General features: G+C 62.6%; 50 protein-coding genes and 1 tRNA gene. 15 read left to right on the top strand and 36 right to left on the bottom strand.

All coding sequences use genetic code 11. The features are described 5' to 3' along the window. Positions 1-166: 166 nt before the first annotated feature. From VJR90_10450 to VJR90_10360, 19 genes are all read right to left on the bottom strand, one after another. A complete protein-coding gene (locus VJR90_10450; protein HKV97891.1) occupies positions 167-1,501 on the bottom strand; it encodes a type II toxin-antitoxin system HipA family toxin in 1,335 nt (444 codons plus the stop codon). Next, a complete protein-coding gene (locus tag VJR90_10445) occupies positions 1,501-1,755 on the bottom strand; it encodes a helix-turn-helix domain-containing protein (GenBank protein HKV97890.1) in 255 nt (84 codons plus the stop codon). The genes VJR90_10450 and VJR90_10445 overlap by 1 nt, the downstream gene beginning before the upstream one ends. 534 nt (positions 1,756-2,289) lie before the next feature. Continuing rightward, complete coding sequence (locus VJR90_10440) at positions 2,290-3,924, bottom strand: type I restriction-modification system subunit M (protein HKV97889.1); 1,635 nt, start codon at positions 3,922-3,924, stop codon at positions 2,290-2,292. Further along, positions 3,921-5,048: an AAA family ATPase gene (locus VJR90_10435; protein ID HKV97888.1), complete on the bottom strand. Its 1,128-nt coding sequence runs from the start codon at positions 5,046-5,048 to the stop codon at positions 3,921-3,923. Before VJR90_10435 ends, VJR90_10440 begins: the two co-directional genes overlap by 4 nt. Before the next feature lie 2 nt (positions 5,049-5,050). Then, positions 5,051-6,229, bottom strand: a complete 1,179-nt coding sequence (locus VJR90_10430; GenBank protein HKV97887.1) for a restriction endonuclease subunit S — start codon at positions 6,227-6,229, stop codon at positions 5,051-5,053. A 2-nt stretch (positions 6,230-6,231) separates the two neighbouring features. After that, positions 6,232-9,240 carry a type I restriction endonuclease subunit R gene (locus VJR90_10425; protein HKV97886.1) on the bottom strand — a complete coding sequence of 1,003 codons (3,009 nt, stop codon included), beginning with the start codon at positions 9,238-9,240 and terminating at the stop codon, positions 6,232-6,234. Positions 9,241-9,270: 30 nt separating this feature from the next. Beyond that, positions 9,271-9,591, bottom strand: coding sequence for a hypothetical protein (locus VJR90_10420; protein HKV97885.1), 321 nt, complete (start codon positions 9,589-9,591; stop codon positions 9,271-9,273). Between the two features lie 82 nt (positions 9,592-9,673). Continuing rightward, entirely contained in the window at positions 9,674-10,840 is a 1,167-nt protein-coding gene (locus tag VJR90_10415; protein ID HKV97884.1) for a Fic family protein, read from the bottom strand. A 277-nt stretch (positions 10,841-11,117) separates the two neighbouring features. Next, the gene (locus VJR90_10410; protein ID HKV97883.1) at positions 11,118-12,410 is read right to left on the bottom strand and encodes an adenylosuccinate synthase; all 1,293 of its coding nucleotides are present in this window, start codon (positions 12,408-12,410) and stop codon (positions 11,118-11,120) included. Positions 12,411-12,436: 26 nt separating this feature from the next. Continuing rightward, positions 12,437-12,631, bottom strand: a complete 195-nt coding sequence (locus VJR90_10405) for a DUF2065 domain-containing protein (protein HKV97882.1) — start codon at positions 12,629-12,631, stop codon at positions 12,437-12,439. Positions 12,632-12,769: 138 nt separating this feature from the next. Further along, entirely contained in the window at positions 12,770-13,672 is a 903-nt protein-coding gene (locus VJR90_10400; protein HKV97881.1) for an SPFH domain-containing protein, read from the bottom strand. Next, complete coding sequence (hflK, locus tag VJR90_10395; GenBank protein HKV97880.1) at positions 13,672-14,814, bottom strand: FtsH protease activity modulator HflK; 1,143 nt, start codon at positions 14,812-14,814, stop codon at positions 13,672-13,674. The genes VJR90_10400 and hflK overlap by 1 nt, the downstream gene beginning before the upstream one ends. A gap of 23 nt (positions 14,815-14,837) precedes the next feature. Next, positions 14,838-16,121 carry a ribosome rescue GTPase HflX gene (hflX, locus tag VJR90_10390; GenBank protein HKV97879.1) on the bottom strand — a complete coding sequence of 428 codons (1,284 nt, stop codon included), beginning with the start codon at positions 16,119-16,121 and terminating at the stop codon, positions 14,838-14,840. A 19-nt stretch (positions 16,122-16,140) separates the two neighbouring features. After that, positions 16,141-16,398, bottom strand: a complete 258-nt coding sequence (hfq, locus tag VJR90_10385; protein ID HKV97878.1) for an RNA chaperone Hfq — start codon at positions 16,396-16,398, stop codon at positions 16,141-16,143. Between the two features lie 97 nt (positions 16,399-16,495). Next, positions 16,496-17,446 carry a tRNA (adenosine(37)-N6)-dimethylallyltransferase MiaA gene (gene miaA, locus VJR90_10380; GenBank protein ID HKV97877.1) on the bottom strand — a complete coding sequence of 317 codons (951 nt, stop codon included), beginning with the start codon at positions 17,444-17,446 and terminating at the stop codon, positions 16,496-16,498. A 362-nt stretch (positions 17,447-17,808) separates the two neighbouring features. Further along, complete coding sequence (mutL, locus tag VJR90_10375) at positions 17,809-19,560, bottom strand: DNA mismatch repair endonuclease MutL (GenBank protein ID HKV97876.1); 1,752 nt, start codon at positions 19,558-19,560, stop codon at positions 17,809-17,811. 52 nt (positions 19,561-19,612) lie between these two features. Continuing rightward, the gene (locus VJR90_10370) at positions 19,613-20,827 is read right to left on the bottom strand and encodes an N-acetylmuramoyl-L-alanine amidase (GenBank protein HKV97875.1); all 1,215 of its coding nucleotides are present in this window, start codon (positions 20,825-20,827) and stop codon (positions 19,613-19,615) included. Positions 20,828-20,937: 110 nt separating this feature from the next. After that, positions 20,938-21,444 carry a tRNA (adenosine(37)-N6)-threonylcarbamoyltransferase complex ATPase subunit type 1 TsaE gene (tsaE, locus tag VJR90_10365; protein ID HKV97874.1) on the bottom strand — a complete coding sequence of 169 codons (507 nt, stop codon included), beginning with the start codon at positions 21,442-21,444 and terminating at the stop codon, positions 20,938-20,940. Beyond that, positions 21,441-22,910: an NAD(P)H-hydrate dehydratase gene (locus tag VJR90_10360; protein ID HKV97873.1), complete on the bottom strand. Its 1,470-nt coding sequence runs from the start codon at positions 22,908-22,910 to the stop codon at positions 21,441-21,443. The genes tsaE and VJR90_10360 overlap by 4 nt, the downstream gene beginning before the upstream one ends. 57 nt (positions 22,911-22,967) lie before the next feature. Between VJR90_10360 and pruA the strand changes: the two genes are divergently transcribed. Next, positions 22,968-24,605 carry an L-glutamate gamma-semialdehyde dehydrogenase gene (gene pruA / locus VJR90_10355; protein HKV97872.1) on the top strand — a complete coding sequence of 546 codons (1,638 nt, stop codon included), beginning with the start codon at positions 22,968-22,970 and terminating at the stop codon, positions 24,603-24,605. A gap of 18 nt (positions 24,606-24,623) precedes the next feature. Next, a complete protein-coding gene (gene queG, locus VJR90_10350) occupies positions 24,624-25,688 on the top strand; it encodes a tRNA epoxyqueuosine(34) reductase QueG (protein HKV97871.1) in 1,065 nt (354 codons plus the stop codon). Positions 25,689-25,713: 25 nt separating this feature from the next. Here the strand turns inward: queG and VJR90_10345 are convergent, their stop codons facing one another. The 7 genes from VJR90_10345 to pcnB all read right to left on the bottom strand — a co-directional run bounded on the left by VJR90_10345 (position 25,714) and on the right by pcnB (position 31,384). Further along, positions 25,714-26,448, bottom strand: coding sequence for an SEC-C domain-containing protein (locus VJR90_10345; protein HKV97870.1), 735 nt, complete (start codon positions 26,446-26,448; stop codon positions 25,714-25,716). A 179-nt stretch (positions 26,449-26,627) separates the two neighbouring features. Then, on the bottom strand, positions 26,628-27,008 hold the full coding sequence (panD, locus tag VJR90_10340; GenBank protein HKV97869.1) for an aspartate 1-decarboxylase: 381 nt from the start codon (positions 27,006-27,008) through the stop codon (positions 26,628-26,630). A gap of 120 nt (positions 27,009-27,128) precedes the next feature. After that, entirely contained in the window at positions 27,129-27,995 is an 867-nt protein-coding gene (gene panC / locus VJR90_10335) for a pantoate--beta-alanine ligase (protein ID HKV97868.1), read from the bottom strand. A gap of 33 nt (positions 27,996-28,028) precedes the next feature. After that, the gene (gene panB / locus VJR90_10330) at positions 28,029-28,856 is read right to left on the bottom strand and encodes a 3-methyl-2-oxobutanoate hydroxymethyltransferase (GenBank protein HKV97867.1); all 828 of its coding nucleotides are present in this window, start codon (positions 28,854-28,856) and stop codon (positions 28,029-28,031) included. Positions 28,857-28,906: 50 nt separating this feature from the next. Next, complete coding sequence (locus VJR90_10325; protein HKV97866.1) at positions 28,907-29,557, bottom strand: deoxynucleoside kinase; 651 nt, start codon at positions 29,555-29,557, stop codon at positions 28,907-28,909. Beyond that, the gene (folK, locus tag VJR90_10320; GenBank protein HKV97865.1) at positions 29,550-30,059 is read right to left on the bottom strand and encodes a 2-amino-4-hydroxy-6-hydroxymethyldihydropteridine diphosphokinase; all 510 of its coding nucleotides are present in this window, start codon (positions 30,057-30,059) and stop codon (positions 29,550-29,552) included. Before folK ends, VJR90_10325 begins: the two co-directional genes overlap by 8 nt. Before the next feature lie 2 nt (positions 30,060-30,061). After that, positions 30,062-31,384 carry a polynucleotide adenylyltransferase PcnB gene (pcnB, locus tag VJR90_10315; GenBank protein HKV97864.1) on the bottom strand — a complete coding sequence of 441 codons (1,323 nt, stop codon included), beginning with the start codon at positions 31,382-31,384 and terminating at the stop codon, positions 30,062-30,064. Between the two features lie 83 nt (positions 31,385-31,467). On the opposite strand from pcnB, the gene VJR90_10310 reads away from it, so the two are divergent. From VJR90_10310 to VJR90_10300, 3 genes are all read left to right on the top strand, one after another. Then, positions 31,468-31,543: transfer RNA gene (locus tag VJR90_10310), tRNA-Glu, on the top strand. Between the two features lie 189 nt (positions 31,544-31,732). Further along, positions 31,733-32,320: an RDD family protein gene (locus tag VJR90_10305; protein HKV97863.1), complete on the top strand. Its 588-nt coding sequence runs from the start codon at positions 31,733-31,735 to the stop codon at positions 32,318-32,320. A 146-nt stretch (positions 32,321-32,466) separates the two neighbouring features. Then, positions 32,467-32,877 (top strand): hypothetical protein, encoded by a 411-nt coding sequence (locus tag VJR90_10300; protein HKV97862.1) that lies wholly within the window; start codon positions 32,467-32,469, stop codon positions 32,875-32,877. Positions 32,878-32,895: 18 nt separating this feature from the next. Here VJR90_10300 and lptG read toward each other — a convergent pair whose 3' ends face one another. After that, a complete protein-coding gene (lptG, locus tag VJR90_10295) occupies positions 32,896-33,957 on the bottom strand; it encodes an LPS export ABC transporter permease LptG (protein HKV97861.1) in 1,062 nt (353 codons plus the stop codon). Beyond that, entirely contained in the window at positions 33,944-35,053 is a 1,110-nt protein-coding gene (gene lptF, locus VJR90_10290) for an LPS export ABC transporter permease LptF (GenBank protein HKV97860.1), read from the bottom strand. The genes lptG and lptF overlap by 14 nt, the downstream gene beginning before the upstream one ends. A 129-nt stretch (positions 35,054-35,182) precedes the next feature. Between lptF and VJR90_10285 the strand changes: the two genes are divergently transcribed. From VJR90_10285 to cls, 5 genes are all read left to right on the top strand, one after another. Next, complete coding sequence (locus VJR90_10285; protein HKV97859.1) at positions 35,183-36,667, top strand: leucyl aminopeptidase; 1,485 nt, start codon at positions 35,183-35,185, stop codon at positions 36,665-36,667. 6 nt (positions 36,668-36,673) lie between these two features. Continuing rightward, positions 36,674-37,093, top strand: coding sequence for a DNA polymerase III subunit chi (locus tag VJR90_10280; GenBank protein ID HKV97858.1), 420 nt, complete (start codon positions 36,674-36,676; stop codon positions 37,091-37,093). Positions 37,094-37,101: 8 nt separating this feature from the next. Next, positions 37,102-37,428 (top strand): hypothetical protein, encoded by a 327-nt coding sequence (locus tag VJR90_10275; protein HKV97857.1) that lies wholly within the window; start codon positions 37,102-37,104, stop codon positions 37,426-37,428. Positions 37,429-37,604: 176 nt separating this feature from the next. After that, complete coding sequence (locus VJR90_10270; GenBank protein HKV97856.1) at positions 37,605-40,418, top strand: valine--tRNA ligase; 2,814 nt, start codon at positions 37,605-37,607, stop codon at positions 40,416-40,418. A gap of 39 nt (positions 40,419-40,457) precedes the next feature. Beyond that, positions 40,458-41,903, top strand: coding sequence for a cardiolipin synthase (gene cls / locus VJR90_10265; GenBank protein HKV97855.1), 1,446 nt, complete (start codon positions 40,458-40,460; stop codon positions 41,901-41,903). Between the two features lie 75 nt (positions 41,904-41,978). Here the strand turns inward: cls and VJR90_10260 are convergent, their stop codons facing one another. Then, on the bottom strand, positions 41,979-42,440 hold the full coding sequence (locus VJR90_10260; GenBank protein ID HKV97854.1) for a nuclear transport factor 2 family protein: 462 nt from the start codon (positions 42,438-42,440) through the stop codon (positions 41,979-41,981). A gap of 147 nt (positions 42,441-42,587) precedes the next feature. Here VJR90_10260 and VJR90_10255 point away from each other — a divergent pair, with 147 nt between their 5' ends. The 3 genes from VJR90_10255 (at position 42,588) to VJR90_10245 (ending at position 46,530) form a co-directional block, all read left to right on the top strand. After that, positions 42,588-43,487, top strand: a complete 900-nt coding sequence (locus VJR90_10255; protein ID HKV97853.1) for an AAA family ATPase — start codon at positions 42,588-42,590, stop codon at positions 43,485-43,487. A gap of 98 nt (positions 43,488-43,585) precedes the next feature. Then, the gene (locus tag VJR90_10250) at positions 43,586-44,569 is read left to right on the top strand and encodes a DUF58 domain-containing protein (GenBank protein ID HKV97852.1); all 984 of its coding nucleotides are present in this window, start codon (positions 43,586-43,588) and stop codon (positions 44,567-44,569) included. Beyond that, positions 44,566-46,530 (top strand): DUF3488 and DUF4129 domain-containing transglutaminase family protein, encoded by a 1,965-nt coding sequence (locus VJR90_10245; protein HKV97851.1) that lies wholly within the window; start codon positions 44,566-44,568, stop codon positions 46,528-46,530. Before VJR90_10250 ends, VJR90_10245 begins: the two co-directional genes overlap by 4 nt. A gap of 143 nt (positions 46,531-46,673) precedes the next feature. Here the strand turns inward: VJR90_10245 and VJR90_10240 are convergent, their stop codons facing one another. The 7 genes from VJR90_10240 to ilvC all read right to left on the bottom strand — a co-directional run bounded on the left by VJR90_10240 (position 46,674) and on the right by ilvC (position 53,622). After that, entirely contained in the window at positions 46,674-47,390 is a 717-nt protein-coding gene (locus VJR90_10240; GenBank protein ID HKV97850.1) for a hypothetical protein, read from the bottom strand. A gap of 91 nt (positions 47,391-47,481) precedes the next feature. After that, the gene (locus VJR90_10235) at positions 47,482-48,768 is read right to left on the bottom strand and encodes an MFS transporter (GenBank protein HKV97849.1); all 1,287 of its coding nucleotides are present in this window, start codon (positions 48,766-48,768) and stop codon (positions 47,482-47,484) included. Between the two features lie 118 nt (positions 48,769-48,886). Continuing rightward, positions 48,887-50,482: a peptide chain release factor 3 gene (locus tag VJR90_10230; GenBank protein HKV97848.1), complete on the bottom strand. Its 1,596-nt coding sequence runs from the start codon at positions 50,480-50,482 to the stop codon at positions 48,887-48,889. A 66-nt stretch (positions 50,483-50,548) separates the two neighbouring features. Continuing rightward, the gene (gene rimI, locus VJR90_10225; protein ID HKV97847.1) at positions 50,549-51,016 is read right to left on the bottom strand and encodes a ribosomal protein S18-alanine N-acetyltransferase; all 468 of its coding nucleotides are present in this window, start codon (positions 51,014-51,016) and stop codon (positions 50,549-50,551) included. Beyond that, positions 51,013-51,717: a uracil-DNA glycosylase gene (locus VJR90_10220; protein HKV97846.1), complete on the bottom strand. Its 705-nt coding sequence runs from the start codon at positions 51,715-51,717 to the stop codon at positions 51,013-51,015. The genes rimI and VJR90_10220 overlap by 4 nt, the downstream gene beginning before the upstream one ends. 5 nt (positions 51,718-51,722) lie before the next feature. Continuing rightward, on the bottom strand, positions 51,723-52,559 hold the full coding sequence (gene pssA / locus VJR90_10215) for a CDP-diacylglycerol--serine O-phosphatidyltransferase (protein ID HKV97845.1): 837 nt from the start codon (positions 52,557-52,559) through the stop codon (positions 51,723-51,725). A 64-nt stretch (positions 52,560-52,623) separates the two neighbouring features. Continuing rightward, on the bottom strand, positions 52,624-53,622 hold the full coding sequence (gene ilvC, locus VJR90_10210) for a ketol-acid reductoisomerase (GenBank protein HKV97844.1): 999 nt from the start codon (positions 53,620-53,622) through the stop codon (positions 52,624-52,626). A 139-nt stretch (positions 53,623-53,761) separates the two neighbouring features. On the opposite strand from ilvC, the gene VJR90_10205 reads away from it, so the two are divergent. Continuing rightward, positions 53,762-55,480, top strand: a complete 1,719-nt coding sequence (locus VJR90_10205; GenBank protein ID HKV97843.1) for a proline--tRNA ligase — start codon at positions 53,762-53,764, stop codon at positions 55,478-55,480. 8 nt (positions 55,481-55,488) lie between these two features. Then, complete coding sequence (locus VJR90_10200) at positions 55,489-56,064, top strand: transglycosylase SLT domain-containing protein (GenBank protein HKV97842.1); 576 nt, start codon at positions 55,489-55,491, stop codon at positions 56,062-56,064. The last annotated feature ends 361 nt before the right edge of the window (positions 56,065-56,425 follow it).

Raw genomic sequence — 56,425 nt, 5'->3', positions numbered from 1 at the left:
CTCCTGGGCACCAACTCAAACACTTCTCGCTCGCAGTACCGTCCTTGGTAGGCTGTCCAGGGTGAACATCCATGTTCACCCGTTCGAGCGGATTGCCATGCCACTGGCATGGCAATAAAGACACCGCTCTCACCCTCTCCTAGGCACCAGCTCAAACACTTCATACTCATTGAGCCGCGCCTCGCCCAATGGTCTTTTCTTGGGCAATCAACTGAAGACGCGCGCGAATGCCGTCGGTTATGGATGCGCTGACGCTCTCCGGAAATCCCGCGGGCAAGCCAGCGAGAGCAGCGTCAATCGCGCTATCCACGCCCGCAAGAATTTCATCCAGAATGCCCTGGGCGAATTCACCCGAGAGGCCGCACCGTACCACCGTCTGTAGGAAGTGACGCGGCATAATTGAGTTCACCGTGTAATAGCGCCTGTCGCCGACCGCCATCGCAAACTTCATGCGATTGTGCTGAATCTGCCCTGCGTCCACATTGGGTTGCGCGGACATGACATCGTAGAGCGGCGTGAGGTGGAATCTGCCGCCAGAAAAAAGATAAATACTGAAATTCTTGGCGTGACCGTCGGTTGCTCCCAACAACCAAAATACAATTTGAGCCTTGAGAAACAGTCTTTGATCTTTGTCAGGCTCATCACTTGCTTTCAGCAGATCAAGCACTTGGCGGATACCGGGCCCACCCTCGGACTCATATTTACGCGTTGGCGGCACAGAGAGCGCCTGGCAGCAATCCTCCTGCGGAAGCCGCAGCAGCCGGCCGTCTAACGCCCAGTGCCGATCAAACCGCTCGACCACCAGCGCGCGTTTGCCACTGAATTCCAGCATCTGCGTCTTGGCCGCCGGCAAGCCGAATGCGGTCATCAAACGCATGCACAGATGTTCATTCTCGATACTCTGTGTGAGATCAATTCCGTTCGGCAGTTTGCCGATCTCCGGCTTGAGGATGTGCGTCGTCGCGGTGGTGCCGTGAGGCATTTGCCATTTGTCCTGCCAGTAGAGCAGTGCGGTCTTTTCCTGCGCTCCGGCCAGAGAAATGCGGAATTCCCCGCTTTCATCCACACCCAAGGGGGTGCGTTTCAGGTCGCCAAGGATACCGGCGATTTCCGTGTCGCTCAGGGGACGCGCCGAGATACCGCCCGCCGGATCCGGTTCTTCGCCATCGGGTAGGAACTGAAGTGCGCCGACGCAATCACGGCCGACGGCAGCAAGCAGGCTATAAGCATCCTTGCCGGCGGCTCCCACCCGCTCGGCCAGGCGGCGGCGGATTTGATCGTTGTCCGGCAGCAGGTTGTCGAACACCGCAATGACCGGATCGCCGATGAACCGGTCCTCACGCAGCGGCAGGGAGAGGGAAACCGGAGAAGCATGCTCCCAGTCGAGCCAGTTGCGGTCATACTGGAAATCAATGGCCCCGCTCGATTGACGTTGCAGGCGACCGACCAGGCGACTGTTCAGGAAAACATTCAGCGGGACGCGTGTGCGCTGCCGTGCCATCAGAACATTTCCTCGATCTTGTCCGTCGAGGCTTTAGTCCGCGGCCGGACGACCAGTTCCAGGTTAAGCGCCGTGAGCACCCCGAAGAGTGTACGGAGCTGAGTGCCCGCCTCCCCGGCTTCCAGTTCGGAAATCGTGGCTTGCCGCAGGTGTGTCTTTGTGCCCACATCGTTTTGGTTTATTCCCAGCGCGCGGCGGTGGCGGCGTACAGCATCACCGATCTGTTTAGGCGTTCGGGCGATTTGCTCGGCCATGGGACAACTCCAAGTGTCAGGTACTTATACGCTACAGCGTATATAAATACAATATACGTTACGTCGTATATTTTAACTTTATACGTTCGGTCGTATCAGAACCTTAGAGTGTCTAACAAAATGTGCGGTGATGGCCTCCGGCAAACCGAAATCCCCCCCTCACCCCCCTTTGCAAAGGGGGGCGGAGCGCTCTGCGCGCGGGGGGATTTGTCACGGGGTTCATTTTGTTAGGTGCTCTTAGAAGGAGACGCCGCGGATGGGCTTGTCGCACAGGTCTCCGGCGGAACGAAGAATCCTCGGCGTTTGAGAGGCAAGCAGACTGTTCAATGCACGCCGCGTGCCGACGGCTGCGGAAAGGAGCGATGTTTGTTGAAGGCATCAACCGTTGCCGCGCGAGATCCAGCGGGCGGTGGTAGGGCGAGTTGAAACGCGTGTCGCGTCCCAACGCCGGATGCCGGAACAACCCTTCCCATTCCCGAGCCAGCGCCTCTGCCTGCATCCCTGCGAGCACGCAGACTTACGACAACTCCTCGCCTAGTCACGCTCACCCGGTGGCAATGGCGCCAGCCCAAGCTCTTTCAGAAATTCATTGTGTCTTTTCGTTGCTGTGCGGATTTCGTCTTCAATTCTGACGAGCTCGGCATGGGTGGCCGCGAGATCAATCTCCTTCTCGGCCTCGGCCGTGCTCACGTAGCGCGAGATGTTGAGGTTGTAGTCGTTGGCGATGATGTCCCTGAGCGGCACACGGCGCGAAAAACGCTCCCGCTCCGTGCGCTCCCGGTAGGTCGAAACGATCCGCTCGATGTCCTCATCGGACAGGTGGTTCTGGCGCTTGCCCTTCACAAAATGCTCGGCGGCGTTGATGAACAGCACATCGTCAGGCTTCTTACACTTCTTCAGCACCAGGATGCAGACCGGAATGCCAGTCGAATAAAACAGGTTCGGCGGTAGCCCAATCACCGTGTCTATGTGGCCGTCCTTCAGCAGCTTGATGCGGATGTCCGCCTCCTTGCCGCCACGGAACAGCACGCCGTGCGGCAGGATGATGGCCATCACGCCATCGTCCTTCAGGTAATGCAGGCCGTGCAGCAGGAAGGCAAAATCGGCCGCGCTTTTTGGCGCCATACCGTGATTCTTGAAACGCATGTCCTCAGCCATCGCATCATTCGGCTCCCAGCGGTAGCTGAAAGGCGGATTGGCCACCACCGCGTCGAACTGCGGCTTCTTCGCCGGGTTGGTCTCGCGCAACCAGTCCCAGTCGTTCTTGAGTGTGTCGCCGTGCCAGATCTCGAACTCGGTGTCCTTGACCCCGTGCAGCAGCATGTTCATGCGCGCCAGGTTGTAGGTGGTGATGTTCGATTCCTGGCCGTAGATGCGGCCGATGGTGCCGCCCGCTTCGATCATGCGGTGGCGCACGTTTAGCAGCAATGAGCCTGAACCGCAGGCGAAATCGAAGACGCTGGCAAGCGACCGGCGCAAACCCTCCTTCGGCTCCTGGCTGTCCAGCGTGACGAGCGCCGAGAGGATGTTGGAAATCTGTTGCGGCGTGTAGAACTCGCCCGCCTTCTTGCCGGAACCGGCCGCGAACTGGCCGATCAGGTATTCGTAAGCATCGCCCAGCGTGTCGCTGTCGGTGGAAAACAGCGCCATGCCGCGCGCGATCTCGCTGATGATGGCGCAGAGCTTGGCGTTGCGGTCGGCGTATTTCTTGCCCAACTTGTCCGAAGCGAGGTTGATCTCCGAGAACAGCCCCTGGAACTTGCTCTGGAAGGATTCTTCCTCGATGTACTTGAAACCTTTCTGCAAGGTGTTCAACAGCTCGTCGTGCTGCGTCTTTGCCAGATGCACGATGTGGTTCCAGAGGAAGTCCGGCTTGATGACGTAGTGCGCCTTGCGCCGCATCTGCTGCTCGAACTGCGCCACGTCGCCGGAGTTTTTCGCGTACCAGACCGATAGCGGCGTCTTGCCGCCGTTGCCGATCGCATCGGCGTCGGGATAATCCGGCCCCAGTTCCTTCTTCGCCGCCGCCTCGTAGTTGTCCGAGAGGTAGCGCAGGAACAGGAACGACAGCATGTAGTCGCGGAAGTCGTCGGCATTCATTGCGCCACGCAACTGGTCGGCGATGTTCCAGAGCGTCTTGCCGAGTTGTTTCTGGTCGTTTTCGGTCATTCGGTATCCGCCTTCTGGTCCTGATTGAACGGGTTGCGGTTGAACGGGAAAGTCTTTCGGAAGTCTTCGAGAATCGCGCGAAACAGGGCCTTGTTCTCGTCGAGCATCTCGATCGGCTCATAGAGCGAGTAATTGCCGTGGCTCATGATGTTGACCACGCGTGTGTGCAGCGTCTTGTCCGCATCCTCGTCGCTCGAGCGCACGCAGTCGCCGAAATTCGCATAGCCGTGAAAGCTGGCCGTCTTTTCCATGATCGAGCGCAGCATGTTGAAGTGATGCGTGTAGAGCTTGCCGCTCTTCTGCGCCTCTTCCAGCTCGGCGAGGTTGGAAACGTGCTGAAAGAACGGCGTGTTGCCCGTGTCGTGGAGCAGATAACCGCCACCGACCATGTTCCGACACAACAGGTGCTTCTTCGCTTTCTTCCTGAACTCGTTGCCCAGCACATTGAAAAAAAGCGTGTGATGCGACGAGATCACAGTCGGCGGCGCGCTGCCGCCCGCCTTGAGCAGCATCTGCGCAATGTGGTTCGCGACAGTGATAGCGTTGTGCTCGTCCAGCGATGAGACCGGATCGTCGATGTAGACGTACTTCACCCACTTGTAGGCCTCGGCGCCGTCGAGCACCAGTTGCACGATGGCGAGGAAGAAACACCAGATGAAGATGTTCTCCTCACCACGTGAAACCTTGATACCTTCAACCATCGTCATGCTATCGCCTCTTACAACCTCACGCGAGAAGCGCACTTTCCACTCAGAGGTGTCTATGCGGAAGTCGAAGTCGGCATAGCGATTAAGTAACGGGCGGATACGATTATCCATCTCCAGTTCAGCCAGTCCGGCGAAGAAACGGGAATCCTGGTTGATTTTCAGCACGCGCTCGCGGTCGTTGGCGAGATCATTGTCCCACTGAAACAAATCTTCGGTGAACGCGTTGAAGTAGAGTGTGTCGCGCTCGGTTACCTCGCCGTTCTCATCGACCTTCTTGCCCAGGTCCTTGAACGCGGTAGACAGCCGCGTCTTGCCCGTGCCGTTGTAGGCGTATAGCAGGACGAACCTCTTTTTCTCCAGTTCCTCGCGAAAACGCTGCGCGAGCGAAGGGAGATCAGAGAATGGCAAGGCGTCCATACTCAGTCGCTCTCCGGTGCGGGGAACAGCTGCTGCATCAGGCCTTGCTTGTGGGTCTTGAGGGCGGCGAGTTGGTTGGTTTCGGCGGTGATCTGGGTGTCGAGGGAGGAGAGGCAGTCGGCGATGCGTTGTTGTTCACCAATTTCTGGAAAACTGCTCGCCCAATTTTCGATTGTTCCCTTAGTGATATGGAACATGCCTATTCCATTAGCGGCCTTCGCCCTCATTTGCTCAGTTTCCGAACTCAGGCGATAGAAGAGAAACGCCCTGTCAATCTTTTTATTCTCGACGACCTTCCAGATGTGATAGTGATAGATCGTCTTGCCACCGTGCCACATGCGCGGCCCAAACGATGCCGACCATGCGTAAAGAAGATCTCCATCATCACAATATTTCGAATCTTCTAGCTCTAGGTCGGAGTAATACCAGTGATCATTAGTGAAGAAATTTCCTACTCGTAGGACTCGATACTTTCCGCGCTCAAGAAGCTCTTCCTTTGCGTACGCGCGTCCGTTGTAGAACGTCGCCGCCTCTCCGAGAAGCCTGTTAGACCAATCCGGCGCATCGCGGAACTCGGGGAAGCGGAGGCGGGGGCGGGTTTCGCCTTCGCGGGGGAAAAGCTGCTGCATCAGGCCGCGTTTGTGCGCCTTCAACGCCTCCACCTTCCGCCCCTGCGCGTCAATCACCTCGTCCAGCGACGTCAGGCAGTCGGCGATTTTTTGTTGCTCGGCGTTGTTGGACGGCGCGAATACGACGAACTTCTCGATGATCGGCAAGCGCAGAGAAAGGACAGTCGACTTGACAGCCTTGAGCGCGAGATCGGCCTTCATCCTATCCAGCGCGTAGTAGAAATACTTCCCTTGACCTTGGCATTGCATCAGTGCGTACGCACGCTGATGAAGATCGAACTTCCCCTCAAAGTAGCGAGGCCTAAACGACATCCCTTCACCGGGCAGAATCACGGCCACGGCATCAAAAGCAAACTTGCTTGATGCCTTTATGACTTCAGAACGATCGAAGAGCGGGAAAGCGCCGCCCTCCTCGTGGTCTTGTGCGTTAGCCTTTCCATTCGTTATCCGGCGAAAGGCGCGACCAAGCGGAGTAGGTTCGAAACCAGCTTGATTCCGAAACTCCGGAAACCGCAACCTCGGCGTCGCCGTCGTTGTGCTCCGCTTCGCCATCATCAATCCTCGTACGCCTTGAGCCCGGCGATCTCGCGCCCACCAGCGCGCTTCTTGAGCAGCGGCAGCAGATCGCCCATCAATGCGAGCTCCTTCTGCGTGCGCGCTTTCCAGCCCAGATCGAGTGGCGCAAGCAGTTCTGTGAGCTGTTCGCCATCGAATATGCGGCGGGCGAGGACCGCATCGACTAAAGCCTGCAACGCTTTGATCGACAGGCCGTGCTTTTCCGAAACGGCAACTAGCTCGCGCGCGGCCTTGGCCTGCTTGAACCGCAGGTAACCGGCACGGATGGCGTCTTCGCCCAGACCCTCGCCGACCTTCAGGCCACGCACGTATTCGGTGATGTCCTCGCGTTCGTCCATGAACTTGGAATCGGCCGCGATCAAGCCGATCAGCTGCTCGCGACTCATCGTGGCCTTGCCGGGCTTCATTGCCGAGAAGTCGGCGATGAGCTTCATAATGTAGTCGTAATCAATGGTGGCGGAGGCGAACAGCACGAACTCGAAATCGAGCTGGTCCAGGTTCTCGTTCTTGGCCTCGCCGGGCCTGCTCTGCTGCGTACGCAGGCGCTGAGCGGTTTCCAGATACGCGCCGCGAAAGGCGTTGAGCTCGTCCCTGGGCACGATGCTGTCAATGGCCTGGGCCTGCTTAGGCGTGAGGTCGGTGTACTGGTCGAGCTGGACCTTGAGCTTCTGCACGTCCTTGAAACACTTCACGAAGGCGGCGCGGGCGTCGTCGCCCTTGAGGTTGGCGATATCTTCGGGTTTCCCGGTGAGGCCCTGCGACTGCATGAAGCTGTCGAGGTTCTCGCGCGCCGTCTTGAGCTTGTCGATCACCACCGGCGCGGTGTCCACCAGCCAGATCTCGCGCGCCCGATCGGCCCTGGCGCCGGAGAACAACGCGATGGCGGCATCCACCTCCTTTTGCTGGCCGCGGAAGTCGAGGATGTTGCCGTAGGGCTTGGTGTCGTTGAGCACGCGGTTGGTGCGGCTGAAGGCCTGGATCAGCCCGTGGTGTTTGAGGTTCTTGTCCACGTACAGGGTGTTCAGGTATTGGCTGTCGAAGCCGGTGAGCAGCATGTCCACCACGATCACGATGTCGAGCTTCTCGCGGCCTTTCATCGGCAGATCGGCATTGGGGAATTGCTGCTTCTTGATGCGATCCTGCACGTCCTGATAGTAGAGATCAAAGTCTTCGATGCGGTGGTTGGTGCCGAAGCGCGCGTTGTAGTCGGCGATGATGGCCTTGAGGGCGGCCTTCTTGGCTTCCGGGTCGTGCCGGTTGTCTTCCTGCTCCTGCGGCAGGTCTTCCTGCAGTTGCTTCACATCAGCGCTGATGTCGGCCGGCGGGGAGAACACGGCACCGACGTTGAGCGGCAGGTAGTGCGGGTCGGCCTGCTGCTTCTCGGCCTGCGCTTTCTCGAAAATCCGGTAGTACTCGATGGCGTCGTTGATGGACGCGGTGGCGAGCAGGGCGTTGAAGCGGCGCCCGCCGGTGGCGGCGTCGTGCTTGGCGAGGATGGCCTCGACCACGGCGCGCTTGGCCAGCGGCTCGCCGGGCTTCGGCGGGTGCTTGCCGTCGGGCTTGTAGTACTCGACGTGGAAGCGCAGGACGTTCCGGTCTTCGATGGCGTGGGTGATGGTGTATTCGTGTAACGACTTCTGAAAGAGATCTTCGGTGGTCCTGAGCGTCTGCGTGTCGCCCTCGATGCGCTTGTAGCTGGCGTTCTGCTCGAAGATCGGCGTGCCGGTGAAGCCGAAGAGCTGGGCCTTGGGAAAGAACTCCTTTATGGCCCGGTGATTGTCGCCGAACTGCGAGCGGTGGCATTCGTCGAAGATAAAGACGATGCGCTTATCACGCAGCGGCGCGAGCTGGTCGGTGTAGGTGGCGAGGCCGCGCTTTCCGCGGCTCTGGTTGCGCTTGCTGTTTTCATCGAGCGCGAGGCCGAGCTTCTGGATGGTGCAGACGATGACCTTGTCGGCGGCGTCATCGGACAGCATGCGGCGCACCAGCGCGCCGGTGTTGGTGTTCTCCTCCACGCAGCCTTCCTGGAAGCGGTTGAACTCCTCGCGGGTCTGGCGATCCAGGTCCTTGCGGTCCACCACGAACAGACACTTCTCGATGGCCGGGTTGGCCTTGAGCAGGGAGGAAGCCTTGAAACTCGTGAGCGTCTTGCCGCTGCCGGTGGTATGCCAGATGTAGCCGTTGCCGCGGTTCTCGTCGATGCATTTGACGATGTACTCTACGGCATAGATCTGGTACGGCCGCATCATCAGGAGCTTCTGCTCGCTTTGCACCAGCACCATGTAGCGGCTGATCATCTGGCCCAGCGTGCACTTGGCGAGAAAGGCCTCGGCGAAGGCATGCATGCCGTTGATCTTGCTGTTGTCCGGCCGGGCGTACTGGTAGACCGGCAGGTAGCGCTCCTCGGCATTGAAGGCGAAATGCCGCGCGTTGTTGTTGGCGAAGTAGAAAGTGGAATCGCGATTGCTCACGATGAACAACTGGATGAAGCACAGCAGCGTGCGCGTGTAGCCATTGCCGGGGTCGTTCTTGTATTCGACGACCTGCTCGATGGCGCGGCGCGGGTTGATGCCTAGCGTCTTGAGCTCGATCTGCACCACGGGCACGCCGTTGATCAGCAGCACGACATCGTACTGGTGATAGCTGTAGTCGGTGTTGATGCGCAACTGGTGGGCGACCTCGAAGCTGTTCTTGCACCAATCGTTGATATTCACCAGCGTGTAGTTGAGCGGCGTGCCGTCGTCGCGGGTGAAGGCGTTGCGGTTGCGCAGCGTATGCGCGGCCTTGAACACGTCGGGGGTGACGATCTCTTCCAGCAGCCGCTGGAACTCGGCATCGGTCAGGGTGACGCGATTCAGCGCTTCGAAGTGCTCACGGAAGTTGCGCTCCATGGCCGCGCGGTCGCGGATGTCCGGGCGCAGCGTGTACTTGAACTCACCGAGCTTTTCGATCAGTTCCTGCTCGATGGTAGCTTCGCGAATTTCCATCACACCCCTCCCCTGCAGTCGCTCAAGTGATTAAGCCACCCAATGTTGTTTTTTGTCGCGACCGGCGTTGCCGGCGAAGAGCGTGCTGCCGTTGTGCACCTCGGTAATGCGGTTGCCGAGCGCGGTGCCGTCGCCCGACCTGCAGTACTCGCCTGTTTCTTCGTTGTGCTCATTGTTGAGGCGGCGCAAGTCTGAATTGACGCGTAACAGGGCGGATTCAAAAATTTCCAGGAAAATGTCGTTGCGCAAATCCCGGCAAGCCCCTTTCAGCGACAGACACGGATATCCCAGCCGCGTAAGATGCAACAGAGCGGGGGTCTTGACCCGGGAATCTTCGTTGAACGTAGTCACCTAGTCTGCCCCACCGGTGGCGTCACGTCGCGTATCGCCAAATCACGGCACACTGGCATCCCCCATGATTTTGGCCCACTGATCACCGGTCCGCGTCCCCGCTGAATAGCTCGATGTAGGTCTGATAGCGGAATTTCCGATTACGTCTCTGGCCGGTATATTCCGCAAGAATTCCTTGCTCGACAAACTTGCGCACCAATTCATTGGCGGCGGGATTGGTGGTACCGGTGATTTTACGCACATCGGCCACGGACATGATAGGCATTTGGTACAAACGCTCGAGCACCTTGTGGCCGTTGCCGGAGGCACGCCCCAAATGATGAGTGATGCGTGCGCGGTGTTCCTCACGCAGGGCGAGGATGCGACGCGCGGTTTCGGTGGCCTGGTGGCTTACGTCGGTGATGCCACGCAGGAAAAACGCGAGCCAACTTTCCCAGTCGCCGGTGTCGCGAATCGCTTGCAGCAGGTCGTAATATTGCTGACGATAGCGTTTGAAGTAATGAGACAGGTACAACACCGGCTTGCCCAGTACCTTACGATCGCAAAGCAGGAAGGTGATGAGCAGCCGCCCGATGCGGCCGTTGCCGTCCAGAAACGGATGGATGGTTTCGAACTGGGCATGCACCAGGCCGATCTTGATGAGCAACGGCAAATCCGCGTTCCGGTGCAGGAACTGTTCCAGATCGCTCAAAGCCTGCGGCACATCCGCTGGTGGTGGCGGCACAAAGGCAGCCTCTTTAAGGGTGCAACCGCCCGGCCCGATCCAATTCTGGGTGGTGCGCAGCTCACCGGGCGCAAGACGCGAGCCGCGCACGCCGTGGAGGAGTTTGGCGTGAATCTCGCGGAACAGGCGCACGGACACCGGCAGCTCGGCGAGGCGTTTCAAACCATGGTTCATTGCGCTTACGTAGTTGATGACTTCGTCCACGTCCTGCGGTCGCTCCGACGACAGGATGCGGGCCTCGGCGGCCAGCACATCCTGCAAGGAACTCTGGGTGCCTTCGATCTGGCTGGATAGCACCGCTTCCTTGCGCACGTACATGAACACGAAAAGATCAGGGTTGGGCAGCGTCTGGATGGATCCGTCCAGCCGACCGAGCGCCCGGTCGGCCTGCGACAATTGGTCTTGAAGTTTGCCTTCGAGTCGCACCGGTGGAATCGGCGGTAACGGTGCCGGAATGAACGCCTGATAACCCGAAGGTTGGCGCAAATAGCGACCGGCACGGTTTAGTGAGGCGGTTCCGGACATGTAAACAGTGCCTTTACTATGATCCCCAGGTTAGATCCATAGTAAAGACTAGCTTTACTAAGAGCAAGGTTTGCGCCAGTGCTAAAGGTTGGCTTTAGCGGGGCGCCGATAACCTCATCCAGTAGGCTCTCCGATATCTATTTGAGCCTCATGAAGCCAGCGCAGATTTCTCTCCAGGGCCGGCATCCGATTCGTCTTCCAGAAGCAGCGGGCGAAGCCGATTTCGCAACCAGTCTTGATGCTGCCCCGGTCGTACTGGCGATCGTGGCCGGGCACTTTAATCGAAGGGGTGCTTGAGCACGATGGTCTGCGTGCGATCCGGGCCGGTGGAGATGATGTCGAGCGGCACGCCCAGAAGTTTTTCGATGCGCTTGAGATATTTGCGCGCGTTTTCCGGGAGTTCCTTGTACTGCGTCAGGCCAACGGTTGAAGTTTTCCAGCTGGGCATTTCCTCGTACACGGGTTCGGATTCGGCGAAGCTTTCGGCGCCCATGGGCGCGACCGTGACTTTGCCTTTGGCGGTTTTGTAAGCCACGCAGATGCGGAGGGTGTCCAGACCGTCCAGCACGTCGAGCTTGGTGACGCACAAGGCCGAGACGCTGTTGTTTATGATGGAGCGACGCATGGCGACGGTGTCGAACCAGCCGCAGCGACGCGGCCGGCCGGTGACCGAGCCGATCTCGTGGCCGCGGCTCGCCAAGTGCCCGCCCATTTCATCGAAGAGTTCCGTGGGAAACGGGCCTTCGCCGACGCGCGTCGTGTAGGCCTTGACGATGCCGAGCACCTGATCGAAGTACAACGGGCCGAGCCCGGTGCCGGTGGCGGCGCCGCCGGCGGTGGTGTTGGATGAAGTCACATACGGATAGGTGCCGTGATCCACGTCGAGGAGCGCGCCCTGCGCGCCTTCGAACAGCACGTTCTTGCCCTGCTCATGCAATTCAAACAGCAGCGGCGTGATGTCCGCCACCATGGGTTCGAGCTGTGGTACCAGCGCCAAATAATCTTCGAGCGTCTTCTGGAACCCCACCGGCTCGGCGTGGAAATAATTCTTGAGTATGAAGTTGTGGTAATCCAGCACCTCGCCGAGCTTGGCGGCAAAGCGCTCGCGATGAAACAGATCTGCCACGCGCACGGCGCGGCGTGCAATCTTGTCCTCGTAAGCCGGACCGATGCCGCGGCCGGTGGTGCCAATCTTGGCCGCGCCCTTCGCCTGCTCGCGCGCCTTGTCGAGCGCCGCGTGCGAGGGCAGGATCAAGGGACAAGCCGGTGAAATCTTCAGGCGCTCGCGCGCCGGCACGCCGCGCGTTTCGAGCATGGCGATTTCCTCGAACAGCGCCACGGGTGACAGCACCACGCCGTTGCCGATGAGGCATTGCACGTTGGCGCGCAGCACGCCCGCGGGAATGAGCTTGAGGATGGTCTTTTCACCATTGATTACCAGCGTGTGTCCGGCGTTGTGCCCGCCCTGAAAGCGCACCACCGCGCTCACGCGGTCCGTGAGCCAGTCCACCACTTTGCCCTTGCCTTCGTCGCCCCACTGGGCGCCGATGACGATGACGTTCTTGCCCATGCTGCGTTATCCCTGAATGGAGCGGGTCACAGGAACATCCGCGCCAGATACAGGAGAATGACCCCCACAATCATGCTGGCTATGCCGGCAATGCGCAGCACGCGGTCATGGGCCTGGGTGACCGCGCTCAAAGTGCGTTTGAAGCCGCGCGGATTGATGAACGGCATGATGCCTTCAATCACCAGCATCAAACCCACGGCTGTCACCAATGCCACCCACATGTTCAATCCCCCCGTGTCATGCACGATTTTCTGACCCCTCTCCAGCCGGCGGGAGAGGGTGGACAATCTGATCACCCCTCACCCTCCTCTCTCCCCTCAACGAGGAAAGGGATAAAACCGGTGACCGCACATGTTTCATTACGGCTGTTTTGCGGCCGGAGCCTTGAGGCCGTCAAAATATTTCAGAAACCCGCTGTCCGGGCCGAGCACGATGACGCTGTTGTGATTCTGGATGGTGCGCTTGTAGGCCTGCAGGCTGCGGTAAAAACGGAAGAACTCCGGATCCTGGTTGTAGGCGCGCGCGTAGATCGCCGCCGCCTCGGCTTGCGCCTGCCCGCGGATGGTCTGCGCCTGAACCTCGGCCTTGGCGAGGATCGCGGCCTTCTGCTGATCCGCCTGTGCACGAATTTGGTCGGCGCTCGCGACACCCTGGGCCTTTACTTGCGCGGCCTGGGCGGATTGCGCATTGCGCATGCGCGCGTACACCACGTCCAACTGGTCCGACGGCAGAGCCAACTGCGTCAGATGCACGGATTGCACCGTCACGCCCAGACTCCGCAGCGTCGCATCGAGTTTGCCGGGCAAGTCCGCGAGCAGCGCGGGATCGTTCGCCGCCAGCAGCTCCGCGGATTTGTGCGCGCCAAATGTCTTTTGCAGCAGCGGCGTGAGCGCATCGTTGATGCGCCGGGCGCCGGCGCTCTCGTCACAACCGGTGGCGCGACAGAATGCGCCGGCATCGTTGATGCGCCACACCGCCAGGTACGCCGCTTCCAGTATCTTGCCGTCCGCAGTGGTGAGCTTCACGCGGCCGCCGTTCAACTGCTCGCTGTCGAGAATGATTGCGCCGCTGTCGAGCCCGACGATGCGGCCGAGAAACGGCACCCGCAGGTGCAATCCCGGCGCCAATCCGGTGGCCGCGACCTGACCCGTGTTCATGCGCACGCCGCTCTGGCCCTGAATCACCACGCCCACGCTCTGGCTGATGAGAATCAGCACGATCACCGCGATGATGAGGCTGATGAGGGAACGGTGCAGTTGCATCACGCACCTCCCTTGCCGGTGCTCGCAGCGGGCGGACTGGTCAGCGTGGTGGCACTGGCGGCCGGACTCCGGGCCGCTGCGCCGGACGCGGTGCCCGCGGCCGGCGCCGGCCGGAACGGCTGGCCAAGCTGTACGGTCACGTTGCCGTTGCGCGTGTCCACGATCACCTTGTTGGCATTCGCGAGAATGTCTTCCATGGTGTTCATGTAGAGTTCTTCGCGCGTCAGCGCCGGCGCTTTGCGATAGGCCGCGAGCACCGCGTCAAAGCCCGCGGTAATCGCCTGCGCCTCACCGACCAGCGTGGTGCGATAAGCCTCGGCTTCCTTGATCCTGGCGTCGGCCGCGGCCTGTGCCTGCGGCAGGAGATTGTCGGCATAGGTGCGCGCGGCGGTTTGCGCCTGGCTTGCGTCCTGGCGCGCGGTTTGCACGTCGGCATCCGCGCTGCCCGCGGCTTCGGGCAGACTGACACGCTGGAAATCGAGCTGCGTCACGGCGATGCCGGGCGTATAGGCCTGCAACGCCTGGTTCAGGTGCGTACGCGCATCCGACTCCGCCGCGTCGCGCTGGTCACCGAGCAGGCCGGCGAGCGTGGTGCGCGCCACGGCGGTGCGCACCGCGGCGTCGGTCAGATCACCCAGCAGCGCCTTGGCGCCGGCGCCCGGTTCCTGCGGCGTGGTCGCCAGCGAAGCGCTGCCGAAGAGAAAATCGGACAGATTGACCACGTGGTAGCGCACCAGCGCGTCCACCACCACCACGTTGCCGTCGGACGTGAGCAGGCGTGTATAGGTGTGGGTGTAATTGCTGCCTTCCGCGCCGTGCACCAGCAGCACGCGGCCCACCGGCCAGGAGATCTGCCAGTGCAAGCCGGGTTCGACGCTGTTCTCGAAACGTCCAAAGATGAAATTCACGCCGCGGTCACCGGGCGCCACGCGATAAAATCCGGACAGCAGCCAGGCGATGATGATCGCGGGCACCAGCCACCACAGAACGGCCACGTGGAATTGACGCGGGCGCCCGCCGCGTTTGCCTCCGAACAGACGACCCAGCCGCTGTTGCAGGTTCTTCAGCGTGCGCTCCAGATCCGGCGGACGCTGCTGCGTGTTCCAGGGATCCTTGTCGTTCCCCGGTTCTTTCCAGACCATAACCGCGTGCTCCCCGTCGCTGTTCATCCACCCAGCAGCGAAGGCTCCAGGCCTTCGCGCTGGCACAGGCGCTGATACTCACTGCGCGGCAATTCCACCTGCAGCAGGTAGCCGCCGCCGTCTCCCGGCCGTTCTTCGCGCACCGCTCCGGCGCGGAAAAACGCGGCGCGCGCACGTGCGCGCGTCGGCGCCAGCTCCAGCCAGCCGCGCACGGTTTCACTGCGCAGGCACACGCCAATCGCCGTGCGCAACGCCTCCAGGCCGGTGCCGCGCGCGGCCGATACCCAGATGCGCCGCGGCCTGCCGTCCGGGCCGTATTCCACCGCCGGCGGCTGGCCGGTCATGTCTATCTTATTGAATACTTCGAGCTGTGGCACCTGCTGCGCGCCGATTTCCGCCAGCACCTGATTTACGGTCTCTATATATATGTCGCGCTGCGGGTCGCCGGCGTCCACCACGTGCAGCAGCAGCGCCGCGTCCGCGGTTTCCTGCAGGGTGGAGCGGAACGCCGCCACCAGATCGTGCGGCAGCTCGCGAATGAATCCCACGGTGTCCGCGAGCACGGCTTCCCGCCCGGAGTCGAGCGGCAGACGCCGCAGGGTGGTATCCAGGGTCGCGAACAACTGGTCGGCCACCCACATGTCCGCACCGGTGAGCGCGTTGAAAAGCGTGGATTTGCCGGCGTTGGTGTAACCCACCAGCGATACCGTGGGTACCGCGCGCCGCTGGCGCGTGCGGCGGTTCTGCTGATGCTGCGCCCGCGTGCGTTGCAGGCGCCGCGCGAGCTGCTGGATGCGCTTGTCGATGAGGCGGCGGTCGGTTTCCAGTTGGGTTTCACCGGGACCGCGCAGGCCGATGCTGCCGCCGCGCTGCCGCTCCAGGTGCGTCCAGCCGCGCACCAGGCGCGTGGCCAGGTGGCGATGCTGAGCGAGTTCAACCTGGAGTTTGCCTTCGAAGCTGCGCGCACGCTGCGCAAAGATGTCGAGGATCAGGCCCACGCGGTCGAGCACGCGGCAACTGAGGAATTTCTCAAGGTTACGCTCCTGGCTGGGCGAAAGCGCGTGATTGACCAGCACGAGGTCCGCTTGCTTCTCCTGCACCCTGGTGCGCACTTCTTCGGCTTTACCCGTGCCGATGAAAAAATGCGGTTCCGGCACGCGCCGGTTGCCGGTGACCACGGCCAGCACTTCCGCGCCCGCGGCTTTGGCAAGCTCGGTGAATTCCTGGAGCAGTTCCCTGCCGGTGGCGGAATCGAGGTTGAGGTGAACCAGAACGGCGCGTTCACCGCCCTTGGGACGCTCAAACAATGCGCCGCCCCGGCATGTGTCAGGCAGCGATATCGCCGCTGGTTTCTCCGCCGCTGGCCTCGGATGTCATGCTGACATGCCGGCTGGGCACCACGGTGGACACCGCATGCTTGTACACCATCTGACTCACGCTGTTCTTGAGCAAAATCACGAATTGATCGAAGGACTCGATCTGGCCTTGCAATTTGATGCCGTTGATCAGATAGATGGATACCGGAATCTTGTCCCGGCGCAAGGTGTTGAGAAAGGGTTCTTGCAGAGACTGACCTTTGGTCATGACTCGCCTCCTCGTTGTAATTATGTCGGCCGCTGTACGTCTGTCCATTTGACTATGCGGCTCTGTCAAATACTGCGGCATTGTAGCACAGCAGATTTTACACCCGCGCACTCAATGCGGTGGCAACGTGGGCACACACATCCGGCGCCATGTGGGGCGCATCGCTGTCGAACCACTGCACCCCGGATTCCGTGTGCAGCCATGTCATTTGCCGTTTGGCATAACGACGCGTGGCTACAATCCCGCGTTGCACCGCGGTCGGCAGATCGCATACGCCATCCAAATGTTCCCAAAGCTGGCGATAACCCACCGAACGCATCGAGGCATGCGCGCGGGTCAGATCCCCGCGCCGGTGCAACGCCGCGACTTCCGCCAGCAGACCCGCGGCCATCATGGCCTGGAAACGCTGTTCGATGCGCGTGTGCAGCTGCGCGCGACTAGAGGGGCTCACGGCCAATTTGACAAAGCGGTACATGCGATCTTGGACCGGTGCGGCGGCGTGCAGTTCCGACATCGGGCGGCCGGTGAGATAAAAAACTTCCAGGGCCCGCTGGACACGCTGCGCATCGTTGGCGTGGATACGCGCGGCGGCGGCCGGATCCACGTGCGCCAGCTCCTGGTGCAGCGCCGGCCAGCCCAGGCGTGCCGCGCGCGCATCCAGTTCCGCGCGTACATGCGTGTCCGCAGTCGGCAGGTCCGCGAGCCCGTGCTGCAGCGCGCGGAAATACAGCATGGTGCCGCCCACCAGCAGCGGGATGCGGCCGCGTGCGGTGATTTCGGCCATGGCGGCGCGCGCGTCGCGGCGAAAACGCCCGGCGGAATAGCTCTCCGCCGGATCGAGAATGTCCAGCAGGCAGTGCGGCGCAACCGCAAGAATTTCCGGCCCCGGCTTGGCGGTGCCGATGTCCATGCCGCGATACACCATCGCGGAATCCACGCTGATGATGTCGCAAGGGAAGCGCCGCACCAGCTCCACCGCCAAGGCGGTCTTGCCCGACGCGGTTGGACCCATGAGGAGAATCGCCAGTGGTAAAGGTTGCGCTGCCATAATCCGACAATTTTATGGGCGGAGTAAAAGATACCAGTCCGGCCGAGAAGAATCTCTTGTCCCGCGCAGCATTTCACCCTCACCCCTTTCCGGCTTCGCCTGTCGGCTTCGCAATCCTGCTTCGCCGACATTCCAGCCCGTACATCCTGTACGCGCGTGCGCAGCTTTGCCGCGCACCCTGCTGCGCCGGAAAGTCCAGGGCGGCATGAATACTGCGCAATCCGTGCTTCGTATTCCTGTCCGGGGTTGCCATCCCTGGCAACCCGCGCATTTGCATCGCAATGCGCCCATGACCGCTCGCTCGTCGCTCCGCGACGAGCCCTCTCCCAAGGGGAGAGGGCGTGTCGGATTGCGAACCGGGTTTACCGGCCACGCAAAAACAATTTGTCCAGATCGGCCATGCCCAGGCGCGTCCAGGTGGGCCGGCCATGATTGCACTGGTCGGCGCGCGGCGTGCGCTCCATCTCGCGCAACAGCGCATTCATCTCGGCGATTTCCAGCCGCCGGTGCGCACGCACTGAGGTGTGACAGGCGCGCGTCGCGAGCACATGCTCGAGTGCCGCCTGTATGCGCCGGCTTTTACCGTGCTCGACCAGGTCCGCGAGCACGTCGCGCAACAACTGCGCCGCATCCTCGTCCTTGAGCAGCGCGGGAATTTCGCGGATCGCCAACGATTCCGGGCTGCGGCGCTCAATCACGAATCCGCTGCGCGCCAGTTCCGGTGCGTGCGTTTCCGCGCAGTCCGCTTCGGCGCGGGACACCGCGAGGCTTTGCGGCACGAGCAGCGGTTGCGATATTACCTGCCCGGTTTCCAACGCGGCTTTCATGCGTTCGTAGGTGATGCGCTCATGTGCGGCGTGCATGTCCACGAGTACCAGACCGTCGGCCGCGGCGGCCAGGATATATACGCCGTGCAGTTGCGCGAGCGCGTAACCGAGCGGCGGCACCCCCGAGGTCGCTGCGTTTTCAGTTTGTACCGCCGGCGTCTCATGCAGTCGCGCATACGCCGCCACGTCTTCCGCCACGTGCAGCGGCATGGGCTGTTGCGTGTGCGCGCCAGGCGCGGACTGCGGCGTGTCGCGCGCGCCCGCAGTCGCGGGCACTGCCGTCTGCGGCGTGGTGTTCTTGAGTGCGGCCTCCACGGTACGGAATACATAGTCGTGCACCAGCCGTCCATCGCGGAAACGCACTTCGTACTTGGCGGGATGCGCGTTCACGTCCACGCGCGCGGGATCGAGTTCCAGATACAGCACGTAGGCGGGATGGCGGCCGTGGAACAGCACGTCGTGATACGCGAGTCGCACCGCGTGCGCCAGCAGCTTGTCGCGCACCATGCGGCCATTGACGTAGAAATACTGCAAATCCGGCTGACTGCGGGAAAACGTCGGGCGCGCGATCCAGCCGCGCAGGATCAGGCCGGTCATAGCCTGCCGCAGGTGCAGCGACTGGCGCACGAACTCCGGTCCCAGCAGCGCCGCCACGCGCTGCTCGTGTTCCCGCGGTTCGCCGGCCGCATTGAGCGCATACACGCCGCGCCCGTTGTGACGCGCGTGCAGCGCCACGTCCATGCGCGCCAGCGCCAGACGCCGCAGCACCGTGTCCACATGCCCGAATTCGGTAGCTTCGCTGCGCAGGAATTTGCGCCGCGCCGGCGTGTTGAAAAACAGGTCATGCACGTCCACGCTGGTGCCGACCGGATGCGGCAGCGGCGCTGGCGCGTTGTAATGGCCGTGACCGTCGCCTTCGATGCGCCAGCCGTGTTCCTCATCGGCGGTGCGTGAAGCGAGGCTGAGGCGCGCGACCGCACCGATGCTCGGCAGCGCTTCGCCGCGGAATCCCAGAGTGGCCACGCGTTCGAGATCTTCGAGGCTCGCAATCTTGCTGGTGGCGTGACGCGCCAGCGCCAAGGCGAGTTCCTCGCGCGGTATGCCCTGGCCGTTGTCGCGCACCCGGATCAGGCGCGCGCCGCCGGCTTCCAGTTCCACGTCAATGCGCGTGGCGCCGGCATCCAGACTGTTCTCCACCAATTCCTTGACCACCGACGCCGGCCGTTCGACGACCTCGCCAGCGGCGATCTGGTTGACGAGTTGCGTGGGCAGTGAGCGGATCGGCATGCGGCACCGCCGCCTAGCTTACCGGCTCACCCGCGCGGGAGAAAGGACGGAATTACTGACCGCGGTTGCGGCTGGCGACTTCGTAGCCGTCAGCCGCGATCGCCGGCGCATTGTGCTGCCGGCGCTGGGCCTTTTCCATGGCCAGTTCCGTGCCGGGTGGCGGATACTGGTCGAAGTAGTTATGCACGCCGGTGAGGATCGCACTCGCGACCTTGTGCTGATACGCGGGATTTTGCAGCTGGCGCGCTTCGCGTGGATTGCTGATGTAGTCGGTCTCCACCAGGATCGAGGGAATGTCCGGCGACTTGAGCACCACGAAGGCCGCTTGCTGCACCTGAGAGCGGTGCATGGAACCCATGCGCGCCAACTGCTGGGCCACGCGCCCGCCTACTTCCAGGCTGGCCTTGATGGTCGCGGTCTGCGACAGGTCCAGCAGGACCGAAGCCAGCATCGGGCTCTTGTCGGAGAGGTCCACGCCGCCGAGCAGATCCGAGTCGTTTTCGCGCTGCGCCAGCAGACGCGCGTGCTCGCTGGTGGCGCCGTGCAGCGAGAGCGCATACACCGTGGCGCCATCAGCGTAATGGTCATGAGCCGCGTCGCAATGGATAGAGACGAAGATATCGGCGTGCGCGGCGCGTGCGCGCTCGATGCGCTGGCGCAGCGTCAGGTAGTAATCGCCGTTGCGCGTCAGGAACGGCTTGAACCCCGGCAGTCCGGCGACCTGCGCCGCCAGGCGGCGGGCAATCTGCAAGGTAATGGTCTTCTCCATCACGCCGCGCGGACTGTGCGCCCCGGAATCAATGCCGCCGTGGCCGGCGTCAATCGCCACCACGATGTCGCGTCCGGTTTGCGGCACGGCTTTGCGCGCGGTGAGCACCGGTGCGCGCGCAGCCACGGACTTTTGCGGGTAGAGGTCCACGACCAACTGCGTGCCTGCGCTGGTGTTGCGCAGCAGACTGCGTGGCGTGGTCTGCACCGTGGTATCCAGCACCACCCGCAAGCCCGACTGGCTACGGATGCCGCTGCGCAAATCCTTGATCACGCCCTGTCCCGCAGGCAAAGCAGCCTGGAGCGCAGTGTTGTCCATGTCTATCACCACCCGGTCGGGGTGGCCGAGGGTGAAAATCCGGTATTCCGCCGGTGCCGACAGGTCAAAAACCAGGCTGGCGTGGTCGCCGGCAGGCGCAATATGCAGCCCCAACACCTCTACCGGCGCGGCCAGCACCGCCGCCGGCAGCAGCAGAAAAAAAGTCAGTAATACCCGCATGCCCTGACGTCTGTATGGGGACATGGGCTAAGTTATACACAATCCCGTACAGATTTCAAGTATTTTTGTAATGGATTTATGGGGATACGTTTGTATCTTAGAGTTTGACCTTAGAGTTTGGCTGACTTGGGCTCGCCTCCGTCGCCCGGAATTGTGCACATGCGGGCCAGCCAGGCCCGGGTCAGTTGCTCTCCGCGCCCGCTGCAGGGCTCGACCCGAATCAACCGGCCGGGATCGCGCATCTCGAAATTCAACACGAGGTCGGGCTCGGGCAGCCGCCCCGCGCCATGCTCCGGCCATTCCGCAAACACCCAAAGATTCGCGTCATCCAGGTCGCGCGCTCCGAGGTATTCCATCTCCTCCGGGCCACGGATGCGGTAAAGATCCAGGTGATACAACTGGTGCGCGCTGATTTCATAGCCTTCGACCAGGGTGTAGGTTGGGCTGCGTACGCGCCCTTCGAACCCCAGACCTTTGAGCACGCCTCGCACCAGCGTGGTCTTGCCCGCACCCAACTGGCCGTGCAGATACACGACCGCACCGTCTTGCAAGGAGCGTCCCAGCGCCTGCCCCAGGGCATCCATGTCAGCGGCGGACGCCGCATTCAGGCTAGTCACGCGTTGAGCACCGGACGCAGGTCGGCAATCAGATCACGCGCCAGCAGCCCGCGTTCTCCTGCCTCGGCGGCACGATCACCCGCGAGCGCGTGCGCCTGCACGCCGGTGCGTGCGGCCTCGGGCAGCGTCAATCCCTGCGCCACCAGGGCTGCAATGATGCCGGTGAGCGCATCGCCCATCCCGGGCGCCGCCATGCCGGGATTGCCATGCCGGCAAACGGCCGGCGTCCCGCCTTCCGCCGCGACGATCGTGCCCGCGCCCTTGAGCACTACGACCGCCCGATATTTTTCTGCGATGCGCGCCGCCGCTTTTAGCCGGTCCAGCTGGATTTCCGCCACGGATTGCTTGAGCAGGCGTGCGGCTTCGCCCGGGTGCGGCGTCAGAATCCACTGACCATGCGTAAGCGGCCGCGCGGCCAGAAGATTGAGCGCATCCGCGTCCACTACCAGCGGCAGCGGCGTGGTCAGCGCACGCGTGAGCAATCGCCGGCCCCACGCCTCTTGACCCAACCCTGGTCCCACGGCGATCACGCTGGCGCGCTCGAATAGCGCCGTGGTCTCCGCCGCGTCGTCCACGCCGCGCACCATGGCTTCCGGCAGGCCGGCGAGAAAACCGGCGACATGTTCTGGGCGCGTGATGACGCTCACCAGACCCGCACCGCTGCGCAGCGCGGCTTCCGCGCTCAGTCGCGGAGCGCCGCCCATGCCGTGATCGCCACCGATGACGAGCACATGGCCGAAATCTCCCTTGTGCGCAGCGCGCGCGCGCCGCGGCAAAGACACGCGCGTGTCAAGCAAGCGCGCGCGCGGCGGCAGATCTTTGAATGTCTGCGCGGGGATCCCGAGCGCGTTGAATTCAAGCCTGCCGGTGCAGGACGGCCCTGCACCTGTGAACAAGCCGGGTTTCAGGCCAATGAAGGTCTGTGTCACGCTGGCGTGCACCGCAGCGCCGAGGATTGCGCCGCTATCCGCGCTCAGACCCGAGGGAATGTCCACCGCCAGCACCGGCTTGCCCGCTGTGTTAATCCGTTCAACCGCCTGCGCCCAGCGCTCGCGTAACGGCCGATCCAGGCCGATGCCGAAAAGCGCGTCCACGATCACATCCGCCTTGGCCGGCAACTCGCTGGTGAAGGGCTGCTCGCGGCCTTGCGCGGCCAGAAACCGACTGCGCACCGTCGCCGCCGCGCCCGCAAGCTTCGCGGGATCGCCGACATTCACTACCGTCACTTGTCGCTTCGCACGCAGCGCCTGCGTTGCAAGCACGTAGCCGTCGCCCGCGTTGTTGCCTGTGCCGGCGAACACCACGATGTCGCGCGCTTTCGGCCAGCTTTGCAGCAACGTTTGCCACGCCGCGGTGCCGGCACGCGTCATCAACGTCAGCGCGGGCACATGCTGATCCTCGATGGCGCGCCGGTCGAGTTCGCGCATCTGCGCAGCGGAGTAAAGCGCGGCTGGAAGTTGGAGCATGGAAGCATCATTATATAGAGTCCGTTCATTCCGCAATTCCCCGTCAGAGGCACCGTCATGAGCCAGGCCAGCATTCGCGTCCCCATACCCGTCAACGAACCCGTGCTGTCCTATGCGCCGGGTAGTCCCGAGCGTGCGGAGCTGAAAGAGACGCTGGTACGCATGGCATCGGAGCGCCTCGAGATCCCCCTGGTTATCGGCGGCGCGGCGGTGCACACCGGCAAGCTCGCCGAGGTAAACATGCCGCATGATCACCGGCACGTGCTCGCGACCGTCCATCAGGCCGAGGCCCCGCAGGTACAGGCGGCCATTGACGCGGCACTTGCCGCGAAACCGGCTTGGGAGGCGCTGCCCTTCGTCGAACGCGCTGCCGTGTTCCTGCGCGCCGCCGATCTCCTCGCCACGCGCTTCCGCCCGATCCTCAACGCCTCCACCATGCTTGGGCAGTCGAAGACCGCGCATCAGGCGGAAATCGATGCCGCCTGCGAACTCATCGATTTTTTCCGCTTCAACGTGCGCTTCGCGCAACAGCTGTTGGCCGAGCAACCGAACAGCGCGCCGCAGACCTGGAACCGGCTCGACTACCGCGCGCTCGAGGGCTTCGTGTTCGCGATAACGCCGTTCAATTTCACTTCCATCGCCGGCAATTTGCCGACTGCGCCGGCACTGATGGGCAACACCGTGGTCTTCAAGCCCTCACCCTCCGCGATGTTGAGCGCCTGGTACATCATGGAACTGCTGCGCGCGGCCGGCCTGCCTCCCGGCGTGATCAACCTGGTGCAGGGCGATCCCGCGATGATCACCGCGCAGGTGCTCGCGCATCCGGATCTCGGCGGCGTGCACTTCACCGGCTCCACCGCGGTGTTCAAGTCCATCTGGCGCACGGTCGGGGAAAACATGCAGAGCTATCGCCAGTATCCGCGCCTCGTGGGCGAAACCGGCGGCAAGGATTTCATCTTTGCGCACGCCTCCGCGGGCGAGGACCTTGAAGCGCTCGCCGTCGGCATGGTGCGCGGCGCCTTCGAATTCCAGGGGCAGAAATGCTCGGCGGCCGCACGCGCGTTCATCCCGGCGTCCATCTGGCCCAAGCTGCGCGAGCGGCTGGTGGCGCTGACCGGTGAAATCAAGATGGGCGACGTGTGCGATTTCCGCAATTTCATGGGTGCCGTGATCCACGCGGCTTCCTTCAATAAAATATCCGGCTACTTCGACTATGCACGCAAGGCGCCGGGCGTGAAGATCCTCGCGGGCGGCAAGGCCGACAGCACGCGCGGCTGGTTCATCGAGCCGACCGTGATTCAGAGCGACAATCCGCAGGACCGCCTGATGTGCGAAGAAATCTTCGGCCCCGTGATCACCGTGCACGTGTACCTGGATTCGGCCTACGAGGACACGCTGCGCCTTTGCGATCAATCCACTCCCTATGCGCTCACCGGCTCGATCTTCGCACGCGACCGCAATGCGGTCGCCACGGCATCACGGCTGCTGCGCCACACAGCGGGAAATTTCTACATCAATGACAAACCCACGGGCGCGGTCGTCGGCCAGCAGCCCTTTGGCGGCAGCCGTGCCTCGGGCACCAACGACAAGGCAGGCTCATTCCTGAATTTGGTACGCTGGACCTCGCCGCGCACCATCAAGGAAAACTTCACGCCACCCACCCAAGTCGGCTATCCCTATCAGGGAGCCGAATAGGGGCGGCGCAACCTCCACATGGACATGCCGGATTTTGCTGCTCTTGCGGAAAGGATACGCGCTTGGGCCCATGAACTCGGCTTTCAGCAAACCGGTATCACCGGCGTTGACCTCGCCGAAGATGAGCGCCATCTGCTGGGTTGGTTGCAGCAGGAGCGCCACGGCGAAATGGATTACATGCGCGTCCACGGCACGCGCCGCAGCCGACCGGCGGAACTGGTGCCGGGTACGCTGCGAGTGATCTCGGTGCGCATGGATTACGGGTCCAGGGATGTTGGCAGTGCCCAGGCGCTGCTTGAAGAAAAAGACCACGCGTATATTTCGCGTTACGCACTCGGCCGCGATTATCACAAGCTCATGCGCAAGCGCCTGCAGCAACTGGCCGCACGCATCCAGAATGAGATCGGACCGTTCGGCTACCGCGCGTTTGCGGACAGTGCACCGGTGCTGGAGAAAGCGCTGGCGCGCAACGCCGGTCTCGGCTGGATCGGCAAGCACAGCGTGCTCATCAACAAACAGGCGGGTTCCTGGTTTTTCCTCGGCGAGCTGTTCACCGACCTACCGCTGCCGGCAGACGAACCCGCGGAGAATCACTGCGGCAGTTGTCGCGCCTGTATGGACGTGTGCCCGACGCAGGCCATCGTTGCGCCCTACGAGGTGGACGCGCGCCGCTGTATCTCCTACCTCACCATCGAGTACAAGGGCTCAATTCCGCTCGAGCTGCGCAAACCCATGGGCAACCGCGTGTTCGGCTGCGACGACTGCCAGTTGTTCTGTCCGTGGAACAAGTTTGCACAAGCGACGCAGGAAAAGGACTTCAAACCGCGCCACGGCCTCGACGACGCGCGCCTGGTGGACCTGTTCAACTGGACCGAAGAGGAATATCTCGCACGCACCGAAGGCAGCGCCCTCCGCCGCGCCGGTTACGAATGCTGGCTCAGGAACCTCGCTGTGGGTCTGGGCAACGCGCCCTCATCGACCGAGGTCATCGCGGCCCTTAAAGCCCGCGGCAATCATCCTGCGGCGCTGGTACGCGAGCACGTGGCGTGGGCGCTCGCGCAGCACGCGGAAGCAACTGTTTGAAAGTGTTTACCTGATTGAATGCGCTCTAGCCGTTCTTCCCGTGGCAGTCGCGGAAACGCAGACCGCTGCCGCAGGGACAGGGGCCGTCCGGCTCGGGTACCACCATCTGGTCGTGCAAGCCGGCGCTCGCGGGCCGCTGGAAATGGCGCTGCATGCTGAGCTTGTCGAAGGGCCCGATGCGCTCGCGGCCGTCGAATTTGAAATCCGTGTACTCACCGTGGGCATCCACGTAGTGCAGGAAGGTCTGCACCCACCATTCGCCTTCGAAGGTGTCGCGCCAATGGGGCACGTCGGCGCCGCGGTAAATCAGCATATCGCCGGGCGCCAGCTCCAGGGCTTTTTGCACTTTGCCGGACTCAACGCACAGCGGCCAGAGCGTGTCGGACTGGAAACCGAGCGCCAATGAAGTGCTGATCTCGCAAGAGGGCCGGTCCAGATGCTTGGGCAACACCGCGCCGCGGCCGTAGATGCGCAGATACGAATAGCACGGCAGCAATTCCAGCCCGGTGGCCTTTTCCACCACCGGCTTGAGTTTCAGCAGCAGGCTTTCGCTGAGCGCGTCCGCGTAACGGCCAATGGCCGCGCGGAACATGTCCTCGCGCTCGTAGTAAGCGGGCCAATGCTGTTGCAGGAGTGCGTAACGCGTGCCGAGTGCGGCGCTGTCGGCGCTGATGACGGCGCGCAGCACGGTGTAGCCGCTCTCGCGGAACTGGTGCGCGGAGTCGGGCGCAGCCGGCGCCTGGGATGCGGGAACGCTCATGGAAAGTCCGGTGTTTAGCTGCGGCTCAGCTTAATCTTTTGGTTTTGGCAGTCAACCTGAAAGCGCGAGATTTTGGCCGAGAACAAGGCGCGGCGCTTTCGAGGAACGGAGTTTACAAGCCAGTAAATGAGTACCGCAGAAAGCGCCGCAACGCAGTTATTCGGCCAAAAGATCCGCTTTCAGGCGGCCTGGACGGGAATGGCGTTAGCAGTGCGGTTAATCCTGTTGTGCTCGTCGAGATACACGAGCCGCGGCTTGTGATTCACGGCCTCGGCGGCGTTCATCTGCGCATAGGCGCAGATGATTACGATGTCGCCCGGATGGGCGCGGTGCGCGGCCGAGCCGTTCATGGAAATGGTCCCGGAACCCGCCGCCGCGCGGATCGCGTAGGTGGTGAAGCGCTCGCCGTTGCTGACGTTGTAGATCTGGATCTGCTCATACGGCAGGATGCCGGCGGTCTCCAGCAGATTAGCGTCGATCGCGCAGGAACCCTCGTAATCCAGTTCCGCATGGGTGACGCGCGCGCGGTGCAGCTTGGCTTTGAGCAGGGTGAGTTGCATGGGAATCAATAAAACCCGACGGGTGAGGGGCGCATTGTACTGCCGGCTGCAGACCCGGCTCAACCATGTTGGGGACCAAAGATTTTCCGGGGGCGACGCTCACCCTCACGATTTCAAAAATCATCGCGGCCGGGAGGCCGCTTCTACACTAACCTGAATGTTATCTATGAGCCGTGCCTTGCCGAGCCGGACCGCGGCCAGCACCACAAAATCCCGGGTATCGGCATCCGCAGCAGCGAGCGTGTGCGCCGCGCGGATGGAAACATAGTCAGGCCGCAGTTGCGCTGACAGTTTCTGCACGGTCTCGGCTTCCAGCCGGGAGAAATCACGCCGGCCATTGCGCAGCGCGGCCGCGGTTTCGCCGAGCGTGCGGAAAAGCAGCGGCGCCTGTTGGCGCTCCACAGGCGTGAGGTACTGGTTGCGCGAACTCATGGCCAGGCCATCCGCCTCGCGCACGATCGGTACACCGACGATCTCCACCGGCACGGACAGGTCGGCCACCAGCCGCCGCACAATCAGCAACTGCTGGTAATCCTTCTCGCCGAACAGAGCCACGTCCGGCTGCACGATGTTGAGCAGCTTGAGCACCACGGTGGCGACGCCGCTGAAATGGCCGGGGCGGAATTCCCCGTCCAGAATCGCTGACAGACCCGGCACGTCCACGCGCGTGACCCGGTCGCGGCCGCCCGGATACATTTCTTCCACGGCCGGCGCGAACAGCAGATCGGCCCGCACTGCCTGCAACTTGGCCTGGTCCGCTTCCAGCGTGCGTGGATAGCTCTGATAGTCCTCGCCGGGGCCGAATTGCAGCGGATTGACAAAAATGCTCGCCACCACGCGTTTGGCTCGCGCGTGCGCCTCCTCCACGAGCTTCACATGGCCCGCATGCAGATTACCCATAGTGGGGACCAGCGCAATGCGCTCGCCGTCACGGCGCCAGCGCTGCACCTGATCGCGGAGCTCGACTACGCCGTGAACAGCAAGCATGCAAAGCCTTGAGAATGTTGAGTGTAGTGCTGACTAATCAAAACAATGTTCGGGCGCCGGGTAACTCTTGTCTTTCACTGCCTTCACGTAGGCTTCGACCGCGGCACGCGGGCTGCCGGCTCCGGCCATGAAATTGCGCGCAAATTTCGGGCGCCGGCCGGGCGTGATGTCGAGCATGTCGTAGAGCACCAGGATCTGACCGTCCACCCCGGGTCCGGCGCCTATGCCGATCACCGGGACCTTCACCTTCGCGGTGATTTTGGCAGCCAGCGTCTGCGGAATCAGTTCCAGCAAAATGATGTCGGCGCCGGCCTGCTCCAGCGCGAGTGCGTCCTTGAGCATCTGGCGTGCAGCCGCTTCGCCGCGCCCCTGCACCTTGAATCCACTGAGCTTTTCCACCGCCTGCGGCCGCAGACCCAGGTGCGCACACACCGGCATGCCATTGGCCGCCAGGGCAGCGACAATCTCGGCCTGCGCGCCGGTTCCCTCGAGCTTGACCATGCGCGCCCCGCCCTCCTGCATCATCCGCCCGGCATTGCGCAACGCCGTCGACACGTCCACATAGCTCAGAAACGGCATGTCGCCAATCAGATACGCGCGCGTGAGGCCGCGCGCCACCATGCGCAAGTGATAAACCACGTCGTCCACCGTCACCGGCACAGTGCTCGCGTGTCCCTGCACGACCATGCCGAGCGTGTCGCCCACCAGCACCACATCCACGCCACTGTGGTCAAGCAGCGCGGCAAAGCTCGCATCGTAGGCCGTGAGGCAGGCAATTTTCTCGCCCGCGGTTTTCATCTTGGCGAGCGATGCCAGTGTCAGTTTTTCAACGCCGTCACGCTTTTCCGGCTGAGTGTACACGGGAACTCCTGTTCAGTCCGGCTCCAGCATGACGGGCCGAAGCGCAAACATCAAGCCCGACGCGCTACCGGGTTGAAATAATGCCGGCCGCTGCGCACACGCTGGATTTCGCCGACCAGCTGCGCGTAATCCGCCTCGCTGTCCACGACGTTGATGTCGCTCGCGTTCACGATCAGCAGCGGCGAACGGTCGTAATGGTGAAAGAAATAGGCGTACGCGCTGACCACGCGCTCGAGATAATCGCGCCGGATAAAGCGCTCGTAATCCGCGCCGCGGCGCGCGATGCGCCGCATGAGCACCTCGACCGGCGCCTGCAGATACACCACCAGATCCGGCGCGGGCGCATCCACGGTGAGATGCTGGTAGACCTGTTCATACAGGGCGAATTCATCGTCGTCCAGATTGAGCTGGGCGAACAGCCGGTCCTTCTCCAGCATGAAATCCGCGACGCGCGCGGGCGTAAAAATGTCGCCTTGGCGCAGCTGCTGCAGTTGGCGGGCGCGCTGAAACAGGAATGACAGCTGCGTGGGCAGCGCGGCGTGTTTGGGATCGCGGTAAAAGCGGTCCAGGAACGGATTTTCCTCGGCATGCTCGAGCAGCAGTTCCGCACCGAGCGTTTCCGCCAGCAGTTGCGCCAAGCTGGTCTTGCCCACGCCAATGGGACCCTCAACCACCAGATAGCGGGACCGGGCTTCAGGCATGCGCGCCCTCCTCGTAAAGCCGGATAGCCGGCGAGCGGCAATGCTCGCGCAGCACGCGCACCAGACCGCGGCCGGGAATCACCAGATCCGGTGCCAGTTCGGCCAGAGGATACAGGACGAAGCTGCGCTTATGCAGCTCCGGATGCGGCAGCGTCAGTTCCGGCGTCTGCAACGCGAGGTCGCCGTACACAAGCAGATCCAGATCCAGGTTGCGCGGACCCCAGCGGCTGTCGGGACTGCGCCGACGGCCGTGACGCAGTTCGATGGCCTGCAAATGCCGCATTAGCTCCAGCGCTTCGAGTCGCGTTCCAAGCGCAGCCACGGCATTCAGGTAATCCGGCTGGTCCTGGGGTCCCAAGGGTTTGCTCCGATAGAAGCGCGATTGCGACAGCATGCGCGTATCCGGTAACTGCGCGAGTTCGGCAAGCGCGCCACGCAGCTGTGCGGCGGGATCGTTCAGATTGGCGCCGAGGCCGATATATGCGCTGACCGGCGCACGCATGCTCAAGCCGGTGCGGACACTTTGTGGCGCCGGCGGCGCCGCGAACGCCGTCGCCGGCCGGCCGGTGCGGCGGCGACCGGCACCAACAGCTCGCGCTCGGCATCGGTGCCGGCCGCCTGCAGGCGCGTCCACCAGCCGGCCAGTTCCGCATCCACTTCACCGGCTTCGGCACGCAACATCAGGAAATCGTAGGCGGCGCGGAAGCGCGGATGCGCCAGGAACCGCGACGGCCGCTTGCCCTCGCGCTGCAGAAAGCGCGGCTGCATCTGATAGATCTCGATCATGGGCGTGGCGAAGCGGCGCGGCAGCGCCACATGCGCAATCTGTTCGAACACCAGCTCATCCGCGGCCTGGTGCAGTGCTTCAGCCGGACGCGTACCCGCGGTTTCCAGTTCAGCGGCCCGCTGGCGCACCGGCTCCCACATGAGCGCGGCGAACAGAAACGCCGGGGTAACCGGTTTGTCTTCGCGCACGCGCGTGTCGGTGCTGGCAAGCGCACGGCTGATGAAGGTATGCGGGAAACCCTGCTCCTCGGTATCCAGCAGCGGGTCGGTGCGCGGGAACAGGCGGGCGAACAGGCCATAACGGCGCAGATGCTCGAACGCCTGCGCGCCAAACCCATACAGGAACAGCTTAAGGATTTCCTCGAACAGCCGGGCGGGCGGAATGTCCGCCAGCAGCGGCGCAAGTTCCGCAATCGGCGCCGCGGTATCCGGGTGCACGCGGAAACCGAGCTTGGCCGCAAAGCGCGCGGCGCGTAGCATGCGCACCGGGTCTTCGCGAAAGCGGGTCGCGGGATCGCCGATCAGGCGCAGCACGCCGGCATGCAGGTCCGCAAGCCCGTCCACGTAATCGCGCACTGAAAAATCGCGGATGTCGTAATACAGCGCGTTGACGCTGAAATCGCGGCGCAAGGCGTCTTCTTCCAGCGTGCCGTAGGTGTTGTCGCGCAGGATGCGCCCGTTTTCACTGGCGCTGCCGGCCGTCTGTGCCACCGGACGATTGGCACGGAAGGTGGCAACTTCGATGATTTCGCGTCCAAACTGCACGTGTGCGAGGCGGAAGCGCCGGCCGATGATGCGGCAGTTGCGGAACAGTGCGCGCACTTCTTCCGGTCGCGCGTTGGTGGCCACGTCAAAATCCTTGGGCTCGCGTCCCAGCAGCAGGTCGCGCACTCCACCGCCCACCAGGTAGGATTCATAGCCGGCACTTTTCAGCCGGTACAGCACCTTGAGTGCACTTTCGGAAATTTTGGAGCGCGAGATATTGTGCTCGGCGCGCGGAACGATGACGGGGGAAATAACGGAGGGTTCCTGTGTGTGCATGCAATCCGGAAGCTTGCCTGGTATTGGAATTGAACTTGAGCAAATCCGGGCGGCCCGTATAATACCACTCCCCTTGCATCCCCGCTCCCTTCGTCTAGAGGCCTAGGACGGAGCCCTCTCAAGGCTTAAACACCGGTTCGAATCCGGTAGGGAGCGCCAATGAATTTAAAGAATAATTCGCAACGTACCATCCTTGGTGCGCAGCCCGGAGCTGCCATCCATGGCAGCTCGCTCGAAGCTGTGCTTCAAGCCCATGTCTGGGCGCGCGGGCGGATCGGACTGCCACCGGCAATCCGATTAAATACACCGCCCTCGCCCGGTAGGGAACGCCATGTATAGATCCCCTGCATGAATACGTTGCACAGCTCTCGGGCCATCACGGAAAACGCGGCGCTCGCCGCGCCCGGATTGCTGCGGCGCTGGGCCTCCGGCTTGTATGACGCGCTTATTGTTTTGGCGATCTGCATCCTCGCCACCTTCCTGATCATGCCCTTCACGCACAGTGCAGCGCTCGAATCGCTCTACGCACACAGTTCCGGGTTGAAAATGCTGTACCAGTCGGGACTGCTGATACTGGGTTATGCATTCTTCGGCGGGTTCTGGACGCACGGCGGCCAGACCATCGGCATGCGCACCTGGAAACTGCGGGTGGTGCGTCTCGATGGTGCACGCCTCGACTGGTACCGCGCACTGCTGCGCTATCTCGGCATGCTGATTCCCTGGTTGCTGTTGCTGCTCGGCGCCGAATTGTTGATGAGTGCGCAGCAGGCCGCGCAGACACTGGCGTGGCTCGTGGCCGGCGCACTCGCCTTGCTGGCCGCGCTCGCGGCCTTCCTCTGGCCGGCCTTCGACCGGCGGCGCCTCGCCTGGCATGACCGCCTGTCCGGCACGCGTCTGGTACGGTCGGGAATCACCGGAAACGTCCCTCCCGTTTGACGCTTCCACCCGCATTACGCGAGCCCGCATTTGGGGGTCTCCCCGCAAATTGCTTATCATCTGTGCACCTTCACTTGGTATCCCGTACCGCTCGTAATCCGGCATCCGCATACCAGAGGCCCGCAGCTACTTCCCCGAGGCTTACCATGAACAAACTCACATTCTCTTTTGCTTTCGCCATCGGCCTGATGCTCGCAGTCCCCTGCAGTTTCGCAGCCGGGAATGCGAGTCAGGAAATCGCCACCGCGGCCGCGCATGCGCAAATGGCGGCGGCCGCCGCCGACAAATCAACGGCAGATATGCACCTGCATCACGTGATTAACTGCCTGGTGGGACCGGGCGACCGGCGCTACGACGCCCAAGCCGGCGATCCCTGCAAAGGCATGGGCAACGGCGCGATGCATGATCTCGGGCACGCGCCCGCCGAGCATGTGCGGCTGCAGCGGGCTCTCACGCAGGCGGAACGCGGCCTGCATGCCGACAGTCTGGACGCCACTCACACGGCGGCAAAACTCGCCACCGAAGCGCTCAAGGCCCCCGGTTCAAACGACGATTGATTGCGCAGCCGCCGGCGGTCAGCGGATGCGACTGACTGCAATGACGCTGATGCCGGCCAGCACGGCGGTGGGCAACCACGCCGTGAGTACCGGATTCAGCCCGAAGACCACACCGCTCTGCATGAAGATGCTGTCAAAGACGTAGAAGCCGATGCCGATGAGCATGCCGGTGACCAGACGCTGACCGGTGGTGGCGGAACGCATCGGGCCAAACACAAACGGCAGCGCCAGCACTACCATCACCAGCAGGGAAAACGGCTGGGCAATGCGGCTCCAGAACGCAGCCACGTAGCGATCGGCATTGATGTCGTTGCTGCGCAGATACCTTATATATTGGTAAAGCCCGTGTGCCGACAGGCTGCCGCTGTCCACGGTAAACAGACTCAGCAGACCCGGGCTCAGAAAGGTGTGCCACTCGCGACTCGCGGCATTCACCGTGATCGCGCCCGCGGCGCCGAGTTCGGTACTACGCACGTTCTCGAGTATCCAGCTGCCGTTCCGAAATGCGGCCGAGGTGGCGCTGCTCATCGCCAGCAGGTGATGCGCATCGTCCACGCGGTAAATGAAAATCCCCTGGGCCGAATTGCGTCCGCTCATTTCCCGGATATTGAGAAATACGCTGCCGTCCCGGGCCCAGATGCCGCCTGCCGTGCTGTTGGGGTTGTAGCCGGTGAGTTCAGCACGCCGCGCGTCGGCGTAGCGCTGTGCCGGTGGTGCCAGCCACTCACCCAACGCCAGGCACAGCGCCAGCAGCAGCACGCCACCCACGAGCGCCGACCCGCCAAGGCGCGCCACCGACACGCCGGCGGTGCGCATCACCATCAGTTCATTGTGACTGGCGAGTTCTCCCAGTCCCAGCACGGTACCGATCAGGGCTGCGATCACGCACATCTGATAGGCCTGCGTCGGCACATACAGCAGCGTGTAGAGCGCGGCATCTCCCAGCCGGTATTGCCCCTCGCCTACGCTCTTGAGTTCTCCGACGAAAGTGATGATGCTGGCGAGCGCCGTCAGCACCAGCAGCACCAGCAGGCTGTTGAGGATGACTTGCCAGGCGAGATGCCGATCAATGACCCGCATGCGCATCCCCTGCCGCCCTGAACCACAGGCCTCGCCAGCCGTATTGGCGGTACAACAACACCAGCGCCGCGATCAGCAGCAACGCCAGTACCCACCAGACGCCGACGGCCGCCGGCACCAGATCCTTCTGCAGCCAGGCACGCGCCACGCCCAGCAAATTGCTGTAAATCACGTAGGCCAGAATCGCGATGAACAATCGCCCATAGCGGCCCTGGCGCGGTGACGTGCGTGCCAGCGGTACGGCCAGAAATACCAGCAACAGGGTCGAGAGTGGCACCGACACGCGCCACTGGAATTCCGAGAGCGCTCCGGGTGAGGCCTCGCGCAGCAGCGCATAGGTCGGCATGGCTGAATAGCTCGGCGGCCCGGCGGCGGGCGCATTCGGCGACAAACGGATGCTGTATTGCGCGAACTGCACGATGCGGAAATCCGCTTTACCCGGCTCGCCGTCGTAGCGGTAACCATTGTGCAATACCAGCGTACCTTCGCCCTGCGGGCCGGTAATCTCGCGCGTACCGCTGGCGGCGGTGACCACGTCCTGGCGTGCCCCATTGGGGCCGGTCATGAATACATCGCGCAGCTCACGCCCGCCGTTGCTGACGCCGGCGGCATACAGCACACCGCGGCCCTCCTGGTCCTGCTTGAAGCTGCCGGATTCGAAGCTGCCGACCTGTGCGTTGTGCTGGGCGTAACTGCGGATGATGTCGCTGGTGCGTGACGCCCACGGCGCAACTTGCAGCGACAGCAGCGCCATCACCACGGCCAGCACCGCGGCGATGACCAGCAGCGGACGGTAAATCCCCACGGGTCCGACACCGCAGGCCATGAACGTGGTCATTTCGCTGTCGCGATACAAACGCCCGAGCGCCAGCATCACCGCCAAAAACAGCGCGACCGGCACCACGACGATGAAATAACTTACCGAGGCCAGGCCGAGCAGCGCGAACACCGTGTCGCGCGGCAGCCGGCCAGCGGCCGCATCACCGAGCAGCAACGCAAAACGGTTACTGAGCATGATCAGCATGAGTATCACGGTGACCGCAACCCAGGTGAGCACGGCTTCACGCGCCAGATAGCGGTCAACAATGCGTAGCACTCGCGCCTCCGCTGATGCCGGGTTGGGTTAGAATGACGCGGTCTCAAGCCACGCCCGGCCGCGATAACCACGAACCGCATAATACGCCAGCCGCACGGCCCGTCCGGGCGCTGGCACAAGGAATCTGGCATGGAATTTTCCAGCAAATTTGCCGAGCTTCCAAGCCTGGATTCCGCCTGTGTGGTGGTCGGCGTATTCGACGGCGGCAAACTCACGCAGCCCGCCCGGGTGCTGGATCAGGCCAGTCGCGGGCAGCTCGCCAGACTGGTGAAGAGCGGGGCGTTCTCCGGTCGCCTCGGCCAAAGCCTGATGCTGTTTCAGTTCTCCGGCGTGGCCGCGGAACGCCTGCTGCTCGTCGGGCTCGGAAAGGAAGAGGAGTTCACCCTGCGCACCTACCGCAAGGCGGTGCACAGATGCGTGCAGGCGCTGCTCGATGGCGGCGTAAAGGATGCAGCGCTGACTCTCGCCATGCTGAGCGTGCCGGATACCGATACCTATGCGCGTGCCCGCCACGCGGTGGAATGCGTCGCCGACGCAGCGTACCGGTTTGAACAGTGCAAAAGCCAGCCGGAGAAGCCCAAGTCCGTGCTGCAAAAGATAAACGTCCTGGTATCCGGCCGCGATGAATTGCGCGCCGCCGAGCGCGGCATCCAGCACGGCAGCGCGATTGCCGAAGGCGTGGCGCTTGCCAAGGATCTCGGCAACCTCCCGCCCAACATCTGCACGCCCGCCTATCTCGCCAATGAGGCGCGCAAGCTCGGTCGCGGCACCAGGCTCAAGGTTACGGTGCTGGAAGAAGCGCAGATGAAAAAGCTCGGCATGGGCGCGCTGCTGGCGGTGTCGAGCGGTAGCAGCCAGCCGGCCAAGCTCATCATCATGGAATATCGTGGCGGGTCGAAAAACGCCAAGCCGCAGGTGCTCGTGGGCAAAGGCATCACCTTCGATTCCGGCGGTATCTCCATCAAGCCCAGCGCCGCCATGGACGAGATGAAATTCGACATGTGCGGCGCGGCCAGCGTATTCGGCACTCTCAAGGCCGCGATGCGCATGCAACTCAAGCTCAATCTCGTGGGCATCGTGCCGACCTCCGAGAATCTGCCGGACGGCAAGGCGGTCAAACCCGCGGACATCGTCAAGACGATGTCCGGCCAGACCGTGGAAATCCTGAATACCGACGCCGAGGGCCGGTTGATCCTGTGCGATGCACTCACCTACGCGCAACGTTTCAAGCCCGCGGCGATCGTGGACATGGCCACGCTCACCGGTGCGTGCGTGATTGCACTCGGCAACGTCGTGTCCGGCCTGTTCGGCAACGACGCGACGCTGGTGAAGGAACTGTGGAATGCGGGCGAACAGGCCGACGACCGCGCCTGGCACCTGCCGCTCTACGATGATTATCAGGACGGCCTGAAAAGCAACTTCGCGGATTTTGCCAACGTGGGCGGGCGCGAGGGCGGCGCCATTACCGCGGCCTGCTATCTGTCGCGCTTTACCAAGGGCATGCGCTGGGCGCATCTCGACATCGCCGGCACCGCCTGGAAAAGCGGCGCTGAAAAAGGCGCCACCGGGCGGCCGGTGCCGTTATTGGTGCAATATTTACTGGACCGTGCATAGCGCAGCATGACTCAAGTGGACTTCTATGTGCTGCCGGATACCACCCCGCGCGGGCGCGCGTTGTTCGTGTGCCGGCTTGCGGAAAAAGTCTTCCACCTCGGCCAGCGCAGCTTCATCCATCTCGCATCGGAGCGCGATGCACGCGAGCTGGATGAGCTCCTGTGGACATACCGCGACCGCAGCTTCCTGCCGCACGCGCTCGCCGCCGCCGGCGACGATGTACCGGTGCTGCTCGGCTGCGGCGCGGAGCCGGCCGCGGATTGCCAGTTGCTCATCAACATGACCTCCGCGGTACCCGGGTTCTTCAGCCGCTTCGAACGCGTTGCGGAGGTGGTGGACGCCGACCCGCAAATCCGCGCCCAGGGGCGCGAACGCTTCCGCTTTTACAAAGATCGCGGGTATGCTGTGGAGACCCATCAGCTGTGAGTACGTCCATGCCGCCCGTCAATCCGTTGGATACCCCAGCCATGCCGGACATCCCGGTACTGGACGACGTCGTCACGCCGGGCGACGGCAAGCCGGTGGCGCCGAAAAACGGTACACCGTCGGCCGCGCCTGCCGCTCCCGTGCGGCCCGAAGTCCGTCAGGACCTGCTGATTGACATGCTGACCGAGCGCATCGCCGCGCTCACCGATCGGCTGCTGCGCGATGCCTCGAACGACATCCAGGATCTGCTCATGGACAAGATCTGGGAAAAACTGCGCGTGGAAATCCCCGCCATAGTCGCCGAAGCACTCGGGAAAAACGGTCACGACCGCTGACATCTCCACGTAACGCCATCCGTGGTGTTACGCGCTTGCACCGTTCAGGCACTCACGCGCCGCACTCGCATGTGGATGCATCCGGCCCGCCGCCCACGACGGGTGAGTGCGGCTTGCGCCGCTCACCCGCTGTTATAATTCCCCGCTCCGCCCGGCGGCAGCTCCCCATCTCCTAAATGGAAAAGAACTACGACCCGCAGGCCATCGAGCGCCGCTGGTATCAGCATTGGGAACAGACCGGCGGCTTCGCCTCGCGCGGCGCGGGCACGCCGTACTGCATCCTGCTGCCGCCGCCCAACGTCACCGGCACATTGCACATGGGCCATGCCTTCCAGCAAACGCTCATGGACACGCTCATCCGCTACCACCGCATGCGCGGCGAGCGCGTGCTGTGGCAGGGCGGCATGGATCATGCGGGCATCGCTACCCAGAAAATCGTCGAGAACCAGTTAGCGGTCGAAGGCAAGACCCGCCATGACCTCGGCCGCGAGAAGTTCATTGCGCGCGTGTGGCAATGGAAACAGGAATCCGGCTCGGTCATCGGCCGCCAGATGCGGCGTATCGGCGTCTCGCTTGACTGGTCGCGCGAGCGCTTCACCATGGACGCGGGACTGTCCGCTGCGGTGTGCAAGGTTTTCGTCGAGTGGTACCGCGCAGGACTTCTGTACCGCGGCAAGCGGCTGGTGCACTGGGATCCCGTGCTGCAAACTGCGGTCTCCGACCTCGAAGTCAACAACGAGGAACGCGACGGCCATCTGTGGTTCATCCGTTATCCGGGAGCCGATGGAAGTGAAGGCGTGGTGGTTGCCACCACGCGGCCGGAAACCATGCTGGGCGATGTGGCCGTGGCCGCGCATCCCGAAGATGCGCGTTACAAAAAGCTGATCGGCAAGAAACTAAAGCTGCCGCTCACCGGCCGCGAGATCCCGGTCATTGCCGATGAATCCGTGGATAAGGAATTCGGCACTGGCGCGGTCAAGATCACACCGGCTCATGATTTCAACGATTACAAACTCGGCGAACGGCACAGCCTCGAGCCGCTCAATATTTTCACGCTGGATGCCAGGCTCAATGAGAACGTACCGGCCGCTTACCGCGAGCTGGACCGCTTTGCGGCGCGCAAGCGCGTGCTGGCCGATCTGGAATCGCAAGGATGGCTGGTCGAAACCCGTAAACACAAACTCACCATACCTGTGAGCCAACGCTCCGATGCGGTGATCGAGCCGATGCTCACGGACCAGTGGTTCTTGGATTTGACGAGCAAAAAAGGCCGCAAGGCCATCACCGAACCGGCGTTGAACGCGGTTCAAAACGGCGATATCAAATTCGTCCCGGAGAACTGGGCGACGACTTACACGCAATGGCTGGAAAACATCCAGGACTGGTGTGTAAGCCGTCAGCTCTGGTGGGGCCACCGTATTCCCGCGTGGTATGACGAAGCCGGCAACATTTTTGTCGGTGAAGATCAGGCTGATGCAATCAAGCACGGCAACAAAAAGCCCGTGGGCAGACTGACACAAGATGAAGACGTGCTGGACACCTGGTTCAGCTCAGCACTGTGGCCGTTTTCCACACTTGGCTGGCCGGCAAATGGGCCGGTAAAGAACGAGCGCGGCCTCATCGTTGCGGACTGGTCGAAGGACCAGCAGTTCCTACCGTCCGCGGTGCTGATCACCGCCTTTGACATCATCTTTTTCTGGGTGGCGCGTATGGTCATGGCGACCAAATACTTTACCAAGCGCGTACCGTTCCGCGAGGTCTATATCAACGCCATCGTGCGCGACGCCGAAGGCCAGAAGATGTCCAAATCCAAGGGCAATACCATTGACCCGCTGGACCTGATGGACGGCATTGGCCTCGACGCGCTGGTGAAAAAATCCACTGAAACCTTGCTCATCCCGCAGGTGCGACAAAAGGTGGAAAAGCGCATTCGTCGCGACTACCCGCAGGGTATCCCGGCGGTGGGCGCAGATGCGCTGCGCTTCACCTTCGCGGCGCTCGCCACCTACGGCCGCACCATCAACTTCGACCTCAAGCGCTGCGAGGGCTACCGCAACTTCTGCACCAAGCTTTGGAATGCGACGCGCTTTGTTTTGATGAATAGCGAGGGATACAGCGCCCACGGTGAACTGCCGCTCAAAACTCCCGCCGAACACTGGATAGTCAACAAGCTCGAACACTTATTGATAAATATAGAAGGGCGTATCAAAGCCTACCGTTTCGATCTACTAGCACAGGATTTGTACGAATTCACCTGGAATGATTATTGCGACTGGTTCATCGAGCTGTCCAAGCCGGCGCTGAACGGAGATGATTGCGCGGCCGCGGATTCCACCCGCCACACACTTTTGTACGTGTTGGAAACTCTGCTGCGAGCACTGCACCCGATTATTCCCTTTATCACCGAAGAACTCTGGCAGCAGGTAGCACCCAAACTTGGCAAAACCGGCCAATCTGTTTCACTGGAATCTTATCCACAGTTCAAAAGGCGACTTGCGAACCCGAGCGTTGCCACCGGCGATATCGAACGTCTGATCGGGGCCATTATCCAAATCCGCAGCATCCGCAGCCAGATGAATCTTTCGCCGTCCCTGAATGTGCCGCTGCTGGTGGAAGACAAGGGCACCGATCCACATATCTGGCAACGCGTGGGGGCCATGCTCAAGGCCCTGGCAAGACTGGAATCGCTGCGCGTATTGCAGCCCGGAGAGACGTCGCCGCCCGCAGCCACCGCCGTGCTGGACCAGGCGACATTCATGATTCCGCTCCAGGGATTGATTGACGTGCCCGCGGAAATTGTGCGCCTCGGAAAACAACTGGACAAACTGCGGCAGGAGCGCGCACGCACCCAAGCCAAACTCGGCAATGCGGCGTTCATGAACGGCGCACCCGCCGAAGTGGTCAGCGCTACGCAGGCGCGGGTGCGCGAACTCGACGATGAGCTCGCCCGTCTCCAGGAACAACTGAATCGCCTGCGGACTCTGGAATAACAATACCCTGTCCGCATTTTTTTGCGGGAACCCGAGAGCATGGATAGTTATTTCTGGCATGTCTGGATCGGGCCCGTCATCGCAGCCATTCATGTCCTGGGCCTGATCGCGGCCGCGCATGCCGCGCTTACGGCGCGCACTTCCCAGGGCGCCGTCGCCTGGGCGGTATCGCTGGTTTTCATGCCGTATCTGGCGCTGATCCCGTATCTGATCTTCGGCCGCAGTAAGTTTGCCGGCTACGTGGAAGCGCGGCGCACGCGGAACCGCCAATTCAGTGAGCGTGCGCACGGTTTGCGCCGGGACGGCCGCGCACTCTCCGAAACCGAAGCGCTGTTGGGTCGCGGGCTCGGCGGCATCGTGGCCTTATCCAAGCTCACGCAACTGCCATTCACACGTGGCAACGAGGTGCGCCTGCTGATCAACGGCGGACCGACGTTTGCAGCCATCCTTGCAGCCATCGCAACAGCTAAACACTACGTCATCGTGCAGTTTTTCGTGGTGGCGGATGATGAACTCGGCCGGCAATTGCGCGACGCGCTCATCGCCAAGGTGCGCTCGGGAGTGACGGTATATTTTCTGTACGACGGCATCGGCAGCCATGCGTTGCCGGCAAGCTACGTTAGCAGCCTGCGCCACGCGGGTGTGCAGGCGCAGGAGTTTCTCACCCGCCGGCGCCGGCTTATCACCCGCTACCAGCTCAATTTCCGCAATCATCGCAAAATCGTGGTCGTGGACGGCGAACACGCGTTTGTCGGCGGACACAACGTCAGCAACGAATATCTGGGGTTGCAACCCCCGCTCAGTCCCTGGCGCGATACGCATATCGAGGTAACGGGTCCAGCAGTAGCGGGGATCCAGCTCGCCTTTGTGGAGGACTGGTACTGGGTCACCGGTCAGTTGCCGGACCTGCGTTGGCGCCCCGCTTCACAAGCCGCCAACATGCACTGCCAAGTGGTGCCGAGCGGCCCGGCGGACGAACTGGAGACCTGCGCGTTGTTCTTTGTGCAAGCCATCAACTCGGCCCGCACGCGTCTGTGGATCACCACGCCGTATTTCGTGCCGGATGAAGCGGTATTCACCGCGCTCAAGCTCGCGGTATTACGCGGTGTGGAGGTACGCATCCTGATACCGAGCCGCGCGGATCACTTTATCGTGTTCAACGCTTCCAGCCTGTACGCCCACGAGGCGGTACGCGCCGGCATCCGAGTGTACCGTTACCAGCCCGGTTTTCTGCATCAGAAAGTCGTATTGATAGATGACGAAGCGGCTGCGATTGGCAGCACCAATCTCGACAATCGCTCCTTCCGGCTCAATTTCGAAATTACGCTGCTGACCGTGGATCAGAATTTTGCGGCGGCGGTTGCCGCGATGCTGGCAACGGATTTTGCGCAGGCGCGGCGGATCACGTCCGAGGAATACACCGACAGCCCGGTGATACGGCGCGTGATCATGGGCGCGGCACGCCTGTTCGCGCCGATCCTCTAGCCCGCAGCTTGAACCTTCACTCCGGGCTGCGGTTACATCGCTGACCCGTGCAGCAGCTTTGCGCTCACAGACAAATCAACCCGCCGGGCCGGGCGAGGTGTTGAGCATCATGACCGCGAGTTTCCAGTCGCCGGACTGCCGTTGCCAGACCGAAAGATATTTGCCGTACCCGGCCGTGGCCTGGCCGCCTGCATCGCGACCGGTGAGCGTGTAGATTCCCCACGTATAGCCGAGATCACCGGAGGCACCCGCGCCCTGAAGTGTCCAGCTCAGCTGCGTGCCGGCAGGCAGGGCCTGCAGGCTCTGTTCAATGACCTTGCGGTTCTGCAACGGCGCACGTTGCTCCGGCAGCAACACGGCGTTATCCAGTGCATAACGCCGGAATGCGGTGGCAAATCCCTGCTGTGCGGACAACGTGGAAAACGCATCGTCGGTACGCGCCAACGCCTGGGTCGCCGCCGCAACGCCGCCGTTCCCGCAGGCGGCAAGCAACAGGCAAGCAACCACACCCACACCGGCGGCACGCAAGGTATTCACGTTTATCTCCCGACGAATGGACCTGTGTATTGTGGACGCCCCGCGGGTTTTAGCATAGTGTAAATTGCAGGGAGGAATTGCATGCCTAACGATCAGCCCATTCCCATCCGCGAATTGCCGGCGCGCAACCTGGTGGACAAGGTCGCCATGGCCATCACCGCGGCCAACCGCATCATTCTCGGCAAGGAAACCCAGATCCGCCTGGCGCTGGTGTGCCTGATCACCGGCGGCCACCTGTTGATCGAGGACATTCCCGGCGTCGGCAAGACCATGCTGGCGCAGAGTCTCGCGCACCTGCTGGGCCTGTCGTACCAGCGCATCCAGTTCACGAGCGACCTGCTGCCGGCGGACATCATCGGCGCGTCCATTTACGAGCGCCAGAGCGGCGAGTTCCGTTTCCACCCCGGCCCGATCTTCGCGCACCTGGTGCTGGCCGACGAGGTCAACCGCGCCACGCCCAAGGCGCAGAGCGCGCTGCTCGAAGCCATGGAAGAACGCCAGGTGACCGTGGACGGCGTCACCCGGCCGCTGCCGCAGCCGTTCTTCGTGATCGCCACCCAGAATCCGCTGCATCAGGTGGGCACGTTTCCGTTGCCGGAATCGCAACTCGACCGCTTCCTCATGTGCATTGGCCTTGGTTATCCCGGCGAGCACGCCGAGCGTGAGCTGCTGCGTGGGCGCGATCGCCGCGAACTGCTGCGCGACCTGAAGCCGGTATTGAATGCGCCCGAGCTGATGAGCCTGCGCAGCGCGGCCTTTGACCTGCATGTATCCGACGCTTTGCTGGATTACCTGCAGGCCCTGGTGCGTCACACGCGCGAATCCCCGCGCTACGAAAACGGCCTGTCACCGCGCGCCGCCATTGCGCTCAAGCACGCCGCGCAGGCCTGGGCGCTGCTCATGGGCCGTGCCGGCGTGATCCCGGAAGATCTGCAGGCAGTGCTGCCGGGCGTGGTCGGTCACCGCCTGCGCATGCAAGCCACGCATGAAAGCGGCACACCGGCGACGGTCGCCAAAGAGCTGCTGGAAGCCGTGCCGATCCCCTGAAAAAATCGTGCTGCGTCCTGCGTGCTGAGTGCTGCGTCCAAAAAAGTCGTCACACGGTACTCGTCACGCAGCACGCAGTACCCAGCACCGGATCCTGAATGTTCGCTGCCACGCGCAAATTCCTGAGCCAGCACATATACGAATGGGCGCGCCGCCGTCAGGGCCAGGATGGCGACAGTCTGCGCCTGGACCACCGGCGCATCTACATCCTGCCCACGCGTCAGGGCTGGATTTACGCGTTGGCGCTGCTGTTCATGCTGCTCGCTTCCATGAACTACTCCAACAGCATGGGCTTCATGCTGGTGTTCGTGCTCGCCGGGCTGGGCTTCACCGCCATGTACGCATGCCACGCCAATCTCGCCGGGTTGGAAATCACCGCCGGCAAACATCCCGCGGTGTTCGCCGGTGACACCGCACGCTTTGTCCTGCACCTTGACAATCCGGGTCGCAGCACGCGCAGCGCCATCAGCCTGAGCGCGGCGCACGGTGACTCCACGGTCACCGGCGATATCGCCGGCGGCGGTCACGGCAATGGGGCCGTGCCATTGCGCGCCGAGCACCGCGGCTGGCTGAGTGTCGAGCGCTTGGTGGTGGAAACCGATTATCCGTTCGCCCTGTTCCACGCTTGGAGCTGGGTGTACATGGAGCTGAAAGTGCTGGTGTATCCCCAACCCGCGGAACATGCGCCCCCGCTGCCCCAGCCCGAAGGCGGACACGGCGGCGGCGAGCGTGCGACGCGCGGCGATGAGGATTTCAGCAACTTGCGCAGTTATCGGCCCGGCGATTCACCGCGGCACATCGCCTGGAAGGCATCGGCACAGATGCAGCGGCTGCTCACCAAACAGTTTGCCGGCGGTGGTGAGGAACAGCGCTGGCTCGCATGGGATCAGCTGGCGGAGCGCGACCCGGAAAAGCGCCTGTCCATCCTGTGCCGCTGGGTATTGACCGCACACGCTGAAAACCTGAATTACGGCCTGCGCTTGCCGGGCAAAACTATCGCCATCGCCGGCGGTGCGACGCACCGCGACCACTGCCTGGAAGAACTGGCGCTGTTCCAGTTGCCGGGAGCGCACGCTCCTTGAACGCGATATTGGCGACCAACTCCGAGCCGCGCCTGGAACGCACGCGCCTGTTGTGGACGCTGGCGGCACTCGCCGTCATGACGCTGCCGCACGCGCTGCACCTCGCGCCCTGGATAGTACTCACCGCCACGCTCGTCGCCTTGTGGCGCCTGGGCGTGGTGTATTTCGGCTGGCCGTTGTTCAGCCGCTACACGCGCATCGCCTTCGGCGTGCTTGCGTTCATCGGCGTGTACGCGACCTATCGGACCTTCAACGGCCCGCAAGCCGGTACCGCCTTGCTGATCCTGCTCGCCGGGCTCAAGCTCATGGAAGCGCGCGGACTGCGCGACTATTTCCTGCTGCTGGTGATCACCCTGGTCATAGGCTTGACCAACTTCCTGTACGACCAGACGATTCCGCTCGCAATCTACATGATTCCGGCCGTGTGGCTCGCAGCTGCCGCGATGCTCAATGTCGCCCATCCGGACACTGGACACACACTGCTGGCATCCGCAAGAACCAGCGCACGCATGCTGCTGTCGGCGCTGCCGGTGGCGCTGGTGCTGTTCCTGCTGTTTCCGCGCATTCCCGGCCCCTTGTGGAGTCTGGCGTTGCCGCAACACTCGGCGGTCACCGGTTTGTCCACCAGCATGTCGCCAGGCAGCTTGAGCCGCCTCGCGCAATCGGACGCCATCGCGTTCCGTGTCAAGTTCCTGAATGCCGCGCCGCCGCGCGCTCAGCTTTACTGGCGCGCCCTGGTGCTGCACGACTACGACGGTCAAACCTGGACTGCCGGCAACATCATGTGGGACGGCAGCAGCACACTGTCCGCGCGCGGAGCGCCGGTGAACTATCAAATCACCTTGCAGCCCAATCAACTGCGGGTGCTGTACGCGCTCGACTTGCCGGCCCAGGTGCCGGCGAGCACGCGCCTGACCGCGGACTACGAAATACTCGCGCCGCGCCCGGTTACGGAACTCAGGTTGTACGACGCCAGTTCCTACACCGATTACCGCTACGGTCTGGATATCCCTGCCTGGGAGCTGCGCCGCGACATGCGCCTGTCTCCCGGGATTGATCCGCGCGCGCGCCAACTGGCGCAAAGCTGGCGTGCTGCAACCTCAGCTCCGGAGCAGATTGTCACGGACGCGCTGCGCATGTTTCACCAGCAGGATTTCCATTACACGCTGCAACCCGGGGTGCTGAACGGCCCGAATCGCATTGACGATTTCCTGTTCAACACGCGCCGCGGTTTCTGTGAACACTTTGCCAGTGCGTTTGTGTTTCTGATGCGCGCCGCCGGCATTCCGGCACACGTGGTCATCGGCTATCAAGGCGGTACGCGCAATCCCGTGGACGGATATTACGTCGTGCGCCAGGAAGATGCGCACGCCTGGGCGGAGGTGTGGTTCGCAGGCCGCGGCTGGGTGCGCGTGGATCCGACCGCGGCCGTGGATCCGGCGCGCGTGGACCAGGGTTTGGCGGCCGCGCTGCCGGGCGAAGCGGTGCCAGGCTACTTTTTCCACGCCCACCCATGGGTGGGGCAGTTACGCAATGGCTGGGACGCACTCAACAACGGCTGGAATCAATGGATATTGGCCTACGGTCCGGAACTGCAGAGCCGTTTTTTCGCCGACATCGGGCTGGCGTATGGCAACTGGCTGCAGCTGGTATTGGTTCTGCTGATGGCCATCGGCGCGATTCTGCTGCTGGTGTGGGTGGTGCTGTGGTGGCGTCATCGCGCTCCGCGGCCTTCCGGCGTGCAACGCAACTACCTGCGCTTCTGCCGCAAGCTGGCAAATCGTGGATTCACGCGTGCCGGCTATGAGGGTCCGCTGGATTACGCGCAGCGCGTGAGCCGCGCGCGGCCGGATCTGGCGTCTGCGGTGAATGTCATCGCCAGGTTCTATGTGAACCTGCGATATGCAGGGAGCGGCGATGCCCGCGCTTTCGCCAGATTGGTACAGGCCTTCCGCCCTTGAGCTGAAACCCCGCAGCCGGCCCGCTCATTGGCTGCACTGAGATCAACCAGCACGCCCGCGCGGAGATTTTCCTCCGCGCGTAAACGCCGCGCTGGATTTGCAATCAGCCGGCAGCGGCGCTCAACTGCGTTGCCAGCAACGCATCAACTGCCGCTCGGGACCGCCTGGGTGTAGGTTGCCGGAAACCCGCTCGGTGGCTTGGCCAGGTTCCAGGTGCCGGGTTTGCTGGAATCCTGGATGAAATTCAAGGTCCATGAGATCTGGGAATAGGCCGTGGAGATCAGCGAACCCGGGATGGCGATGGAAATTGAATTCGCACTCCAAAACGTCAGGCCGCAGGGCATGCTGACCGGCGTATTGTCCGCCACCGCCGTGATCGTCAGGGAGCAACGCACACCGCTGACGTGCACGGCCAGGCCGGAATAAACCGCGCCCGCCACGCTGCTATTGAGAATCATGTCGGCGGCGGGTGCTGAAATCGTGAAGTGCGTGGGCAGATACATGCCGATGTCGGGGACGTTGGACGCGGCCAGCGTGTTGTTGCCGAATTGCCTGAGCGTGAGGACCTGCTGGCCCTTGGGAGTGTTGAAACCGATTTCCATATAGGCATGTGGTGCGCCCAGCGCGTTGTCCTTGTCTTTCAGCACCACACAGCCCAAGCCGACTTCAGGCGGATTGGTGCCGTCCCCGCGATAGGTGTAGTAATTGCAGGTATGGCCGCTAATCAGGAAGTTGGCGCTGTCGGTGTAGGAGCCCTTGACCGGTACCCCGATGAGCGCAAACATCGAACCGGACGAACCGCAAGCCGCGAGCAGCATGACACCGCAGGCGCAAAGCCCTCCCATTAACATCCGCTTCATAAACCCTCCACGACGGTTTTGAGGGCGGCAACAGGCCGCTTCCCGGAACCGAATTCTGCCACGACTGGAGCGATTTCGCAGGTCTGCCGATTCAATGCTGTGCAGGGGGTGCGGGCGCCGCAGTGCCGGCCGGGCGCCCTTCCACCCGCGCCAGCAGCACCGCCCCCACCGCAAACAACACGATTACCGACAGAATCGACAGGCGTGGGCTACCGCTCAGGTAACTCACCAGGCCGATCAGGAAAGGGCCGATGATGGCGGCGAACTCACCCAACATGTTGTAGAAACCGAAGAATTCCCCGGCGCGCTCGGGCGGTACCAGTCGCGCGTAGTACGAGCGGCTCAGTAGTTGCACCCCGCCCTGCACCAGTCCGACCAGCGCCGCGAGCACGAAAAACTGCCAGGAATGCTGCATGAAGGCCGCGAACACGGTGACAAATACATACACCGCCAGGCCGATGAAGATCGCGATTTTCGGGCCGATGCGTTCACCCAGGCGCCCGAACAGGAGCGCCGCGGGCGCGCCGATGAACTGCACCATAAGCACCGCTAAAATTAAATCAGTCCGGGTGAAACCAATCGCCTGGCCGTAGTCCACCGCCATCTGGATGATGGTGTTAACCCCATCTATATATACCCAATAGGCAATCAGGAACATGAGCACCGGCTTGTAGGCGCGCACGTGGCGGAAGGTTTCCGCCAGTTGCGTCACGCCGGCCTTGGCCGTCCTGAATAGACTCTCTTTCTTCTGAGGCTTCCGTGGTTCCGGCACCCACAATAGCAGCGGCAATGAAAATATCAGCCACCAGATGGCGGTGAGAATCAGAATCAGCTTCACCGCCGCGGTGGCGTCCGCCAGACCAAACCACTGCGGCTTGAGGCTCAGGGCCACGCCCACGACCAGAAATACACCGCCGCCAAGGTACCCGGCGAAATAGCCGATTGCCGAGGTCATGTCCAACTTGCCGGGCGGAGCGACCGACACCAGCATGGAATCGCCGAACACGTTGCCCCACCAATAACACATGGAAGCGATCACGTAGAACAGCCACGCCCACTGCCACTGCCCCATGTTCACGAAATGCAGCGCCAGAACCATGACCGCGCCCAGGAACGCGCTGGTAATCAAGAAGCGTTTCTTGTGCCCACCGCGGTCGGCAATCGCACCCAGCACCGGCGCCGACAGCGCCACCACGAGGCTGGCGATGGAATTCGCCAGCCCCAGGCGGAAGGTGTTCACCGTCACCGAGCTGCCGTGGTCCCAGTAGTTCAGAAAAAAAATCGGAAAGAATACCGTGATGATGGAAGTCGTATAGGCGTGATTGCCCCAGTAGTACGACGCCCACCCCCACAGCTTGCGGTTCCTGAGCAACGGCATGTCCGACTCCCCATGAGCGGCCGCTCAAGGCTAACAGGAATGTGGGGGTGCCGCTATCCGGCGCGCGCACGCTTGAACGGCGCGACTGTCACGATCGCCACGCACATAGTTTCTTTCTTCAGGCGGCGAGCGATTCGATGCCGTGCTCGCGGGTGGTGCGGAAGCGCACGTCGGGCCAGCGTTCCTCGGTGAGTTGAAGATTGATCAAGGTCGGCGCCACGTATACCAGGCTATCGGTGTGATCCAGCGCCAGGTTGTCGAAGGCCTTGTTGCGGAACTCTTCCAGGCGTTTCGCGTCCTCGCATTCCACCCAGCGCGCCGTGGCGACATTTATGTTGTCGAACACGCAATCCACGCCATACTCCTCTTTCAGGCGATAAGCGACGACATCAAATTGCAGCAAGCCCACGGCGCCCAGTATCAAATCGTTGTTGCGCAGCGGTTTGAACAACTGCGTGGCGCCCTCTTCGCAGAGCTGCGCCAGGCCCTTGGCGAGCGCCTTGGATTTGAGCGGATCCTTGAGTACCACGCGCCGGAAAATTTCCGGAGCGAAATTCGGGATACCGGTGAAGCTCAGGTCCTCGCCCTGGGTGAAGGCATCGCCGATAGCCACGGTGCCGTGGTTGTGGATGCCGATGATGTCCCCGGCATAGGCTTCCACGGCATGCTCGCGTTCCGCGGCCATGAACGTCAAGGCATCGGCGATTTTCACCTCGCGGCCGATACGCACATGCCGGATGCGCATGCCGGGCGTGTAGCGTCCCGAGCACAGGCGCAGGAATGCGATGCGGTCGTGGTGCTGCGGGTCCATGTTGGCCTGAATCTTGAACACGAAGCCGCTGAGCTTTTCCTCCGAGGGTTCGACCCTGCGCGTCGTGGTGGCGCGCGCACGCGGCGGCGGCGCGTGCTCCACGAACGCGTCCAGCAGTTCGCGCACGCCGAAGTTGCTGATGGCGGAGCCGAAAAACACCGGCGTCAGCCGGCCGGCCAGATATTCCTGGCGGTCGAACGCATGTGACGCGCCGCGCACCAGTCCGACTTCCGCGCGAAATGTCTCTGCGTCACCGCCCAATAACTCATCCGCAGTGGCGCTGTTCAGGCCCTCGATCACGCGCACTTCGCCCAGGCGGCCGGTCTTGTCACCCGCATATATATAGATGCGGTCATCGGCGAGATGATAAATCCCCTTGAGATCGCGCCCCATGCCGATTGGCCAGGTCACGGGCGCACAGCGGATTTTCAACACCGCCTCCACCTCGTCCAGCAGCGACATGGGATCGCGTCCGTCACGATCCAGCTTGTTGATGAAAGTCATGATGGGTGTGTCGCGCAACCGGCAGACTTCCATGAGCTTGATGGTGCGCTCCTCCACGCCCTTGGCGCAGTCAATCACCATGAGCGCCGAGTCCACCGCGGTGAGCGTGCGATAGGTGTCCTCAGAAAAGTCCTCGTGGCCGGGCGTGTCGAGCAGGTTGATGACGCGGCCGTTGTAGGGGAACTGCATCACCGAGGACGTCACCGAGATGCCGCGCTGCTGCTCGAGCTTCATCCAGTCGGAAGTGGCGTGGCGCGCGGCCTTGCGGCCCTTGACCGCGCCCGCCATCTGGATGGCGCCGCCGAAGAGCAACAGCTTCTCGGTGAGCGTGGTCTTGCCGGCGTCCGGGTGCGAGATGATGGCAAAGGTGCGCCGCCGGCCGATTTCATGGTCGAACATCGTTTGGGGAACTCGTTGAAAAAAAAGCGCGCCATTTTACCCGAAGCGCGCTAGCCGACGGCTGCGCTACAAGGGCAAACCCAGGATCAGGGCATCCTCGCGGCCGTGCTCGCCGGGATAATAGTTCTTGCGCATGCCGACCTGCTCGAAGCCGCGCGTGTGATAGAGGCGCAGCGCGGCCTTGTTGGACGGCCGCACCTCGAGCAGCATCTGGTAGGCGCCGCGCTCGCGCGCCAGCTCGATGAAATGCTCGAGCAGCAAGCGCCCGTAACCCTGACCCTGCCACTCGGGTGTCACGCAGATGTTGAGCAGATGCGCTTCGCCCACTACCAGTGACAGCACGCCATAACCACCGATGCTGCCGCCCAATTCCATGATCCAGCAACCGTAGCCTACACGCAGGCAATCGCGAAAGATTCCTTCGCTCCAGTGAAAACGGTAGGCACGCTTCTCGATGGCCATCACCGCCGTCACATCGTGGTCGCGCATCGGACGGTAGACCGGCGAGTCGGGAATCGCGACCACCGCGCTCATGCCGTGAGCTCCCTGAACGTGCGTACTGCGAATTGCAGATCCACCCAGGCTTTGCGCTTGTCTGCCGGAGTGCGCAGCAGGTACGCCGGATGATAGGTGACCACCACAGGGATGCCGTGCAGCTCATGCACGCGACCTCGCAGTTGGCCGAGGGGCGCAGCGGTTTGCAGCAGGTTCTGGGCGGCGATCCGGCCCACCGCAAGAATCAGCTTGGGCCGGATGAGCGCGATCTGCCGATCGAGAAACGGCCGGCAGGACGCGGCTTCGTCAGGTGCTGGATTGCGGTTGTCGGGCGGACGGCATTTGACGATGTTCGCGATGTACACCGCCTCGCGCTGCAGGCCGATGGCCGCGAGCATGGAATTCAACAACTGGCCGGCACGGCCCACGAACGGCTCGCCCTGACGGTCTTCTTCGGCGCCCGGCCCCTCGCCGATCACCAGCCACTCGGCCTGACGGTTACCCACGCCGAACACCGTCTGCGTGCAGCCGGCGCGCAGGCGGCAGGCCGTGCAGGCTTTGACGGCTGCCTCGAGTTCGGGCCAGTCCATCTGCGCAATGGCGGCGGCGCGTGCGTCGTCGGGCACCGCTGCATCGGGCTCGCGCACCGCGTCGGTAGCCGCGGGAATTTGCGCCAACCCGCGCCGCTCCCACACGGTGATGCCGAGATCGTGCAAATAACCGGCGCGCGCTGCGTCCATGATGTTCAATGTGCGGCGCGGCGCGCCCAGCGACGGCGCAGGCGCCACAGCGCCATGACCGGACCGGAGCAGGCGTACAGGAAGAACGAGATGAACAGTACCCACGGCGGGCTCAGGGAAATGACGATGATGGCCACGGGTACGATGAGCAGCATGGTGAAGGGCACGCGACCGTACAGATGCAGGTCCTTGAAACTGTAAAAGCCGATGCTGCTGACCATGAGCACGCCGGCCAAGACCGTGATGACGTACGCCGGGATCACCAGCGCCGGGCCGGGAATACCGAGATCGGTGCCCAGCCACACTGCGCCCGCCACGATGCCCGCGGCCGCCGGACTCGGCAGGCCCTGAAAGTAGCGCTTGTCCACCACCCCGGTGCGCACGTTGAAGCGCGCCAGACGCAGTGCCGCGGTGATCGCGTAAAAAAACGCGCCCAACCAGCCGATCTTGCCCCAGGCCCAGCCGAAACTGATCATGTCCTTGAAGGCCCACTCGTACATCACCAGCGCCGGAGCCAGTCCGAAGGACACCATGTCGGAAAGCGAGTCGTATTCCTTGCCGAACGCGCTTTCGGTGTGCGTGAGTCGCGCGATGCGGCCATCCAGGCCGTCGAAGATCATGGCCACGAACACCGCGAGCGCAGCCGCTTCGAAGTGGCCGGCAATCGCGGCCACGATGGCATAAAACCCCGCGAACAGGCCGGCGGTGGTAATCAGGTTGGGCAGCAGGTAAATGCCGCGGCGGCGCGGCCCCTCGATGCCGGCTTCCGCGGCTTCATTCACCTGCTCGTCAATGCCCACCTCGGTATCGACGTCGGGATCAGGGGTCGTAGGCACGTGCATGGGCTGGCCTCGGATGTAGTGGCTTATCATGCCATGAGCGGCAATCGGGTGCGCACGCCGACCGTCAGCCGGTGCGGCCGCAGGCATGCATGTGCGCGCGCAAACGCTGGCCCACGTCTTCAATCAGCTGCGCACGTGCACGCGCACGCCCGGCCTTGATGGCGGGCAACCCCGCATCCAGTTCGCGCTCCAGCTCCGCGGCAAACCGGCCGTTCTGGATCTCCTCGAGGATCTGCTGCATCGCCGCACGCGTGGGCGCGCCGATGACGCGCGCACCGCGCGTGTAATCCCCGAACTCGGCGGTGGTGGAAATGGATGCGCGCATGCCAGCGATGCCGCGCTGGTAAATCATGTCGGCCATGAGCTTCACTTCGTGCAGGCACGCGAAGTAGGCCACCTCCGGTTGGTAACCGGCCTGCACCAGCGTGTCGAATGCGGCCTGTATCAGGTGCGTCAACCCGCCGCTCAGCACCGCCTGCTCCGCGAACAAGTCGGTCTCAGTCTCTTCGCGGAAACTTGATTCGATGATGCCAGCGCGTCCGTGGCCCTGGGCCCAGGCATAGGAGAGCGCCAGCGCATGCGCCTGACCGCTGGCGTCCTGGTGTACCGCCACCAGCGCCGGCACGCCGTGGTGCTCAAGATATTGCGCGCGTACCTGTTCGCCGATACCGTTGGGCGCCACGAGCATCACGTCGAGATCGGCGCGTGGCACGATGCGCTTGAAATGGATGTTGAAACCGTGGGCAAAAATCAGCGCGCCGTTCCTGCGCAGCCCAGGGGCCACAATCCCGGTGTAGATTTCAGCCTGCACTTCGTCCGGAACCAGCATCACCACGACATCGGACTCGGAGACCGCCGCCGCTGGTTCCGCCACGCTCAGCCCGGCCGCGCTGGCGGCGACGCGCGACGCCGAGCCCGCACGCAAACCGACGCACACGTTGACGCCGGAATCCTTGAGGTTGAGTGCCTGCGCCCGCCCCTGAACGCCGAAACCCAGGACGGCGACGCGGCGTGCGCGAATCAGCGCGCGATCGAGTGCGGTGTCGTACAGAACTGTAGCCATGCTCATTTCCAGTGACGGCACCGCGGTTATTGTACCCAGCTGGAACAGGCGGCGGATATCGGCGTCGAAATGCCCAGCAAGCTGTACGCCATCGCGGATCAGCCATTAGAATACGACTTTACACATAAAGCCCTCACCGATGCTGACCTCGCGCTTCCCGTTGTGCACCATCAAGGAAACCCCGGCGGACGCCGATACCGCCAGTCACCGGCTGATGCTGCGCGCCGGAATGATCCGCAAGCTCGCGACGGGGATTTATACCTGGCTGCCGCTCGGCCTGCGCGTGCTACGCAAGGTGGAAGCAATCGTGCGCGAGGAAATGAATCGTGCCGGCGCCATGGAATTGCTCATGCCCTGTATACAGCCAAAGGAGCTATGGGAGGAAACCGGCCGTTGGGAGAAATTTGGTGGGCAACTGCTCAAGATCAAGGATCGCAAGGAGCAGGAATATTGCTTCGGCCCCACCCACGAGGAAGTCGTCACCGACTGGGCGCGCGCGGAACTTAAAAGCTACAAGCAACTGCCACTGAATCTTTATCAGATCCAGACCAAGTTCCGCGACGAAATACGGCCGCGCTTCGGCGTGATGCGCGCACGTGAATTTCTCATGAAAGATGCCTATTCATTCCACCTGACTGAACAGGATCTGGTGCGTGAATACCAGAACATGTACGACACCTACACGCGTATCTTTACACGCTGCGGCCTTAAGTTCCGATCCGTGCGCGCGGATACCGGCGCCATCGGTGGCAACGCCTCGCATGAATTCCACGTGCTGGCCGACGCCGGTGAAGATGCTATCGCTTTCTCCACCGAATCGGATTACGCCGCCAACGTGGAACTGGCGGAAGCCGTGCCCGCGCGTACTCCGCGCCCGGTACCCGCAGCGAAGCTCGAACTGGTGGATACGCCGACTCAGAAAACCATCGCAGCAGTAACTGCCTTTCTGAAGGTCAAGCCCGAGCAGTGCGTCAAAACACTCGTGGTGCGCGGAAACCAGGGACTGGTGGCCCTATGCCTGCGCGGCGATCACGAGATCAACGAAGTTAAGGCTGCGAAGCTCCCGGAGTTGCCGGGCGCATCCGTGTTGGCCGGCGAGGATGAAATCTATAAGGCTATCGGCTGCAGGCCGGGTTTCATCGGCCCGGTACATCTGCCGGATAACATCCCGGTGATCGTGGACCGCGCGGCCTCAATGCTTGCGGACTTTGTCTGTGGTGCGAATCAGGAGGGCAAACATTACCGTGGCGCCAACTGGGAATGGGATGCGCGCAGCACGCGTACCGCCGACTTGCGCAAAGTGGTGGATGGCGACCCCTCGCCCGATGGCAAAGGCATGCTCAAAATCGCCCGCGGCATTGAAGTAGGTCACGTGTTCTCGCTCGGCGACAAATACGCAAAAGCCATGGGCGCTCAGGTGCTAGACGAGCTGGGCCAGCAGGTGACATTGCTCATGGGCTGTTACGGCATCGGCGTTTCACGCATCGTGGCCGCGGCCATCGAGCAGAACCATGACGAGCGCGGCATCATCTGGCCGGAACCGCTGGCACCATTCCAGATCGCCCTGTTGCCGCTCAACATGCACAAATCTCCGCCACTGCGCGCGGCGGCGGAGGCGCTGTATCGCGAGCTCGCGGCCGCGGGCTACGACATGCTCATGGACGATCGCGAGCTGCGTCCCGGACCGATGTTCGCCGACATGGAATTGATCGGCATCCCGCACCGGCTGGTGCTCTCGGATCGCAGTCTCAATGCTGGCACGGTGGAATACAAAGGCCGGCGCGACGAAAAGCCGCAAGACGTCGCGCGCAAGGATCTGTTGGCGTTCCTGAAAGCACGCCTGCCGGCCTCCAACTGACCGTGCCGATGCGCTGGCGGCTTGTTCTGGCATTGTCCGCGACGGCTCTCGCAGCCGGCCGGCCCGCCGCCGCGCAGAAATTAATCCCGCCGAGTCCGGAGCTGATTGCTCTGGTGCAGAAGGCGGCGGCCGATCAGACCAGCTTCAAGGACAGATACGATGCCCAGGTGTGGCTCATGACCATGTCCAATCGCCTCGCGCCAACCATGCCGGATGTGAAAAAACGCATGGCCATGTTGGAACTGATCCATGCGGAAGCCACGCGCGCCGGCGTATCGCCCGAACTGGTACTCTCCATCATCAACGTGGAAAGCAATTTCAACCGTTTCGCGGTGTCCCAGGCCGGGGCCCAGGGGCTCATGCAAATCATGCCCTTCTGGCTGAAACTGAGCGGCCAGCCGAACGGCAACCTGTTCCATGAAAACACTAACCTGCGGCTCGGCTGCACCATCCTCAAGTATTACCTGCAACGCTCACATGGCGACATTCGCGAAGCCCTGCAGCGCTACAATGGCGCCACCGTCGGCATTGATTACTCCGACCGGGTGCTCAGGGCTTTGAGCAGCAAGTGGCGGTGGGACTAGCTTCGTGCCCATGCGGGAGAAGTTTGAAAAGAAGGGAAACGACATTGAGCGGCTACGCCGCAAGGTGTATCAAGAGGGCGGGATTCCGTCCCGCAGCTGCGTAACTTTCTTTGCTCGTGCAAAGAAAGTCACCAAAGAAACACGCCCCGGGGATTCCGCGCCTGGCTGAAACCGAATCGGGAACGACTCGGTTTCAGCCGCGTGCCCTCGCGGCTCGCGCCCTCGGGGCCGCGCTCACGGCACCTCCCTGTGCCGGTCGCGCGGTCGGGGCGCTCCTTCGCCCCGACCTGCTTCGCAGGCTCTTCCCTGCGGGCGCTGCGCGCTCGGCGCAATCCACGGGGGCCTGAAGAGCAAGAGGCAC

Source organism: Gammaproteobacteria bacterium (assembly GCA_035279405.1).
GTDB lineage: Bacteria > Pseudomonadota > Gammaproteobacteria > Natronospirales > REEB76 > REEB76.
The sequence above is the reverse complement of the archived record's forward strand: the minus strand, read 5'-3'. Positions and strand labels throughout refer to the sequence as shown.

Bases quoted from the DNA above. Each gene is read 5' to 3' on its own strand.
- VJR90_10450 (HKV97891.1), bottom strand. From the start codon at position 1,501: ATGGCACGGCAGCGCACACGCGTCCCGCTGAATGTTTTCCTGAACAGT.
- VJR90_10445 (HKV97890.1), bottom strand. From the start codon at position 1,755: ATGGCCGAGCAAATCGCCCGAACGCCTAAACAGATCGGTGATGCTGTA.
- VJR90_10440 (HKV97889.1), bottom strand. From the start codon at position 3,924: ATGACCGAAAACGACCAGAAACAACTCGGCAAGACGCTCTGGAACATC.
- VJR90_10435 (HKV97888.1), bottom strand. From the start codon at position 5,048: ATGGACGCCTTGCCATTCTCTGATCTCCCTTCGCTCGCGCAGCGTTTT.
- VJR90_10430 (HKV97887.1), bottom strand. From the start codon at position 6,229: ATGGCGAAGCGGAGCACAACGACGGCGACGCCGAGGTTGCGGTTTCCG.
- VJR90_10425 (HKV97886.1), bottom strand. From the start codon at position 9,240: ATGGAAATTCGCGAAGCTACCATCGAGCAGGAACTGATCGAAAAGCTC.
- VJR90_10415 (HKV97884.1), bottom strand. From the start codon at position 10,840: ATGTCCGGAACCGCCTCACTAAACCGTGCCGGTCGCTATTTGCGCCAA.
- VJR90_10410 (HKV97883.1), bottom strand. From the start codon at position 12,410: ATGGGCAAGAACGTCATCGTCATCGGCGCCCAGTGGGGCGACGAAGGC.
- VJR90_10405 (HKV97882.1), bottom strand. From the start codon at position 12,631: ATGTGGGTGGCATTGGTGACAGCCGTGGGTTTGATGCTGGTGATTGAA.
- VJR90_10400 (HKV97881.1), bottom strand. From the start codon at position 13,672: ATGCAACTGCACCGTTCCCTCATCAGCCTCATCATCGCGGTGATCGTG.
- hflK (HKV97880.1), bottom strand. From the start codon at position 14,814: ATGGTCTGGAAAGAACCGGGGAACGACAAGGATCCCTGGAACACGCAG.
- hfq (HKV97878.1), bottom strand. From the start codon at position 16,398: ATGACCAAAGGTCAGTCTCTGCAAGAACCCTTTCTCAACACCTTGCGC.
- miaA (HKV97877.1), bottom strand. From the start codon at position 17,446: ATGGCAGCGCAACCTTTACCACTGGCGATTCTCCTCATGGGTCCAACC.
- mutL (HKV97876.1), bottom strand. From the start codon at position 19,560: ATGCCGATCCGCTCACTGCCCACGCAACTCGTCAACCAGATCGCCGCT.
- VJR90_10370 (HKV97875.1), bottom strand. From the start codon at position 20,827: ATGCGGGTATTACTGACTTTTTTTCTGCTGCTGCCGGCGGCGGTGCTG.
- VJR90_10360 (HKV97873.1), bottom strand. From the start codon at position 22,910: ATGCTCCAACTTCCAGCCGCGCTTTACTCCGCTGCGCAGATGCGCGAA.
- pruA (HKV97872.1), top strand. From the start codon at position 22,968: ATGAGCCAGGCCAGCATTCGCGTCCCCATACCCGTCAACGAACCCGTG.
- queG (HKV97871.1), top strand. From the start codon at position 24,624: ATGGACATGCCGGATTTTGCTGCTCTTGCGGAAAGGATACGCGCTTGG.
- VJR90_10345 (HKV97870.1), bottom strand. From the start codon at position 26,448: ATGAGCGTTCCCGCATCCCAGGCGCCGGCTGCGCCCGACTCCGCGCAC.
- panD (HKV97869.1), bottom strand. From the start codon at position 27,008: ATGCAACTCACCCTGCTCAAAGCCAAGCTGCACCGCGCGCGCGTCACC.
- panC (HKV97868.1), bottom strand. From the start codon at position 27,995: ATGCTTGCTGTTCACGGCGTAGTCGAGCTCCGCGATCAGGTGCAGCGC.
- VJR90_10325 (HKV97866.1), bottom strand. From the start codon at position 29,557: ATGCCTGAAGCCCGGTCCCGCTATCTGGTGGTTGAGGGTCCCATTGGC.
- folK (HKV97865.1), bottom strand. From the start codon at position 30,059: ATGCGTGCGCCGGTCAGCGCATATATCGGCCTCGGCGCCAATCTGAAC.
- pcnB (HKV97864.1), bottom strand. From the start codon at position 31,384: ATGCACACACAGGAACCCTCCGTTATTTCCCCCGTCATCGTTCCGCGC.
- VJR90_10305 (HKV97863.1), top strand. From the start codon at position 31,733: ATGAATACGTTGCACAGCTCTCGGGCCATCACGGAAAACGCGGCGCTC.
- VJR90_10300 (HKV97862.1), top strand. From the start codon at position 32,467: ATGAACAAACTCACATTCTCTTTTGCTTTCGCCATCGGCCTGATGCTC.
- lptG (HKV97861.1), bottom strand. From the start codon at position 33,957: ATGCGGGTCATTGATCGGCATCTCGCCTGGCAAGTCATCCTCAACAGC.
- VJR90_10285 (HKV97859.1), top strand. From the start codon at position 35,183: ATGGAATTTTCCAGCAAATTTGCCGAGCTTCCAAGCCTGGATTCCGCC.
- VJR90_10280 (HKV97858.1), top strand. From the start codon at position 36,674: ATGACTCAAGTGGACTTCTATGTGCTGCCGGATACCACCCCGCGCGGG.
- VJR90_10275 (HKV97857.1), top strand. From the start codon at position 37,102: ATGCCGCCCGTCAATCCGTTGGATACCCCAGCCATGCCGGACATCCCG.
- VJR90_10270 (HKV97856.1), top strand. From the start codon at position 37,605: ATGGAAAAGAACTACGACCCGCAGGCCATCGAGCGCCGCTGGTATCAG.
- cls (HKV97855.1), top strand. From the start codon at position 40,458: ATGGATAGTTATTTCTGGCATGTCTGGATCGGGCCCGTCATCGCAGCC.
- VJR90_10255 (HKV97853.1), top strand. From the start codon at position 42,588: ATGGCCATCACCGCGGCCAACCGCATCATTCTCGGCAAGGAAACCCAG.
- VJR90_10250 (HKV97852.1), top strand. From the start codon at position 43,586: ATGTTCGCTGCCACGCGCAAATTCCTGAGCCAGCACATATACGAATGG.
- VJR90_10240 (HKV97850.1), bottom strand. From the start codon at position 47,390: ATGAAGCGGATGTTAATGGGAGGGCTTTGCGCCTGCGGTGTCATGCTG.
- VJR90_10235 (HKV97849.1), bottom strand. From the start codon at position 48,768: ATGCCGTTGCTCAGGAACCGCAAGCTGTGGGGGTGGGCGTCGTACTAC.
- VJR90_10230 (HKV97848.1), bottom strand. From the start codon at position 50,482: ATGTTCGACCATGAAATCGGCCGGCGGCGCACCTTTGCCATCATCTCG.
- rimI (HKV97847.1), bottom strand. From the start codon at position 51,016: ATGAGCGCGGTGGTCGCGATTCCCGACTCGCCGGTCTACCGTCCGATG.
- VJR90_10220 (HKV97846.1), bottom strand. From the start codon at position 51,717: ATGGACGCAGCGCGCGCCGGTTATTTGCACGATCTCGGCATCACCGTG.
- pssA (HKV97845.1), bottom strand. From the start codon at position 52,559: ATGCACGTGCCTACGACCCCTGATCCCGACGTCGATACCGAGGTGGGC.
- ilvC (HKV97844.1), bottom strand. From the start codon at position 53,622: ATGGCTACAGTTCTGTACGACACCGCACTCGATCGCGCGCTGATTCGC.
- VJR90_10205 (HKV97843.1), top strand. From the start codon at position 53,762: ATGCTGACCTCGCGCTTCCCGTTGTGCACCATCAAGGAAACCCCGGCG.
- VJR90_10200 (HKV97842.1), top strand. From the start codon at position 55,489: ATGCGCTGGCGGCTTGTTCTGGCATTGTCCGCGACGGCTCTCGCAGCC.